The sequence below is a fragment of the Ideonella lacteola genome (assembly GCF_038066555.1).
In the GTDB taxonomy this organism is placed as follows: Bacteria; Pseudomonadota; Gammaproteobacteria; order Burkholderiales; family Burkholderiaceae_C; genus Ideonella; species Ideonella lacteola.
The window spans coordinates 1-57,671 of sequence record NZ_JBBUTG010000003.1 but is presented as its reverse complement, the minus strand read 5'-3'; the positions used below and the strand labels follow the sequence as shown (position 1 = coordinate 57,671).

The 57,671-nt window shown below is 68.7% G+C and carries 49 protein-coding genes (1 of these 49 running past the window's edge); 31 read left to right on the top strand and 18 right to left on the bottom strand.

The features are described from left to right. A protein-coding gene (locus AACH06_RS06020; RefSeq protein WP_341424745.1) for a Re/Si-specific NAD(P)(+) transhydrogenase subunit alpha crosses the window boundary here: on the bottom strand, positions 1–310 show its start. The gene continues 833 nt to the left of window position 1, outside the view; 310 of the gene's 1,143 nt are visible here — the first part of the coding sequence; its start codon is at positions 308–310; its stop codon lies off the left edge, out of view. Between the two features lie 119 nt (positions 311–429). On the opposite strand from AACH06_RS06020, the gene AACH06_RS06015 reads away from it, so the two are divergent. Both AACH06_RS06015 and mnmA read left to right on the top strand, forming a co-directional pair. Beyond that, positions 430–921, top strand: a complete 492-nt coding sequence (locus AACH06_RS06015) for an NUDIX hydrolase (protein ID WP_341424744.1) — start codon at positions 430–432, stop codon at positions 919–921. Between the two features lie 84 nt (positions 922–1,005). Then, complete coding sequence (mnmA, locus tag AACH06_RS06010; protein ID WP_341424743.1) at positions 1,006–2,142, top strand: tRNA 2-thiouridine(34) synthase MnmA; 1,137 nt, start codon at positions 1,006–1,008, stop codon at positions 2,140–2,142. 32 nt (positions 2,143–2,174) lie between these two features. On the opposite strand, the gene AACH06_RS06005 is transcribed toward mnmA, so the two are convergent. The 4 genes from AACH06_RS06005 to AACH06_RS05990 form a co-directional block, all read right to left on the bottom strand. Further along, the gene (locus tag AACH06_RS06005) at positions 2,175–2,810 is read right to left on the bottom strand and encodes a thioredoxin fold domain-containing protein (protein ID WP_341424742.1); all 636 of its coding nucleotides are present in this window, start codon (positions 2,808–2,810) and stop codon (positions 2,175–2,177) included. Positions 2,811–2,941: 131 nt separating this feature from the next. Continuing rightward, a complete protein-coding gene (locus AACH06_RS06000; RefSeq protein WP_341424741.1) occupies positions 2,942–5,194 on the bottom strand; it encodes a penicillin-binding protein 1A in 2,253 nt (750 codons plus the stop codon). A 270-nt stretch (positions 5,195–5,464) separates the two neighbouring features. Next, the gene (yiaA, locus tag AACH06_RS05995; protein WP_341424740.1) at positions 5,465–5,908 is read right to left on the bottom strand and encodes an inner membrane protein YiaA; all 444 of its coding nucleotides are present in this window, start codon (positions 5,906–5,908) and stop codon (positions 5,465–5,467) included. A gap of 102 nt (positions 5,909–6,010) precedes the next feature. After that, on the bottom strand, positions 6,011–6,628 hold the full coding sequence (locus AACH06_RS05990; protein WP_341424739.1) for a glutathione S-transferase N-terminal domain-containing protein: 618 nt from the start codon (positions 6,626–6,628) through the stop codon (positions 6,011–6,013). Positions 6,629–6,790: 162 nt separating this feature from the next. Here AACH06_RS05990 and purB point away from each other — a divergent pair, with 162 nt between their 5' ends. From purB to AACH06_RS05975, 3 genes are all read left to right on the top strand, one after another. Beyond that, entirely contained in the window at positions 6,791–8,176 is a 1,386-nt protein-coding gene (gene purB, locus AACH06_RS05985) for an adenylosuccinate lyase (protein ID WP_341424738.1), read from the top strand. 127 nt (positions 8,177–8,303) lie between these two features. Then, positions 8,304–9,578, top strand: a complete 1,275-nt coding sequence (locus tag AACH06_RS05980) for a YjgN family protein (RefSeq protein ID WP_341424737.1) — start codon at positions 8,304–8,306, stop codon at positions 9,576–9,578. Next, positions 9,575–10,642, top strand: coding sequence for a M48 family metallopeptidase (locus AACH06_RS05975; protein ID WP_341424736.1), 1,068 nt, complete (start codon positions 9,575–9,577; stop codon positions 10,640–10,642). Before AACH06_RS05980 ends, AACH06_RS05975 begins: the two co-directional genes overlap by 4 nt. Positions 10,643–10,676: 34 nt before the next feature. Here AACH06_RS05975 and AACH06_RS05970 read toward each other — a convergent pair whose 3' ends face one another. Further along, positions 10,677–10,883 (bottom strand): hypothetical protein, encoded by a 207-nt coding sequence (locus AACH06_RS05970; protein ID WP_341424735.1) that lies wholly within the window; start codon positions 10,881–10,883, stop codon positions 10,677–10,679. Between the two features lie 301 nt (positions 10,884–11,184). Between AACH06_RS05970 and pyrF the strand changes: the two genes are divergently transcribed. The 8 genes from pyrF (at position 11,185) to AACH06_RS05930 (ending at position 21,309) form a co-directional block, all read left to right on the top strand. Continuing rightward, positions 11,185–12,000: an orotidine-5'-phosphate decarboxylase gene (gene pyrF / locus AACH06_RS05965; RefSeq protein ID WP_341424734.1), complete on the top strand. Its 816-nt coding sequence runs from the start codon at positions 11,185–11,187 to the stop codon at positions 11,998–12,000. After that, entirely contained in the window at positions 11,984–14,980 is a 2,997-nt protein-coding gene (locus tag AACH06_RS05960; RefSeq protein WP_341424733.1) for a PAS domain-containing hybrid sensor histidine kinase/response regulator, read from the top strand. Before pyrF ends, AACH06_RS05960 begins: the two co-directional genes overlap by 17 nt. Before the next feature lie 122 nt (positions 14,981–15,102). Next, positions 15,103–16,029, top strand: a complete 927-nt coding sequence (locus AACH06_RS05955) for a putative selenate ABC transporter substrate-binding protein (protein WP_341424732.1) — start codon at positions 15,103–15,105, stop codon at positions 16,027–16,029. Positions 16,030–16,045: 16 nt separating this feature from the next. Continuing rightward, a complete protein-coding gene (locus AACH06_RS05950) occupies positions 16,046–16,915 on the top strand; it encodes a phosphonate ABC transporter ATP-binding protein (protein ID WP_341424731.1) in 870 nt (289 codons plus the stop codon). Continuing rightward, entirely contained in the window at positions 16,912–17,742 is an 831-nt protein-coding gene (locus AACH06_RS05945; RefSeq protein ID WP_341424730.1) for a PhnE/PtxC family ABC transporter permease, read from the top strand. Before AACH06_RS05950 ends, AACH06_RS05945 begins: the two co-directional genes overlap by 4 nt. Next, positions 17,739–18,587 (top strand): phosphonate ABC transporter, permease protein PhnE, encoded by an 849-nt coding sequence (gene phnE, locus AACH06_RS05940; protein ID WP_341424728.1) that lies wholly within the window; start codon positions 17,739–17,741, stop codon positions 18,585–18,587. The genes AACH06_RS05945 and phnE overlap by 4 nt, the downstream gene beginning before the upstream one ends. A gap of 69 nt (positions 18,588–18,656) precedes the next feature. Beyond that, positions 18,657–20,489, top strand: a complete 1,833-nt coding sequence (locus AACH06_RS05935; protein ID WP_341424727.1) for a DUF885 domain-containing protein — start codon at positions 18,657–18,659, stop codon at positions 20,487–20,489. Positions 20,490–20,733: 244 nt separating this feature from the next. Then, on the top strand, positions 20,734–21,309 hold the full coding sequence (locus AACH06_RS05930) for a type 1 periplasmic-binding domain-containing protein (protein WP_341424726.1): 576 nt from the start codon (positions 20,734–20,736) through the stop codon (positions 21,307–21,309). A 107-nt stretch (positions 21,310–21,416) separates the two neighbouring features. On the opposite strand, the gene AACH06_RS05925 is transcribed toward AACH06_RS05930, so the two are convergent. Next, complete coding sequence (locus AACH06_RS05925) at positions 21,417–22,343, bottom strand: carbohydrate kinase family protein (protein ID WP_341424725.1); 927 nt, start codon at positions 22,341–22,343, stop codon at positions 21,417–21,419. A 324-nt stretch (positions 22,344–22,667) separates the two neighbouring features. On the opposite strand from AACH06_RS05925, the gene AACH06_RS05920 reads away from it, so the two are divergent. From AACH06_RS05920 to AACH06_RS05895, 6 genes are all read left to right on the top strand, one after another. After that, positions 22,668–23,714, top strand: a complete 1,047-nt coding sequence (locus AACH06_RS05920) for a sugar ABC transporter substrate-binding protein (protein WP_341424724.1) — start codon at positions 22,668–22,670, stop codon at positions 23,712–23,714. 123 nt (positions 23,715–23,837) lie between these two features. Next, positions 23,838–24,791: an ABC transporter permease gene (locus AACH06_RS05915; RefSeq protein ID WP_341424723.1), complete on the top strand. Its 954-nt coding sequence runs from the start codon at positions 23,838–23,840 to the stop codon at positions 24,789–24,791. A 103-nt stretch (positions 24,792–24,894) separates the two neighbouring features. Next, complete coding sequence (locus AACH06_RS05910) at positions 24,895–25,686, top strand: ATP-binding cassette domain-containing protein (RefSeq protein WP_341424722.1); 792 nt, start codon at positions 24,895–24,897, stop codon at positions 25,684–25,686. A 7-nt stretch (positions 25,687–25,693) separates the two neighbouring features. Next, positions 25,694–26,149: an RbsD/FucU family protein gene (locus AACH06_RS05905; protein WP_341424721.1), complete on the top strand. Its 456-nt coding sequence runs from the start codon at positions 25,694–25,696 to the stop codon at positions 26,147–26,149. Beyond that, the gene (locus AACH06_RS05900) at positions 26,139–27,377 is read left to right on the top strand and encodes an ROK family transcriptional regulator (RefSeq protein ID WP_341424720.1); all 1,239 of its coding nucleotides are present in this window, start codon (positions 26,139–26,141) and stop codon (positions 27,375–27,377) included. Before AACH06_RS05905 ends, AACH06_RS05900 begins: the two co-directional genes overlap by 11 nt. A 38-nt stretch (positions 27,378–27,415) precedes the next feature. Beyond that, positions 27,416–27,976, top strand: a complete 561-nt coding sequence (locus AACH06_RS05895; RefSeq protein ID WP_341424719.1) for a GNAT family N-acetyltransferase — start codon at positions 27,416–27,418, stop codon at positions 27,974–27,976. A gap of 4 nt (positions 27,977–27,980) precedes the next feature. Here AACH06_RS05895 and AACH06_RS05890 read toward each other — a convergent pair whose 3' ends face one another. Genes AACH06_RS05890 through AACH06_RS05880 form a run of 3 tightly spaced genes read right to left on the bottom strand, consistent with a single transcriptional unit; the run spans position 27,981 to position 30,673 of the window. Continuing rightward, positions 27,981–29,369: a sensor histidine kinase gene (locus tag AACH06_RS05890; RefSeq protein WP_341424718.1), complete on the bottom strand. Its 1,389-nt coding sequence runs from the start codon at positions 29,367–29,369 to the stop codon at positions 27,981–27,983. Further along, entirely contained in the window at positions 29,366–30,061 is a 696-nt protein-coding gene (locus tag AACH06_RS05885; protein WP_341424717.1) for a response regulator, read from the bottom strand. The genes AACH06_RS05890 and AACH06_RS05885 overlap by 4 nt, the downstream gene beginning before the upstream one ends. Before the next feature lie 18 nt (positions 30,062–30,079). Beyond that, complete coding sequence (locus tag AACH06_RS05880; protein ID WP_341424716.1) at positions 30,080–30,673, bottom strand: NapC/NirT family cytochrome c; 594 nt, start codon at positions 30,671–30,673, stop codon at positions 30,080–30,082. A gap of 210 nt (positions 30,674–30,883) precedes the next feature. On the opposite strand from AACH06_RS05880, the gene AACH06_RS05875 reads away from it, so the two are divergent. Both AACH06_RS05875 and AACH06_RS05870 read left to right on the top strand, forming a co-directional pair. Further along, the gene (locus AACH06_RS05875; RefSeq protein WP_341424715.1) at positions 30,884–32,278 is read left to right on the top strand and encodes a cytochrome c1 protein; all 1,395 of its coding nucleotides are present in this window, start codon (positions 30,884–30,886) and stop codon (positions 32,276–32,278) included. Between the two features lie 16 nt (positions 32,279–32,294). After that, positions 32,295–32,702, top strand: coding sequence for a c-type cytochrome (locus AACH06_RS05870; protein ID WP_341424714.1), 408 nt, complete (start codon positions 32,295–32,297; stop codon positions 32,700–32,702). A gap of 12 nt (positions 32,703–32,714) precedes the next feature. On the opposite strand, the gene AACH06_RS05865 is transcribed toward AACH06_RS05870, so the two are convergent. Both AACH06_RS05865 and AACH06_RS05860 read right to left on the bottom strand, forming a co-directional pair. After that, positions 32,715–33,899, bottom strand: a complete 1,185-nt coding sequence (locus tag AACH06_RS05865; RefSeq protein ID WP_341424713.1) for a choice-of-anchor tandem repeat GloVer-containing protein — start codon at positions 33,897–33,899, stop codon at positions 32,715–32,717. 104 nt (positions 33,900–34,003) lie between these two features. Beyond that, entirely contained in the window at positions 34,004–35,335 is a 1,332-nt protein-coding gene (locus AACH06_RS05860; RefSeq protein WP_341424712.1) for an FAD-dependent monooxygenase, read from the bottom strand. 90 nt (positions 35,336–35,425) lie between these two features. Between AACH06_RS05860 and AACH06_RS05855 the strand changes: the two genes are divergently transcribed. From AACH06_RS05855 to AACH06_RS05825, 7 genes are all read left to right on the top strand, one after another. Further along, positions 35,426–36,481, top strand: a complete 1,056-nt coding sequence (locus AACH06_RS05855; protein WP_341424711.1) for an SPFH domain-containing protein — start codon at positions 35,426–35,428, stop codon at positions 36,479–36,481. Positions 36,482–36,610: 129 nt separating this feature from the next. Then, a complete protein-coding gene (locus AACH06_RS05850; protein ID WP_341424710.1) occupies positions 36,611–38,290 on the top strand; it encodes a DUF4178 domain-containing protein in 1,680 nt (559 codons plus the stop codon). A gap of 88 nt (positions 38,291–38,378) precedes the next feature. Further along, a complete protein-coding gene (locus AACH06_RS05845) occupies positions 38,379–38,600 on the top strand; it encodes a DUF350 domain-containing protein (protein WP_423221993.1) in 222 nt (73 codons plus the stop codon). An 84-nt stretch (positions 38,601–38,684) separates the two neighbouring features. Then, positions 38,685–40,262, top strand: coding sequence for a polyamine aminopropyltransferase (locus AACH06_RS05840; RefSeq protein WP_341424707.1), 1,578 nt, complete (start codon positions 38,685–38,687; stop codon positions 40,260–40,262). Positions 40,263–40,267: 5 nt separating this feature from the next. After that, positions 40,268–41,893 carry an FAD-dependent oxidoreductase gene (locus AACH06_RS05835; RefSeq protein ID WP_341424706.1) on the top strand — a complete coding sequence of 542 codons (1,626 nt, stop codon included), beginning with the start codon at positions 40,268–40,270 and terminating at the stop codon, positions 41,891–41,893. 66 nt (positions 41,894–41,959) lie between these two features. Further along, a complete protein-coding gene (locus AACH06_RS05830; protein ID WP_341424705.1) occupies positions 41,960–44,266 on the top strand; it encodes a hypothetical protein in 2,307 nt (768 codons plus the stop codon). A gap of 46 nt (positions 44,267–44,312) precedes the next feature. Further along, positions 44,313–45,515 (top strand): hypothetical protein, encoded by a 1,203-nt coding sequence (locus tag AACH06_RS05825; RefSeq protein WP_341424704.1) that lies wholly within the window; start codon positions 44,313–44,315, stop codon positions 45,513–45,515. Positions 45,516–45,647: 132 nt separating this feature from the next. Here the strand turns inward: AACH06_RS05825 and AACH06_RS05820 are convergent, their stop codons facing one another. From AACH06_RS05820 to AACH06_RS05795, 6 genes are all read right to left on the bottom strand, one after another. After that, on the bottom strand, positions 45,648–47,201 hold the full coding sequence (locus AACH06_RS05820) for a methyl-accepting chemotaxis protein (protein WP_341424703.1): 1,554 nt from the start codon (positions 47,199–47,201) through the stop codon (positions 45,648–45,650). 227 nt (positions 47,202–47,428) lie between these two features. Continuing rightward, the gene (locus tag AACH06_RS05815) at positions 47,429–48,616 is read right to left on the bottom strand and encodes a vWA domain-containing protein (protein WP_341424702.1); all 1,188 of its coding nucleotides are present in this window, start codon (positions 48,614–48,616) and stop codon (positions 47,429–47,431) included. Beyond that, entirely contained in the window at positions 48,613–51,021 is a 2,409-nt protein-coding gene (locus AACH06_RS05810; RefSeq protein WP_341424701.1) for a DUF5682 family protein, read from the bottom strand. Before AACH06_RS05810 ends, AACH06_RS05815 begins: the two co-directional genes overlap by 4 nt. Before the next feature lie 88 nt (positions 51,022–51,109). Continuing rightward, positions 51,110–52,207 carry an ATP-binding protein gene (locus tag AACH06_RS05805; protein ID WP_341424700.1) on the bottom strand — a complete coding sequence of 366 codons (1,098 nt, stop codon included), beginning with the start codon at positions 52,205–52,207 and terminating at the stop codon, positions 51,110–51,112. Then, positions 52,204–53,763, bottom strand: coding sequence for a DUF5691 domain-containing protein (locus tag AACH06_RS05800; RefSeq protein ID WP_341424699.1), 1,560 nt, complete (start codon positions 53,761–53,763; stop codon positions 52,204–52,206). Before AACH06_RS05800 ends, AACH06_RS05805 begins: the two co-directional genes overlap by 4 nt. After that, the gene (locus AACH06_RS05795) at positions 53,760–55,091 is read right to left on the bottom strand and encodes an SWIM zinc finger family protein (RefSeq protein WP_341424698.1); all 1,332 of its coding nucleotides are present in this window, start codon (positions 55,089–55,091) and stop codon (positions 53,760–53,762) included. Before AACH06_RS05795 ends, AACH06_RS05800 begins: the two co-directional genes overlap by 4 nt. A gap of 104 nt (positions 55,092–55,195) precedes the next feature. On the opposite strand from AACH06_RS05795, the gene AACH06_RS05790 reads away from it, so the two are divergent. The 3 genes from AACH06_RS05790 to AACH06_RS05780 are packed head-to-tail and all read left to right on the top strand — an operon-like array spanning position 55,196 to position 57,532. Further along, entirely contained in the window at positions 55,196–55,579 is a 384-nt protein-coding gene (locus tag AACH06_RS05790; RefSeq protein ID WP_341424697.1) for a metalloregulator ArsR/SmtB family transcription factor, read from the top strand. Further along, a complete protein-coding gene (locus AACH06_RS05785) occupies positions 55,576–56,541 on the top strand; it encodes an acyl-CoA desaturase (protein ID WP_341424696.1) in 966 nt (321 codons plus the stop codon). The genes AACH06_RS05790 and AACH06_RS05785 overlap by 4 nt, the downstream gene beginning before the upstream one ends. Continuing rightward, positions 56,534–57,532: a UbiA prenyltransferase family protein gene (locus AACH06_RS05780; RefSeq protein WP_341424695.1), complete on the top strand. Its 999-nt coding sequence runs from the start codon at positions 56,534–56,536 to the stop codon at positions 57,530–57,532. The genes AACH06_RS05785 and AACH06_RS05780 overlap by 8 nt, the downstream gene beginning before the upstream one ends. The last annotated feature ends 139 nt before the right edge of the window (positions 57,533–57,671 follow it).

Genomic DNA, 57,671 nt, shown 5'->3' with positions numbered 1-57,671 from the left:
TCTGCGCCAGGCCGTCCTTGTCGAACGGGTTGAGCATGCCGACGAGCGTGGCGCCGGGCTTCATCAGAGCCAGTTCGTCCGCTGAAGGGCGCTGCACCTTCAGCACCAGGTCAGCGCCCAGGGCGGCGGCCCGATCGACGATCTGCGCGCCCACCGCTTCATACGCGGCATCGGTGGCGCTGGCGGCGACGCCCGCACCGGACTGGACCTTCACCGCGTGGCCTTGAGCCACGTACTTCTTCGCCGTCTCGGGGGTCACGGCAACGCGGGACTCGCCTGCTGCCGTCTCGAGCGGAACGCCGATCAACATGGAACTCTCCTCTTGACCCGGGAAGCGGCCCACCATCGCAGGCCACGCGACTGTCCGGCGGCGGAGCTTACCAGCGGTCCGCGAAATCCAGCCTTGGGGCGAAGCTCTAAGATGAAGACATGCTTGACAACACCCGTTGGAAGCCCAGCGTCACCGTGGCAGCCGTCGTGGCCCACGACGGGCGGTACCTGCTCGTCGAAGAGATGACCGCCGAAGGGCTGAAGCTGAACAACCCAGCCGGCCACCTGGACCCCGGTGAATCACTGCTGCAGGCGGTGGCGCGGGAGGTGCTCGAAGAGACGGCGCGGACCTTCACCGCCGAGGCTCTGGTGGGCACCTACCTGGCGCGCTTTCGCCACGTCCGCACCGGCGAAGACATCACCTATCTGCGCTTTGCGATCTGCGGAACGGTGGGTGAGCAGATCGCCGGCCGCCGTTTTGATGCACCGGTACAACGCACGCTGTGGATGACCCCGGACGAACTGCGGGCTTGCCCCGAGCGGCACCGCAGCCCGATGCTGTTGAAGTGCATCGAGCACCACCTGGCGGGCCAAAGGGCGCCGCTGTCACTGCTGCACGCCGACGCGAGCCTCTACGACAGCGCCTCCTGAGCGGGCGCGAACACGCCACGCCCCTCGCCCTGCCAGGGCACTGGCTTCGGCGGACAATCCGCACTGCGTCAAGGTGATGGGTTCATGGAAACGAGCGTACGGAAGCAGCGTGTGGTGGTCGGGTTGTCGGGCGGCGTGGACTCGGCCGTCAGCGCGTGGCTGCTGAAGCAGCAAGGCCACGAGGTCGTCGGCATCTTCATGAAGAACTGGGAAGACGACGACAACGACGAGTACTGCTCGTCACGACAGGATTTCCTCGACGCAGCCTCCGTGGCCGATGTGATCGGCATCGAGATCGAGCACGTCAACTTCGCCGCCGAGTACAAGGACCGGGTCTTCGCCGAGTTTTTGCGCGAGTACCAGGCCGGCCGCACGCCGAACCCCGACGTGCTGTGCAACGCCGAGATCAAGTTCAAGGCCTTCCTGGACCATGCCATGCGGCTGGGTGCCGAAAAGATCGCCACCGGGCACTACGCCCGCGTGCGGCAGCAGCCGGGCGGCCGAGTCGAGCTGCTCAAGGGTCTCGATCCGCTGAAAGACCAGAGCTACTTCCTGCACCGGCTGAACCAGGCGCAACTGGGCAAGACCTGGTTCCCGGTGGGCGAGTTGCCCAAGACCGAAGTCCGGCGCATCGCCACCGACATCGGGCTGCCCAATGCCAAGAAGAAGGATTCGACCGGCATCTGCTTCATCGGCGAGCGCCCCTTCCGGGAGTTCCTCAACCGCTACCTCAGCCATGCGCCCGGGCCGATCAAGGACGACCGCGGCCGCCGGCTCGGCGAGCATGTCGGCCTGAGCTTCTACACGCTGGGCCAGCGCCAGGGTCTGGGCATCGGCGGCGTGAAGGACAAGAAGTCTGCACGCGGTGGTGGAGAGCACGAGCCTTGGTACGTGGCCCGCAAGGACCTGGACAGCAACACGCTGATCGTCGTCCAGGGCCACCAGCACCCGTGGCTGCAATACCGCGCGCTGGAAGCGAACGACCTGAGCTGGGTCGCCGGCGTGGCCCCCGCCACCGGCGCGGCCGCCGCCAAGACGCGCTACCGTCAAGCCGATGCGCCATGCACCGTGACCGAGGCATCGACCCACCACCTCAGGCTCGACTTCGCGGCGCAGGCGCTGCAGTGGGCGGTCACGCCCGGGCAATCCGCGGTGCTGTACGACGGCGAAGTGTGTCTGGGCGGCGGCGTGATCAACAGCGCGACGCTCGCCGCAGGCTGATCACCCCACGGCCCGGATGTCAGCGGTGGCGGTCACACGCTCGCGAGTGCCAGCAGCTCCGGCCCGCTGACCGCGCCCGCGTGCTGGCCGACCTCGCCCGTCTTGGCGTTGCGGAACACGATGAGCGGCACACTGTCGCTCTGAAACTGCTTGAACAACGAGGTGTTGGCGCGGACCTTCATCAGCGCCTCGTCGTCAACCGTCGCCGGCACGCTGATGCCGCGGCCATGATTGGCCACACTGGCCTCGTTCTCATTCATCATGGCCACCGGGTCCGACGCCGCCAGGATGGTGGCCCCTTGGGGCATGGACTGCGGGCGAAGAAAGCCCACGGGGATCCAGACGATCTTCAGCTGGTTGCCCAGTGACTGCGCGGCCTGCCAGAGGTGGGCACAGTGGGGGCAACTGGTGTCGAAGAACACGTAGACCGTGCGCGCCGACATCGTCGGGCCCGTGCTGAAACCGCTGCCCGTGGCGGCCAAGAGGTAGGCATCCTGCACGTCGGCCATGGCCTCCGCGGCGGCCGATGCGGTGGCCACCACCGCCGATGCCTGGCCCGAGGCTCCGGGCGGCACCGATGACGCGCTCGCCGCATCGCCGGCCTTCTGGCAGCCGCTCAGCGCGGCCAGGGAAGCCAAGGTGGTGAGAAGAAAGTGACGTCGAGACATGGCAGGGAGAGAACCGAACACAAGAGCAACCCGGCACACCCACCGGCGCGCCGCCGTCATGAACTGACGCTGACAGCCGGCAAATGGTTCCGTGCTGTCCACGTCGCCCGCCGCCAGGCCGCCAGGCCGGGCTACGGTGGTGATGTCGCCGACGCCCCGGACGAGGCCGACGCCGCGAAGGCCGAGGCGGCCGCGGCCTCGGCAGGATCAGGCTCGAAACCGATCCGGGCCACCGCCCCGCCATCCGCCCATTCGCTGTAGACCCATTCCCCATCGCGTTGCACCACGCCATCGGGCGGCGGATCGGCCGCCACCGGCACGCGGGCCAGGGCCACCCTCATGTAGTCGAGCCAGATCGGCAGCGCGAGCCCGCCACCGGACTCGCGGCTGCCCAGGCTCTTGGGATCGTCGTAGCCGACCCAGGCCACACCCACGACGCTGTTCTGAAAGCCGGCGAACCACGCGTCGACCGCATCATTGGTCGTGCCCGTCTTGCCGTAGATGTCGTCCCGCGGCAGCACCACGTGGGCCCGCGCCGCAGTGCCACTGGTCACCACCTCGTGCATCAGACGACGGGTGATGAAGCCATTGCGGGCCGGCAGCACGCGCGTGTCGTCCGTGAGCTCGGCCGGTGGCGGCGCTTCATAGACCAATTTGCCGGCCGCATCGGTGATGCGCTCGATGATCTGCGGCGCCACGCGCCAGCCGCCATTGGCCAGCATCGAGTAGGCACCCGCCATCTGCAGCGGCGTGGTGCTGCCCGCGCCGAGCGCGAGCGTCAGGTTGTCGGGTTGCTTGTCGGGGTCGAGCCCGAAGTTCGCCGCCCAGGCGCGCGCCGTGTCCACACCCACGTGTTGCAGCAAGCGGATGCTGACGCTGTTTTTCGAGCGGGCCAGCGCCTGCCGCAGCGTCAGTGGCCCATCGAATCGGCCATCTGAATTCTGTGGGCGCCAACCCGTCGGGCCCGAAGCGTCGGGCAGCGCCAACTCGACGTCGTTGATGAGCGTGCCGGGCATCACCCCGTGCTCCAACGCGGCCGAATAGAGCAGGGGCTTGAAGCTGGAGCCCGGTTGACGCCAGGCCTGCGTCACGTGGTTGAAGGGCTGCCGGGCGAAGTCGAAGCCGCCCACCAGTGCACGCACGCGCCCTGTCGTGGGCTCCATGGCCACGAACGCGGCCTCGGCCGCTGGCCACTGGGCGATGGCCCAGCCTATCTTGTCCAGCTTCTGCAGCCGAACGATCGCACCCGGCTTGATGGAAAGTGCCGGTTTGGCCTTCGGCGAAAGCCCGGGCAGCGCCCAGCGCAAGCCCTCGCCGGCCAGCTTGATCTGCTCGCCGCTGGCAAGCTGCAACTGCAGTTCTTTGGCGCCCGCGTGGAGCACGATGGCTACGCGCAGCTCATCGTCGTCGCGATGATCTTTCAAGGCCTGCGCCGCTGCACGCTCCAGCTCCGCGCCGTTCGCGTCTTCGGGCAGATCCTCGTTATCCTCCGGACCACGCCAAGGCTGACGGCGCTCGTACTCCAGCAGGCTCCGCCGCAAAGCAGCCCAGGCCGCCTGCTGTTCGGCCGCCACGAGCGAGGTCGTCACGCGGTAGCCCTTGGTGTAGGCCTGCTCGCCGAAGCGCTCGACCACCGCGCGCCGCGCCATCTCGGCCACATGCTCGGCGTGCACTTCAACCGCAAGCTGCGAGCGGATCTGAAGCTTCTCGTCGCGCGCGGTCTTCCACTCTTCTTCCGTGATCTCGCCGAGGTCGCGCATGCGCGCGAGCACCACCCGCTGCCGCTGCTGCGCCCGCTCGAAGTTGGTGATCGGATTCGCCCACACCGGGTTCTGCGGCAGCCCCGCCAGCATCGCGCACTCGGCAATCGAGAGCGCATCGAGCGGCTTGCCGAAATAGGTGCGCGCAGCCGCCCCGAAACCGTATGCGCGATGCCCCAGGTAGATCTGGTTCATGTAAAGCTCGAGGATCTCGGGCTTGCTCAGCTCGCGCTCGATCTTGATCGACAGCAACGCCTCCTTGAACTTGCGCTCCGCCGTGCGCCGCTGCGAGAGGAAAAAGGTGCGCGCCACCTGCTGCGTGATCGTCGAGGCCCCTTGCCGCATGCCCCCGGTGAGGTTCGACACCACCGCCCGCGCGACACCCCGCCAGTCGATGCCGCTGTGCTCGTAGAAGCGGCTGTCCTCGACGGCCAGCAACGCACCCTGCATCCGCTTAGGGATGTTGGCAATCGGCAGATAGATACGCCGCTCCGCGCCGAATTGCGCAATCTCCACACCGTCGCGCGTCAGTACCGTGAGCGGCTGGCGCGGCTGATAGTCGGTGACCCGGTCGAGCGACGGAAGGTTGGGCAGCGTCAGCGCAATGGCCAAGCCAAGCACCATGGCGCCAACCGCCAGCACGATGCCTCCGACAAGCGCCCAGCTTCGCCAATTGCGACCCCCGCGCCAATCGGCCCAGGCAGGCCAGCGAAGGGCGCCCCTTTGAGAGCGCTGCGAAACCAGCCGACTCGATGGCCGGCAAGATGAACCAAGCATGCAGTCGATTATCTGTACGCCGTGATGCGAGACCGCAGCGAGCACACGTGAAGCAGGCTCAGGCCGACGAATCCCCCCGCGTCAGCCAACACGTGACTGGCCCGGGCCCGCCCGGCTTCACTGGCCTGCGATATCGCCCGCGTCGCGATCAGCGCCGGCGAACAGCGCCACATCGCGCACATTCTTCTGCACCGCCACCGCCGCGAACAGGCTCATCAGGAAGCCCATGGCGTAGAAGCCTTTCTCGCTGGGCGCCAGCGTGGCGTTCCACAGGCCGACGGCGAGCAGGGCCACCGACAGGCCGAGTGAGAACCAGCACAGGCCGAAGTAGATGCCGGTGACAGGGATGCCCTCGATGCGGTCGCGCACCGATTTCTGCAGCGACACGGCAGAGAACAGGCCATACATCAACAAGGTGAAGTAGTAGCCCTTCTCGTTGAGCGCCATGTTGGCATTCCAGAGTCCGTACAGGTAGGTGAGGGCGCCAACGAACAGCGCAGCCCAGGAGGCGCCGATGAAGGCGGAGGTGGGGCGGGGCTGAAGGCGTGGGCGGGTCGACATGGATGGGCTCCCTCGTGGACTGGCGAAGGCCAGTGTAGGTGCAGGCGTCTGGCCCTGCCGTCAGGGCTTGCAAGGAGAAGATCGGCGCGTTGCCGCCCGCACTCAAGCGGCGGGCGGCGCCGTGTCGATGAAGCTGGCCCGGGCAGCCAGCTTGTCGTAGAGCTTGTTCAGGTTGGGGAACGGGCCGCGCCAGTCGATCGCGGGGTAGCGGAAGTCGAGATAGCCCAGCGCACAGCCCACCGCAATGTCTGCGAGAGAGAAATGGATGCCGGTGCAGTGCGGCTTGTCGCCCAGCCCGCGGCTCATCGCCTGAAGGGCCGCATCGACGCGGGTCATCTGCCGATCGGCCCAGGCCTGGCAGCGCTGCGCCTCGGTGCGGCCGGACCAGTGCATCTCCATGCGTGCCAGCACACAGGCGTCGAGCAGGCCGTCGGCCAGCGCCTCCCAGGTGCGCACTTCGACGCGTTCGCGGCCGCTCGCGGGAATGAGCTTGCCGACCGGCGACAGGGTGTCGACATACTCGACGATGACCCGCGAATCGAAGACGGCCTCGCCACCTTCCATCACGAGACAAGGCACCTTGCCCAAGGGGTTGGCAGCCAGGATGGCGTCGCTGCCCCAGACGTCTTCGAGCACAAACTGGTAATCCAGCTTCTTTTCGGCCAGCACGATGCGGACCTTGCGCACATAAGGGCTGGTGTAAGAGCCGATCAGTTTCATGAGCTTTATGGACTTCCCTGGCCGACGATTCTAGCCAAGCACCCTCTGCGCCACGGGCCGGGTTCTTTGATGGTGCCCCCCTAAAATGACGCACTCCCCCGAGTGGCGTGCCGGTTGTGTGCGCCACGCCACAACGCTCAAACGACTGCTGGAGATCAGGCCATGCCGCCCCCCCTCTCGACCCTGATGGCCTTGTCCCCGCTCGATGGCCGCTATGCCCCGAAGATGGCGCCCTTGAGGCCGCTGCTGTCCGAATTCGGCCTGATGCACCGTCGCGTGCAGGTGGAGGTCGAATGGTTCATCGCCCTCTCTGACGCCGGCCTGGAAGGCTTTGCCCCGTTCTCCGAAGCCGCCCGCGGCTTGTTGCGCGGCCTGGTGGTGCGCTTCTCGGAAGCCGACGCCCAGGCCATCAAGGACATCGAAAAGACGACCAACCACGATGTCAAGGCGGTGGAGTATTGGCTGAAATCGCGCCTGGAAAACCAGCCCGAGTTGAAGGCCGCCTCCGAGTTCGTGCACTTCGCCTGCACCAGCGAAGACATCAACAACACCAGCCATGCGCTGATGCTGAAGGCGGCACGCACTGAGGTGGTGCTGCCTAGCATCGACAAGATCATCGCCAAGCTCACCGAGATGGCCAAGGCCTTCGCGTCGGTGCCGATGCTGTCGCGCACCCACGGCCAGACGGCCAGCCCCACCACCGTCGGCAAGGAAATCGCGAACGTCGTGGCGCGCCTGCGGACCGCCCGGTTGCGCATCGCCGATGTCAAGCTGCTCGCGAAGATGAATGGCGCTGTCGGCAACTACAACGCCCACCTCGTCGCCTACCCGAACAAGGATTGGGAAGCCTTCTCGCGCCAGGTGGTCGAGCAACGCCTGGGCCTGACCTTCAACCCCTACACGATCCAGATCGAGCCGCACGACTACATGGCCGAGCTGTTCGATGCGGTGACCCGCACCAACACCATCCTGATCGATTGGTCGCGCGATGTGTGGGGCTATATCTCGCTGGGCTTCTTCAAGCAGAAGCTGAAGGATGGCGAGGTAGGCTCGTCGGCCATGCCACACAAGGTCAACCCGATCGATTTCGAGAACGCCGAAGGCAATTTCGGTCTCGCGAACGCCCTGCTCGCCCACCTGTCACAGAAGCTGCCGATCAGCCGCTGGCAGCGCGACCTGACCGACTCGACCGTGCTGCGCAACATGGGCGTGGCGCTGGGCTACGCCGTACTGGGCTACGACTCGTTGTCGCGTGGGCTGGACAAGCTTGAGCTCAACCGCGATGCCCTGGCCGGCGACCTGGACCACGCCTGGGAAGTGCTCGCCGAAGCGATCCAGACGGTGATGCGCCGGCACGGCCTGCCGCAGCCGTATGAACAACTGAAGGCATTCACCCGCGGCAAGCCGATGACCCGCGAACTCATGCAGGGCTTCATCAACGACCCGGGCCTGGCGCTGCCCGCGGAAGAGAAAGCGCGGCTGTTGGCCATGACACCGGCCGACTACACCGGCCTGGCGGCGTCGCTGGCCCAGCGCATCGGCAGCTGACGCTCAGCGGGCCTGCTCGTGGCCGGGCGGCGCCCGGCTGGGCAAAACTGTGCAAGCCATCGCCCGCCGGGCTGCCTACACTCGCGCCTGATACCAAAACCAAACGCGCGCTGAGGGAGGGATCCATATGCACGAACCATCACACGACGACACCTCGGCGGCGGCTCACTCCGCTGCCGCTTCCGACCCGGACTTCCCGGACACCCAACCCGATCCGGGTCTCTCACCCGAAGCACGTGGCGCCGCGACGCCGCAGTTGCTGAAAGTCGAATTCACCGGCTCGGGCAGCGAGTACTTCCGCATCTGGATCGTCAACCTGCTGTTGACCATCGTCACGCTGACGCTGTATCGCCCCTTTGCCAAGGCGCGTCGCCTGGCCTATTTCCATGGCAACACGCTCGTCGGCGGCCAGCCGCTGGGTTTTCACGGCGACCCATGGAAGATGCTGCGGGGTTACCTGCTGATGCTGGTGTTTGCGGGCGCCTATGGCGCGGCCAGCCAGTTTTCACCGATCGGTGCCATGGTCGCGATCGGCTTTTTCATCGTGCTCTGGCCGGCCCTGTGGCGTGCCTCCCTGCAATTCAGGCTGGCCAATACCAGCTGGCGTGGCTTGCGGACGGGCTTCACGGGCAGCCTGGGCGGCGCCTACTACGCGCTGCTGCCGGGTGTGTTGCCCTCGCTGGGGTTCATCGCCTTCGCGTTGATGATGCAGCCAGAGAAAGGCGATCCGGCTTCCGCCGCGCCCGTGGCGCCGCCGAATGGCGCGATGGCCGTGCTGGGCTTGTCCATGCTGGCGATGCTGCTGCTGATGCCGCTGTCGCTCGCGTGGGTCAAGCGCTATCAGCATGACCACTACCGTTATGCGGGCGAGCAAACCCGGCTCGACACCAGCGTCGGGTCGTTCTACCTGCTGGCGCTCAAGATCTTCGGGGTGTCGCTGGCGGTCGGCATCGTCGGGGCCATCGCCGCAGCGCTCGTGCTGCTGGTCTTCGGCGGCATCGGGGCAGCCACGGGCCAGACGGGTCAGATGATGCTCGTGGGCGGCGTGATCGCCGGCCTGATTGGCTACGGCACCTACTTCGTCTTCACGATGCCGTATGCGCAGTCGCGATTGCAGAACCTGGTCTGGGGCCACACCCGTTCGGCATCGCTGCGTTGCCGCAGCGATCTGAAGATGCTGCCGCTCGGCATGCTGACATTGACCAACCTGCTCCTGGTGATCTGCACGCTGGGGCTGTATTGGCCGTTTGCCGCGATCGCCACCGCGCGCATGCGACTGTCGGCGGTGAGCGTCGAGCTCGATGGCGACCTGTCGCAATGGCAAACCACCGCGGCAACCGGCCAGGCCGACGCCACCGGCGACGCGGCGGGTGATTTCTTCGGCATCGACATGGGCCTGTGAACACAAACGCCCCCACCCACCTCCCGCCGCCGCTGGCCACCGAATACTTCGATGGGCAGCGCCCGGTGGCCCAGGCCGTCACCATCCGCATCGACCAGGGCGATCTGCTGATCGAGGGGCCCGGCGTGAATCGCCGCGTGCCGCGCCGGCAACTGCGCTGGCCGGAGCGTCAACGGCATGGCACACGGATGATGTACCTGCCGCAGCACGGCTTGATCAGCCACTCGGATGGCGCCGGTTGGGACGCCTGGACACGCGCCCAAGGCCTGCAAGATCCATGGGTCGTGCGCTGGATGCAAAGCTGGCGTGGCGTGCTGTGGGCTGTGCTGCTTTGCGTGGCGCTGGCCGCCGCGGTCTGGCAGTGGGGCGTGCCGTGGGCCAGCCGCGCGGTGGTGGCGGCGATCCCGGCGTCGATCGATCAGTCGATCGGCGAGCAGGCCCTGGCCTCGTTCGACCGCGAAGGGCTGAGCCCGAGTCAGCTGAGCGCCGACCGGCAGGCCGCGATCCGCCGGGCCTTTGCCGCGGCCGTCGAGCGCGCCTATCCAGCCGGCGAACGTCCGTCCTACACCTTGCACTTCCGCTCGGCGGGCAAGATGAAGATCGGGCCGAATGCTTTCGCGCTGCCGGGTGGCCAGATGGTCCTCACGGACGAGCTCGCCGAGCTGCTGGCCGACACCCCGGACGTGACGACCGGGGTGCTCGCCCACGAGCTGGGGCATGTGCGGCATCGCCACGGCATGCGCACGGTGGTGCAGGCCAGCTTGCTGGCGGGCCTGGCCGGGATGGTGGTGGGTGATTTCTCCAGCGTGCTGGCCACCGTGCCCGCGGTGCTCGGGCAGCAGGCCTATGCGCGCGATTTCGAACGCGAGGCCGACCAGGAAGCGATCACGGTGCTGCGGGCCAATGGTGTGCGCCCGAGCCAGATGGTGGTGCTGTTTGACCGCCTCACCGAATGGCGCAAACGGCAGGGCGAAGGAACACTGGCCGATCTGCCGATCGCCATCGCCGACCACCCGGACGACGCGGAACGCTCGCAGGCCTTCCGCGACGCCGATCGACGTTGAGAGCCCGAGGGGCGCTCCCGGCGCCCCGAAGACGTCAGCGCGAGGCCACGATCGTGGCGGCCGGGCGCGCCACCACGGCGCCCGGGGCGCCCGAATCGGCCTGGGGCTCGGGCGAGAGCATCGCCATGCAGGCGCTGATCAGTACCACCGATGCCGCCACCGACGCGCCCAGGCACAGCAGCGGCGACCAGGTCAGCCACACCGCCGGATGGCGGGGCTCATCTCGAAAGAAGGTACGCATCGAAGTCCAACGGCAGGTGAGTGATTGACGGGCCCCATCCGGGCTGCCTTAGCTGTAGAGACGCAATCGAGGCGCAAAATCGGACATCCGGTCGCAGCTGTTACACAAACAGCCTCGGCAGCGTGATCCGCCGCACGTTTTTGCACCGGGCAGGTGCGCGGCGCCAGGCCCGCCGTCGATGCCGGGTCGCGGCGGTCCGCCCCCCGCGCGCCGCCGTGCTTCGGTCTTCGGTCACACCGACAACGCTGCCGATGCCGACCGGGCGGCCACCCTCGCCAGACCGGCTCCCTAAAATGCCGGCATGCACTTCTCCCAGATGCTGGCCGGCGCCACCGCCCGCCACCAGTCGCAGCTGTGCGTCGGCCTCGACCCCGACCCGGCGAAATTCCCCACCCCCTGGCAAGGCGACGCCGCTCGCATCCACGATTTCTGCGCTCGCATCGTCGACGCGACGAAAGACCTGGTCTGCGCGTTCAAGCCGCAGATCGCCTACTTCGCCGCCCACCGCGCCGAAGACCAGCTGGAACGGCTGATGGCCTACATCCGGCGGGTGGCCCCCGAGGTGCCGGTGATCCTGGATGCCAAGCGCGGCGACATCGGCCCGACCGCCGCGCAGTACGCCCGTGAAGCCTTCGAGCGCTACCAGGCCGACGCGGTCACGCTGTCCCCGTTCATGGGTTTCGACTCGATCGAGCCCTACCTCAAGTACGACGGCAAGGGCCTGATCCTGCTGTGTCGCACCTCCAACCCCGGCGGCAGCGACCTGCAGGCCCAAGCGCTGGCCAACGGAGACCTGCTGTACGAGCACTTGGCCAAAGAGGCCGCCGGCCACTGGAACCGTGATGGCCGGCTGGGCCTGGTCGTTGGCGCCACCTTCCCGCGGGAGCTGGCCCGCGTGCGTGAACTGGCCCCGACGCTGCCCCTGCTCATTCCCGGCGTCGGCGCCCAAGGCGGCGATGCGGCCGAGACGGTTCGCGCGGCATGGCGCCCTGACGCCCCGATCATCGTCAACTCGTCACGCGCGGTGCTGTACGCCAGCTCAGGCGAGGACTTCGCCCTCCGCGCCCGCGCCGTGGCCGACGCGACGCGGCGCGAGCTGGATGCCGCCCGCGGCTGACACCGGGGCCACGGAGGGCAGCCCGATCACGGGGCTCTCCGGATTTGGCGGGCATTCGTCCGTCCCCTCCTTCCCGTCCTCATCGCTGTCGGTGGCTGGCGATCCGTCGTTAGCAGGCTTGGCGCGGGCCGCGCGCCAGCGCTTTGTCGCCATCGCCGGCATCGGCTCCGTGGGCATCGGCGCGATGGCGTGGGGCCTGTCGGGCCCCGACGGCCTGTCGCCGCTGCTGGCGGCTGCCTTGGCTGGCACCACGATGCTCACCTTGCTGACGGCCGCCTGGCCGTTGTGGCGCGCACTGACGGTCAGCCGCGACGCGGCCGACGCCACCGGCAAGCACCTGGCCGCCTGGCTCGATGTGACGGCCCACGCCTACATCGAGCTCGACGACCGCGGCCGCGTCGTGGAATCGGCCAGCCACGGCGACCATTCCATCTTCGGTGCTGATCCGCCGCGAGCGGGCCAAGCGCTTTGGGAGCAAGCCCCGGCGCAATGGCCGGCCGATCTGGCACAGCGGCTGCGCCGTGCCATCCGCGCGCGCCAGGCCTGGCCCGAGGTCGAGCTGGACTGGGCCGATGGCCAAGGCGGCGTGCTGCCGCTCAGCCTGTGTGGTGTGCCGCGCTTTGACGCGCTCGGCCAGTTCGCCGGCCACTGGGTGCTGCTGCGAGATCGACGGGCCGAAGTGCACGTCCGCGACGCCTTGAAGGCCACCGAAACGCGGTTCCACGACCTGTTCCGGCGCATCCCCCAGGCGCTGGTGCTGCACCGTGACGGCGTGGTGATGGACGCGAACCCCGCCGCGGTGGCGCTATTCGGCTATCAGGACCTGCATTCCATGCTCGGCGCGGCGCTGTTGGGCTTTTATGCCGAGGGCGACGACCGCGACCGCGCCCAGGCCCGGCTGCGACAGATCGAAGGCCTGGCGCCGGGCCAGACGCTGCCGGCCAGTGAGTACCGCCTGCGCCCTGCCCGGGGTCGGGCCCTGATCGTGCAGGTGAGCAGTGCCGCCGTGGATGTGGAAGACGGCCGGGCGACCTTGTCGATCTACACCGACGAGACCGAGCGACGCGAAGCCGAACAGGCGGTCAAGCGTTCAGAGGCGTTCCTCTCCCACTTGGTGTCCACCAGCCCGGACCTGATCACGCTCACCGAGCTGGACTCCGGCCGCTACACCATGGTCAACCCTGCGTTCGAGCGCGTCACGGGCTACTCGGCCGCGCAGGTGCTGGGCCGCACCGCGAACGACTTCGGGCTGTGGGCCGACCTGGACGATCGGCATCGGCTCGTGGCGGCCTTGCACGATCACGGCGCGGTCCAGAACTTTTCGGCCACCATGCGCACGAGCGATGGCCGGACGCTCACCATGCTGCTGTCGGCCGCCGTGTTCGTGATGGACGGCCGCGACTACCTGGTGATCAACGCCCGCGACATCACCGCCGTCGAGCAGGCGCGGCTCGAGCGTGAAGCCATCCTCGACAACGCGCTGATGGGCATCGCACTCACGCGCGACCAGCAGTTCATCCTCGTCAATCCACGCTTCGAGCAGATGTTCGGCTGGCCGCCGGGGCTGATCATCGGCCAGCATGGCAGCGTGGTCTGGCCCACCCCCGGTGATCACCAGAGCATCGGCCGCGAGGTGGGCCCGCGCCTGGCACGGGGTGAACAAATCGAGGTCGAGCGCCCGATGATGCGGCGCGATGGAACCGTGTTCCTGTGCCGCCTTCTGGCCAAGGCGCTCGCGGGCACCGGCCCTGGCCGTGGCGGCACGATCTGGATTGCCGAGGACGTGACCGAGAAGCACCAGGTCGAGCAGGCGCTGGCGAAGGCGCGCGACGACGCCGAAGCCGCCAGCCGCGCCAAGAGCGCCTTCCTGGCCAACACCAGCCATGAAATCCGCACGCCGCTGAATGCCTTGCTCGGGCTGGCACGGCTGGCGCGCCAACCAGGGGTCGACGAGTCGCGCCGCCGTCAGTACATCGAGCAGATCAGCGATTCCGCCGAGACGCTGTCGGGCATCCTGTCGGACATCCTCGATCTGTCGAAGATCGAGGCCGGCAAGATGCACATCGATCAGATCCCGTTCGATCTGCACCATCTGGTGCGCAGCGTCCACCAGGCCTACGGCTCGCTCGCGGACACCAAGGGGCTGGAAATGTCGGTCGAACTCGACGACGACCTGCCCCCGGTCGTGATCGGCGATCCGGTGCGCGTGCGGCAGATCCTCAGCAACTTCCTCAACAACGCGCTGAAGTTCACCGAGAACGGGGGCATTCGGCTGTCGGTGCTGTGGTCGCGCGCCCATCGTCTGCGCTTCGAGGTGACGGACACCGGGCCTGGCATCGACGACGCCCAGCAGGCCATGCTGTTTCGCCCGTTCTCCCAAGCGGATGTGTCGAGGGCGCGGCGCGTGGGCGGCACCGGGCTGGGCCTGTCGATCTGCCGGCAACTGGCCGAGCAGATGGGCGGCGAAGTGGGCGTGGTCAGTGTGCCGGGGCAGGGCAGCTGTTTCTGGGCCGAGCTGCCGTTGCCGGCCGCCGACCAGGACGCGCTCGAGTCCGGGTCGAGCGGATTCGGCGCGGACCCGATCAGCGGCTCGCGCGTGCTGATGGTCGAGGACAACGCGGTCAACATGATGATCGCGGTCGCCTTGCTGGAGCAGTGGGGCGTGGACGTGTCGCAGGCCGGTGACGGGCAGCAGGCGGTCGAGCTGGTCGAGCAGGCCGCGCAGCGGGGCCGCCCTTTCGACATGGTGCTGATGGACGTCCAGATGCCCGGCATGAGCGGCCACGAGGCCACCCGCCTGCTGCGTCGCCGTCACCCGGCCAACCGCTTGCCCATCATTGCCCTCACCGCCGCCGCCTTGGTGTCGGAGCGCGATCAGGCGCTCGCGGCGGGGATGAACGACTTCCTCACCAAGCCGATCGATGCTGCGCGCTTGCGCAACACGCTGGCGCGCGCTCTGCGCCAGCGCGACGGCGGTTGATCGGCACGGGCCAGCGCGCCAGCAGCCCGGCGCCATGCCGCCACAATCCGGGGCATCGCCATGGATCCCGTGAAACGGAGAACGGCGTGTCGACCCGACTGACCCTGACCCTCCTCCATACGATGAACGACAGCGCATCCGCCCCTCAGATCGATCATCCGCTCGGCACCGAGCCTCATGTCCACCTCAGCCGGCGTCGCCTGCTGCTTGCGGGTGCGGCGGCGCTCATGGGCGCGTCGGCCCGGGCACAGACGGGCGCACCGGCGGTGCTGCGCGTCACGGCCATCCCGGACGAAGCCCCCACCGAGCTCGCCCGCAAGTTCGCCCCGCTCGGTCGGTACCTCGAGTCGCAGCTCGGCCTGAAAGTCGAGTGGACGCCAGTCACCGACTACGCCGCCGCGGTCGAAGCGCTGGTCAACCGCAAGGTCGACCTCGCATGGTTCGGCGGCTTCACCTTCGTGCAGGCCAGCGAGCGCTCCGGCGGCAAGGTGGTGCCGCTGGTGCAGCGCGAAGAAGATGCGAAGTTCCGCTCGGTCTTCATCACCGCGGCGGACAGCGGGATCAAGACGCTGCTCGATCTGAAGGGGCGCACCTTCAGCTTCGGCTCGGCATCAAGCACCTCGGGCCATCTGATGCCGCGCCATTTCCTGCTCGCCGCCGGCATCCAGCCGGAGGCCGATTTCAAGCGCCTCGCCTTCTCGGGCGCACACGACGCGACGATCGCGGCGGTCGCGTCGGGCAAGGTCGATGCGGGCGCCTTGAACATCTCCGTGTGGGACAAATTCGTCGCCGACAAGAAGGTCGATCCGCAGCAGGTCAAGGTGTTCTTCACCACGCCGGCCTACTACGACTACAACTGGAGCGTGCACGCCGACATGGCAGCGCCCCTGCGTGACAAGCTGCGCCAGGCCTTCCTCTCGCTCGACGGCAGCAACCCGGCCCAGCAGGAGATCCTCTCACTGCAGCGTGCCACCCGCTTCATCCCGACCGCGGCCGAAAACTACCAGGGCATCCGGGCCGCGGCGGCAAGCGCCGGCCTGTTGAAGTGATCGCTGCCCCCTGGCGATGAGCAGCCCGTCCGCCCTGGAGCTGGTCGGCGTGTCGGCACCGGCCGCCCCGGCCTCGCGCGTGCCCGCGCTGCATGGGCTGGACCTTCGCCTCGAACCCGGCGAGCAGGTCGCGGTGATTGGGGCCTCCGGCGCGGGCAAGAGCAGCTTGCTGCTCACGATGGCGGCTGCCGTGCGGCCCTTGGGTGGTCAATTGCGCCTGGCGGGGGTCGACCCCTGGGTGCTCGGCTCGGCCGGCCGGCATCGACTGCGGGCCCAGCTCTTCCTCGCTCCGCAGGTGCCGCCTTTGCCGCCGCGCCAACGCGTCGTCACGTCGGTGCTCGCCGGCGGGCTGCCCGCGTGGCCCGGCTGGTGGCGCGGCTGGTTGTTCGGTTGGTCTGACGCCGACGCCTCGCGCGCGCAGGCGGCGCTGCAAGCCTTCGACATCGCCGACAAACTGTGGCTGCGTGTCGACCGGCTCTCTGGCGGCGAGCGCCAGCGTGTGGGCCTGGCCCGCGCGCTGGTCAGCGCTGCCCGGTGGTGGCTGGTGGACGAGCCACTGTCAGCGCTCGACCCGGCCCGAGCCCACCAGGCCCTCGGCAGCCTGCAAGCCGCGGCCCGCGACTCAGGGCGCACGCTCGTGTGCACGCTGCACCAGGTGGACCTGGCCCGCGAGCGCTTTGCGCGGATCGTGGCCCTGCGTGCCGGCCGCATCGTCTACGACGGCCCGGCGGCGGGCCTGGACGACGAGGCCGTGCGGGCGCTCTACAGCCCGTCGGACGCGGACGGCACACCGTCCCCGCCCGGGGCAGATCCGATCGCGCCTCCCGCCTGGGCCGATGCACCACCCGATCTCTCACCCGGCCCGCCGGGCGCCTTGTGCCGATGACCACGACGCGCGACGCGGCGCCACGCGATCCCGCCGCCGTTGGGCGGTGGTGGATGGCGATCAGCGGTCTGGTGCTGGCCTGGCCGGTGCTGGTGTGGTGCGAATTCAAGCCTTGGACGCTCTTCGAGCCGCGCAGTGCCCGCGCGACCCTGCGTTTCGCCGCCAGCTTCTTCCCGCCCCGTCACGACAGCGAGTTCCTGTGGACGCTGGTGTTGGAGACCTGGCGCACGGTCGCCATGGCCACCGCCGGCATCACGCTGGCGCTGCTGATCGCGGTGCCGCTGGCGCTGCTGGCCACGAGCCGGCTGTCGGTCAGCGCGGTGTCGGGGGCGATGGGCACCTGGCCGGCGATCGTGCGCCAGTCGCTTCGTGCGCTGTTGGTGCTGTTGCGCTCGGTGCCCGAGGTGGTGTGGGCGCTGCTGTTCGTCCGTGTGGTCGGCCTGGGGCCGACGTCCGGCGTGCTGGCCATCGCCATCGCCTACGGCGGCATGCTCGGCAAGGTCTATGCCGAGATCCTGGAAAGCACGGACGCCGGACCGACGGTCGCGCTGTTGCGGCAAGGCGCCGATCGCGGGGCCGCGCTGGCGCTGGGCACCTTGCCCCAGTGCGCCGATGAATTGTTGAGCTACACCGTGTACCGCTGGGAATGCGCCATCCGATCGTCGGTGGTGCTGGGCCTGGTGGGCGCGGGCGGCCTGGGCCAGTTGCTGGACAGCGCCGCAAAGATGTTCGCCGGCGGCGAGGTCGCCAGCATCCTGATGGTGTTCATGGGCTTGGTGGCCCTGTCTGACCGGGCCAGCGTCGCCTTGCGCCGCCGCATCGCATGAACCCGATCGCTCCGCCGCCTGCACGGCCCTCACCGCTGCGAGGAGACCCCGGACGCCGGCCGTGGGGCGTCGCCTTGGCCGCCGTGGCCGTGCTGGTGATCGCCAGCTTCTGGACGCTGGATCTGCAGTGGGCGGCGTTCTTCTCGATCGACGCCCTGCAGCGCCTTGTGTCGTTTGCGACGGAGTTCGTGCCGCCCGCCACCGATCCCGCGTTGGTTCGTCGCGTGGCCAGTGCCAGCCTGGAGACGCTGGCAATGTCAGCCTGCGGCACCGCGCTGGCGCTGGCCGGTGGCTTGTTGCTGGCGCTGCCGGCCAGCCTGCGGGCCGATCTCGCGGGCCTGGCCGATGCTCCGGCATCGTGGGCCCTCTCGCGCGCCGCCGCGCGGCTGCTGCTGAACGGGCTGCGCGCGGTGCCCGAGCTGGTGTGGGCGACCTTGCTGCTGGTGGCCGCCGGCCTCGGCCCGTTTCCCGGCACGCTGGCGCTGGCGCTGCACACCACCGGCGTGCTGGGCCGCCTGTTCGCCGAGGCGATCGAGAACGCCCCCACGGGGCCCGCGCAGGCGCTGCGCTGGCGTGGCACGGGGCCCGTGGCCGTGTTCGTGGCTGCGCAGTTGCCGCAGATTGCACCTCAACTGATGTCCTACACCTTGTACCGGTGGGAGAACAACATCCGCGCCGCGGCGGTGCTCGGGGTGGTCGGTGCCGGTGGCCTGGGGCAGATGCTCAGCTTTCACCTCGGCCTGTTTCAGACACGAGAAGCCAGCACGGTGCTCATCGCCACCGTGGGCCTGGTGCTGGCGGTGGACGCGTTGTCGTGGGTGACTCGTCGGCGCTGGATGCGCTGAGCGCGGCCATTGGCAAGGGGTGTCTCACCCGAGCCAGAGGGCATGGCCGCTCCGCTAAGCTGCGCCCCCATGCGCAAGACTCTGCTTCGTTGGTTCGGGGGCCTGCTGGCCGCCGGTGTGGTGATGGTGGCGATCTTCCTCGTCAATCTCATCTGGTTTCGGCCCTTCAGCTTGAACCACTTCTACGAGAAGGTGTTCGTCAGCTTTCTGCTCGACAACCCCGAGCTGCTGTCGATGATGGGCGTGGCCGAGCAGTTCGGCTACCGGCGGCACAACGCGCACCTGAACGACGAGTCCATCGCGAAGGCCGAGCGTGACTTCGCACGTTGGCGCGAGTACCTCGACGATCTGAAGTCTTACGACCCTCGTCGCCAGACGCCAGACCAGCAGCTGTCCAGCCGCGTGCTGGTGTGGTTCATCGAAGGTCAACTCGAAGGTGAACGCTTCCGCTTTCACGACTACCCGATCAACCAGCTGTTCGGGGTGCAGAGCCAGACGCCGGACTTCCTGATCAACCAGCACCGGATCGACGATCGCCGCGGCGCCGAAGACTATCTGGCCCGGCTCGGCGAGATCGGCCGCAAGTTCGGCCAGGTGCAGGAGGGGCTCGCGCTGCGCGAACAGAAGGGCATCGTGCCGCCGCGATTCGTGATCGAACGGGTGCTGGTCGAGATGCGGGCTTTTGCGAGCAAGCCTTCGGCCGAGAACCCCTTGTGCGTCAATTTCTCGAAAAAGGTCGGGGCTCTGTCTGACGTGGCGGCCGGTGACAAGCCCGATCTGCAGGCGCGTTGCCCGGCCCTGATCGACCAGGTGGTCCGACCGGCCTACCAGAGCCTGATCCACTTCTTCGATGGCCAGCTGACCCGCGCGACCACCGACGATGGCGTCTGGAAGCTGCCTGACGGTGAGGCGTACTACGCCTACCGGGTGCGGCGCGAGACCACCACCCGCATGACGCCCCAGCAGGTGCACGAGCTGGGCCTGTCGGAGGTGGCGCGCATCGAAGCGGAGATGAAGGCGATCCTGTCCGCCCAAAACCAGCTTCAAGGTGATGAGACCCCGGCCCAGGCGCTGCAGCGCCTGTCAAAGGACCCGCGCTTTCTGTACCCGAACACCGACGAAGGCCGACAGGCGGCGTTGGTCGAGTACAAGCGCATGATCGACGAGCAGCTGGTGCAGTCGCGCCGCCTGATCGGGCTGAGCCCGAAGGCGCCGATCGAGGTGCAGCGCGTGCCCGAGTTCAAGGAGAAGACGGCCCCCGGCGCCTACTACCAGTCGCCAGCGCTCGATGGCACACGGCCCGGCGTTTTCTACGCCAATCTGCGTGACATGTCGGCATTGCCGAAATTCGGCATGCGCACGCTGTCCATCCACGAAGGCGTGCCCGGCCACCACTTTCAGATCGCGCTGGCGCAAGAGCAGGAAGGGGGGCCCACTTTCCGCAAGGTGCTGCCGTTCACGGCCTACATGGAAGGCTGGGCCCTGTATGCCGAATGGCTCGGCAAGGAAATGGGCCTGTACCAGAACGATCCTTTTGGTGACCTGGGCCGGCTGCAGGCGGAGATGTTCCGCGCGGTTCGGCTGGTGGTGGACACCGGCATCCATGCCCAACGCTGGACGAGGCAGCGGGCCATCGACTACATGATCAGCAAGACCGGCATGGCCGAAGGTGAGGTGGTGGCCGAGATCGAGCGCTACATCGTCGATCCGGGCCAGGCGCTGGCCTATAAGGTGGGCATGCTGAGCATCCGTGCGGCCCGCGAGCGCGCCCAGAAGGCCCTGGGCGCCAAGTGGAATGCCGAGGCAGAAAAGGCCTTCCACGACACGGTGCTGCGCGGCGGCGCTCTGCCGCTGGCCATCCTCGACGAGCAGGTCGACGAGTGGATCCGGCGGCAGCTCTGACGAGAAACCCGAACGTTCGCCGCAACATCAAGGCGAACTTGTTGCCACAGGTCGCCTTTGGGGTCTGGCCTTTCGTTGCATGCTTGCGTCTGTCGCGGTGTCGCCGCGGGAACAGGCTTTGCCGGAGATGAACATGAACAGGCACGATCGCGGTTCGGTAGTGGGCTCCGTAGTGGGCTCGGTAGCAGGCCCGAGAGTCGGCGGCGCGATGGGTCGTTGGGTCGTCCCATGCATCGGGCTGGCGATGGCGCTCGCAGGCTGCGCCACCCGCAGCGTCGATGCGCAATGGGCGTCACCGCAGTTGATGGGCAGCCCGCTGCAGGGCGCCAAGGTCTTCGTCGTCTGCGAGGCGGCCGAAGAGGTGATGGGCCGCATCTGTCTGGACAAGCTGACGGCCGACCTCACCGCGCGCGGCCTCACGCCGGTGGCGCGCGCCGATACCGCGGCGCCACCGGCCACCCAGGCGCGTGACGACGCCCGCTACCTGCCCGAGGCGCGCGCCGCGGGCGCGAAGGCGGTGTGGGTGGCCAGCGTGGGGCCGGATGCGCTCGCGGAGCGTTCGTCCGGCTCGGGTTTGTCGATCGGCTTTGGCGGCTTCGGGTTCGGCCGCAACACCTCACTCGGCGTGGGTGTGTCGGTGCCCGTGGGCGGTGCGCCCGCGGCCCCCTACGCGGCCGACGCGCGCGTCAGCGATGTCGACAAGGGCCTGCTGTTGTGGACAGCCCGAGCCGGCTCGCCGCCCTCGGGCGATGCCCGCACGCAGGTTGAAGCGTTGTTGCAACGCCTCGTGGGCGCGGCCGGCGAAGCCAAGGTCTTTTGACAGGCCCCCAAAGGCGACATGCCCCCAAAGGGCGCGAGTCAGAAACGCGTGTCAGAGACCCCAGTCAAAGGCCGATGGGCCGCGCCCGGACCTGCCGGCCCTGCCCGTCAACCCAGCTCGTTGCGGCGCGGCAGATCGGCGCCGCGGCGGCTGCAGGTGATGGCCGCGGCCCGGGCGGCGAAGCCCAGCACATCGGCCCAGGCCTCACGTGACAGCGCGCGCAGCGCATCCGTGCTCAGCGCCTGGCGCTCGGCCAGCGCGGTGAGCATCGCGGCCTGGAAGGTGTCGCCGGCGCCGACGGTATCGACCACCTGCGTCGGCACCGGGGCGATCGGCAACTCGCCATCGCGCAGGTAGGCCCGTGCACCTTCCCCCCCCAAGGTGACCACCACCGCCGCCACACCGGCCGCCCGCCATCGCGCCGCCAGATCGGCATGCGCCTCGCCCGGGTAGAGCAGCGCCAGGTCTTCCTCGCTCACCTTCAGCAGGTGGGTGCGCGCCGACATCCAGTCCAAGGTGTCGCGCCAGCGGTTCAGATCGGGCTCGACGTTCAGGCGCACATTCGGGTCGTAGGCCACCACACTGTGGTGATGCAGACGTTCGGCCAGCGCGCGCTGCGTGGCAGCCACCGGCTCGACCACCATCGCATACGAGCCGAAGTGGATGGCGCTGACGCGCTCGGGCACGGCCATGGCCGCGGCCAGCGGCACGTCGCGGTCCGCGGCGCCTTCGCCGTAAAAGCTGTACGACGGCACGCCACGCGCATCCACCCCGACGAGGCTGAGTGTGGTCGGGGCCTCCCGTCGCTGCACCAGCTGGGTGCCAATGCCCTCGTCTTCGAGGGCGCGCATCAGGCGTGCGCCGAGGAATCCGTTCGAGATGCCACCAAAGAAGGCCACCGGCTGGGCCAGGCGAGCGAGCCCCATGGCCACGTTGAAGGGCGAGCCGCCAATGCGGCCATCCAGGCTGAGACCGGCGGGCGTGTCGCCGGCCGCGAATACGTCAAACAAGGCTTCGCCGCAGACGACGAACATGTGAGTGCTTCCTTATAGGGCAGGGTGGAGCGGGGCCGAACGCACGCGTGTGACGCACGCCTGGCCAGCGCAGAGTCGGCAGCATGCTCTCGGCGCAAGCGAACAGGGGTTGGGGTTTTCCATTAATCAATCCACTTGATTTATTAACTACGATCCGCCCCAACGCTGATCCTCCCGCACCGAGTTGGGCCGATCAGCGCCGTGGGCTCACGGGTTGCTCCGCGCACTCAGCGCAGCCGCCCGGCCGCCTTCCACCGCTGTTCAGACCGACCCACCGCGAACAACGCACCACGCGCGCTTCGCAACAAGCACTGGAGACATCGCATGACCTTCCGCCCCCTCTCGCCGGCGTGCCCCCCCTCCGCGGCCCTGCGCCACATCGCTCTCGCCGCCGCGGCCAGCGCTGCCCTGCTGTCGGGCGCTGCCGTCCAGGCGGCCGATGAACCGGTGATCGGGTTGATCACCAAGACCGAGACCAACCCGTTCTTCGTGAAGATGAAGGAAGGGGCGGCCGAAGCGGCCAAGGCCCAGGGCGCCAAGCTGCTGACGGGTGCCGGCAAGACCGACGGCGACAACGCCGGCCAGGTCACCGCGATGGAAAACATGATCGCCGGCGGTGCCAAGACCATCCTGATCACGCCCAGCGATTCGAAGGCGATCCTGCCGGCCATCAAGAAGGCGCGCGACAAGGGCGTGATGGTGATTGCGCTGGACAGCCCGACCGACCCCGTCGACGGCACCGACGCCCTGTTCGCCACCGACAACTACAAGGCCGGCGAGCTGATCGGCCAGTACGCCAAGGCCGCGCTGGGCGGCAAGCCGGCGAAGATCGTGACGCTCGATCTGTTCCCGGGCCACCCGGTCGGTGCGCAGCGCCACAACGGCTTCCTGAAGGGCTTCGGCCTGCCGGCCCCGGACGCCAAGGTCAACGAGCTGGGCAAGGACGCCGCGGTCGTGTGCATGGCCGACAGCTTCGGCGATCGCGCCAAGGGCCAGACGGCGATGGAGAACTGCCTGCAGAAGGCTCCGGATGTCAACGTCGTCTACACCATCAATGAGCCCGCAGCCGCTGGCGCCTACAACGCGCTGAAGAAGGCCGGCAAGGAAAAGGGCGTGATCATCGTCTCGGTGGACGGCGGGTGCGAAGGCGTCGCCAACGTCGGCAAGGGCGTGATCGCCGCGACCTCGCAGCAGTACCCGCTGAAGATGGCCGCCATGGGCGTGGAAGCGGGCGTCCAGTACGCCAAGACCGGCAAGAAGGTGAGCGGCTACACCGACACCGGCGTCACGCTGATCGCAGCCACCCCGGTGGCGGGTGTGGACAGCAAGGACGTGAAGACCGGCACCGATCTGTGCTGGGGCAAGAAGTAAGCGGTTGATCGCGACGGCGGCCCGCGGCCGCCGCCGGTTGCCCCGCTCAGCCCGGCCCCACCGGCCCCGCTTGCGCCGCAACGCGCAAGCCCACACCGGCCCCGCCTCACCCATGGAGATCGCGTGAGCACGACCAAACTCCCACCGATCGCGCAGCTCGGCCCCTTCATCGCGCTGCTGATCGCCTGTGCGTTCTTCTCGGTCACCACCGAGCACTTTTTCAGCGGCGCCAATCTGTCGCTGATCCTGCAGCAGGTGATGGTAGTCGGCGTCATCGCGATCGGCCAGACGCTGATCATCCTCACCGCCGGCATCGATCTGTCATGCGGCATGGTGATGGCGCTGGGCAGCATCGTGATGACCAAGCTCGCCGCCGACCTCGGGTTGCCCGCGCCGGTGGCGGTGCTGGCCGGCATCGCGGTGACGGCGGCGTTCGGCCTGGTCAACGGTCTGTTGGTCACCCGCATCAAGCTGCCGCCCTTCATCGTCACGCTGGGCACCTTCAACATCGCCTTCGCCATCACACAGCTCTATTCGGGGGCGCAGACGATCACCGAGGTGCCCGAGGCGATGACCTGGCTCGGCAACACCTTCGCGCTTGGCGGCGCCCAGGTGGCTTACGGCGTGGTGCTGATGATCTTGCTCTACCTGGGCGTGTGGTTCTGGCTGCGCGAGACCGGCGCGGGCCGACATGTCTACGCGGTGGGCAACAACCCCGAGGCCACGCGCCTGGTGGGCATCCCCACCGAACGGGTGCTGCTCGGCGTGTATGTGCTGGCGGGCGCGTTCTACGGGCTGGCCTCGCTGCTGGCGGTGGCGCGCACCGGCGTGGGTGACCCGAATGCCGGCCAGACCGAGAACCTGGACGCCATCACCGCCGTCGTGCTGGGTGGCACCAGCCTGTTCGGCGGCCGCGGCATGGTGCTCGGCTCGCTGGCCGGTGCGGTCGTCGTCGGGGTGCTGCGCAACGGGCTCACGCTGATGGGCGTGTCGTCGGTCTACCAAGTGCTGGTCACCGGGATTCTGGTGATCCTCGCCGTCACCGTCGACCAGCTGTCGCGCAAGGCGGCACGATGAACGTCGCCCTCAGCATCGCCATGAACATCCCCCAAGGCGCACGCTTCGGCTCACCGGCCACGGTCCGCCGCCACTCTCGTCCGGCATCTCTCGGAGGTCAGGCATGAACACCTCGGCTAGCCCCGTCCTGCAGGCCCGCGGCCTGATCAAGCGCTACGGCCAGGTCACCGCGCTGGACGGTGCCGATTTCGAACTGCGCGCCGGCGAGATCCTGGCGGTGATCGGCGACAACGGGGCCGGCAAGTCCTCGCTGATCAAGGCACTGTCGGGCGCCACGGTGCCCGATGCCGGCGAGATCCTGCTCGATGGCCGCCCGGTGCAGTTCAAGACGCCGATGGACGCCCGGCGCGCCGGCATCGAATGCTGCTACCAGGACCTCGCCGTCGCACCCGCGATGACGATCACCGAGAACCTCTTCCTCGGCCGCGAGCTGCGCCGGCCCGGCTTGCTCGGCCAGGCCCTGCGCATGCTCGACAAGAAGCGCATGCTTGAGGTTGCCGTGCAGCGCATGGCCGACCTGAAGGTGGGCATCCGCTCGATGACGCAGGCGGTGGAGACACTCTCCGGCGGCCAGCGCCAATGCGTGGCGGTGGCCCGCGCCGCCGCGTTCGCCGAGCATGTGGTGATCCTCGACGAGCCCACCGCGGCACTCGGTGTGAAGGAGGGCAACATGGTGCTCGAACTCATCCGCCGGGTGCGCGACAAGGGCCTGCCCGTCATCCTGATCTCGCACAACATGCCGCACGTGTTCGAGATCGCCGATCGCATCCACGTGGCCCGGCTGGGCAAACGCGCCGCCGTGCTCAACCCGCGCAAGATCAGCATGAGCGACACCGTGGCGGTGATGACCGGTGCGATGCCGCCGGAGCAGATCCCGCAAGAATGCCTGGCCTGAGGTCCACATGCTCAAAGGGATCGACCCGCTGTTGACGCCGGACCTGCTCAAGGTGCTGGCCGACATGGGGCACGGCGATGAGATCGTCATCGCCGATGCCAACTTCACCGCCCACTCGCTGGCCGATGGCAAGCCGGTGCTGCACCTGCCGGGCGCCGGCGTCGAGCGCACCAGCCGCGCGGTGCTGTCGCTGCTGCCGCTGGACGCGGCGGTCGACCAGCCGGTGGCGTTCATGCAGGTCAGCGACTTCCCCGAGGGCACCCTCAGCGCACTGCAGCGCCGCATGCTGGCCTGGCTGGACGAGGCCGGACACGCCCGGCCCGAACAATGCGCCGCCACCGAGCGGTTTGCGTTCTACGATCGCGTTCGCGCCGCGCGGGCGATCGTGCTCACCGGCGAGCTGCAGCCCTACGGAAACTTCCTGTTCAAGAAGGGCGTGATCGGAGAAGCCCTTGTCCCTTGAGCCCACCACCCCACCCGCTGACAAGAGCAGGCTGCGCCCCCGAGGCTCCAGCCAGGGTGGGCTGCGTCAGTACAACGAGCGGGTGATCCTGCAGGCCATCCGGCTGCATGGCGCATTGCCCAGCGCCGAGCTGGCCCGGCTGACGCACTTGACGGCGCAAACCGTTTCTCTGATCACCAAGAGCCTGATCGACGACGGGCTGCTGCTCAAGGGTGCGCCCCAGCGTGGCAAGGTGGGCCAGCCCTCGGTGCCGCTGACACTCAACCCCGACGGCGCCTTCTCGATCGGCGTCAAGGTGGGCCGCCGCGGCCTCGATGTGCTGCTGGTCGACTTCGAAGGCCGGGTGCGTGAGCGGTCGAGCCGCGACTACACCTTCCCCGACCCGGCACTCGTGCTCGCCGAGATCGTGCTGCGGGTGCAGGGGCTGATGCGCCGCCTGGGCGACGCCGGACGCGAGCGCCTGCAGGGCATCGGCATCGCCGCGCCCTTGTCGATGGGCGGCTGGCGCTCGCTGCTGAACTTTCCGCAGTCACTGGTCGACGACTGGGCGCGCACCGACCTGCGCGGCGAAGTCTCCCGGCAGACTGGCCTCGAGGTGGACCTGCTGAAAGACACGGCCGCCGCCTGCGTGGCCGAGCTCGTGGCCGGCCGCGGACGCAGCGTCACGAGTTTTCTCTACGTGTTCGTCGACACCTTCATCGGCGGCGGCCTGGTGATCGACAGCCACCTGCGCGCGGGCCTGCACGGCAACGCGGGCGCCATCGGCTCGCTGCCGCTCGGCCTGGCGGCCAACGGCGCCCAGACGCCACCCCCGCAATTGCTCAGCGTCGCCTCGCTGCTGACGCTCGAGGCGCGCTACGAGCAGGCCGGCCTCGACCCTTCGGCCAGCGGCGATGAGCGCGCCCTCGAAGGCCCCTGGCTGGCCCACACCGTGGCCTGGTTGCAAGAGGCCGGACCGGCGATCGCGCTGGCGGCCAACAGCGCGGCCTGCCTGCTGGACCTCGACGGCGTCATCATCGATGGCAACCTCGCCCGCCCGCTGCTGGCGGCACTGCTGCGCGAGGTCGACACGGCCTTGGCCCGCTACGACTGGGAAGGCGTGGTGCGGCCCGAGCTGATGCCCGGCACCATCGGCTCGGATGCCCGGGCCATCGGCGGGGCATTGCTCCCGCTGTACGCGAATTTCGCGCCGGACCGAGATCTGTTTCTCAAGGTGGTCGAAGGTTAGATGCCAGGAGCGTACATGGGCCTCTAGCATGCTGGCCCATGAATCCGATCGAACTGCAGACCCCTCGGCTGCGGCTGCGCCGCTGGCGCGAAGAAGACCGCGAGCCGTTTGCCGCGTTGAACCAGGATGCGCGGGTGATGGAGCACTTTCCGGGCCTCATCCCGCGCGATCGCAGCGACGCCACCGTCGATGCCTGCATCAACGCCTTCGCCACACGAGGCTGGGGCAACTGGGCCATCGAGCGGCGCGACACCGGCGAGTTCATCGGCTTCACGGGCTTGTCGATCCCGCAGCGGCGCTTTCACTTCTCACCTTGCGTGGAGGTCGGCTGGCGGCTGGCCCATGCGCATTGGGGCCAGGGCTTCGCCACCGAAGCCGCGCGCGTGGCATTGCAGGTCGGCTTTCAGCAGCTCGACCTGGACGAGATCGTGTCGATGACCGCCGTCGGCAACCTGCGCTCTCAGGCGGTGATGCGGCGCATCGGTCTGGTCGACACCGGCGAAGTGTTCGAGCACCCCGGCGTGCCCGAGGGCCATCCGGTCCGGCCGCACTGCCTGTTCAAGATCAGCGCCGAGCAGTGGCGCGCCGCACGGGGCTGAAGGTTCACGCCCCGGCGGCCGGGAAGATCAGGCTGACCATCAAGCCGCCTTCCGGCGCATCGTCCAACCGGATCTCGGCCTGGTGCAGCGCCGCGATCTCGCGCACGATCGCCAGCCCCAAGCCCACACCGTCGCCATGGGTGCCGGCCACCCGGTAGAAGCGCTCGAAGACCCGCTCGCGCTCGGCCGCGGGGATGCCCGGCCCGTTGTCCACCACCCGCAGCCAGGGGCGGCCCGCGGTCTGGCCGCTGCCCACCGTGACCACGCCGCCGGCCGGCGTGTAGCGCAGCGCGTTGTCGATCAGGTTCGACAGGGCCTCGCGCAACAGCCACGGCACCCCCGACACGGTGGCCGCGCCCGGCTCGAAGCCGATGTCGATCCGCTTGGCCAGCGCCTGGTCCAGGAACAACGACGCCGCCTGCTCGACCAGCGCTTTCAGATCGACCGGCTCATGGCGCCGGGTGAGCGCCGCGGCCGGCTCCGCCTGGGCATAGGTCAGCAACTGCTGAACCAGGTGGCCCATGCGGCCGATGGCCTCGTCGATGCGGGCGAGCCGCTCGGGCGAACCATCGAAGCGGCCCTCGTGCGCGGCCAGCTCCACCTGTGTCTGCAAACCTGCCAACGGCGTGCGTAGCTGGTGCGCAGCGCCCGCCAGGAACCGCTGTTGCGCCGCGGCGGCTTCGCGCAACAGCGCCAGCAGGTCGTTCAGCCGCGTCAGCATCGGGCGCACTTCCTGCGGCACCGCAGGCAGCTCGATCTCGTGCAGCTCACGCGCCGAACGCCGCCCGATCTCGGCCTCGATGTCGTCCAGCGGCGCCAAACCCCGCTGCACCCCCACGTACACAGCCACGAGCGTCGCCAGCAGCAAGACGGCACTGGGCACCATCATCGCGGCGAGGATGCGGCGACTCGCGCGCTGGCGTTTGCCCAGCGTCTCGGCCACCGAGATGGTGACGGTTGCCCCATGGCCCGCATCGGTGCGCAGCACGGCGTAGCGCACCGTTTCGCCGCTGAACTGCCCGTCGTGGAACCGCGGCCGGCCCGCCTCACCGGCGGGCAGCGCGGGCAGCTCGGCATCGCCGGCCAGCAGGCGGCCCGCCGCATCGCGCACCGAGAAGAACACCCGCCCATCCGGGCTGCTGCGCAGCATGGCCTCCCCTTCGGAGGTCATCTCCACCGCCACGTCGGGCACGCCAGGCGACAGGTGCGCCGCGAGATCGAACACCGCGTCGGCCAGTGACTGGTCGAAGGCGCCGTCGGCGGTCTCGCGCGCCAGGCGGTAGTCGAGCACCACGCTCAGCACGAAGATGAGCCCCAGCGGCAGCAAGATGGCCGCCAGCAGGCGGCGGCGCAGGCTGGTGCCCGGGCGCGATGCGGCCGCCGCGGCGTTCATGCCGCGGCGCCGCGGCCGGCGGGCTCCACCGGCGCATCCAGCCGATAGCCGATGCCGCGCACGGTGCGGATCTCGATGCCGCCGATCCCGAGCTTGGCCCGCAGCCGCGAGACGTGCACCTCCACCGCGTTGGGCGTGATGTCCTTGTCCCAGCCGGCCAGGCCCTGGACCAGGCGATCCTTGCTGACGACGTTCGGCGACGCCAGCATCAGGATCTCCAGGATGGCCCACTCGCGCGGCGTCAGCTCCAGCGGCGCGCCCGCCAGGGTGGCGCTGTGCGTGGCCGTATCCAGCTGCAAGGCCCCATGGCGCAGCACCGTCTCGGCCACCGCGTGCGCACGGCGGATCAGGGCCCGGATGCGGGCCGCCAATTCAGGCAGGCGGAAGGGCTTGCCGAGATAGTCGTCGGCCCCCACGTCGAGGCCGCTGATGGTGTCTTCCATGCTCGACCGGGCCGACAGCACCAGCACGGGCAGGGCGCGGCCCTCGGACCGCCATCGGCGGATGAGGGTGAGGCCGTCCGAGCCGGGCAGGCCGATGTCGACCACCGCCAGATCGAAGCTCTCGTTCTTCACCGACGCTTCGGCGGCCTCGGCCGAGCCGGCCACGTCGACCGTGTAGCCGGCGCGGGTCAGGCCCTGTTTCAGTCCGGCGGCCACCAGGCCGTCATCCTCCACCACCAACAGTCGCATCGTTCGATTCTCTGCCGATCAGGACGGATCGGCCACCGCATCCTGAGGCTCGGCACCACCGCCCGGCTCTTTGTGGGCGATGCCGTAATGGCAATCGATGCAGGTGCGGCTGCCGTCGCGCATCTTCTGGTGCTGCTTCTGCGCCGTCTTGCCTTGCAGCTCCGGGTCCATCGCCTGCACGTCGTGGCAGTGGCGGCACTCGCTCGAATCGGTCTGCTTCATGCGGCGCCACACCGTCTGCGCCATCTCCAGGCGGTGCGCCTCGAACTGCGCCGGCGTGTCGATCTTGCCGGTGAAGTGCGACCACACATCCTTGGCGGCGCCGATCTTGCGCACCACGGTGCCGGCCAGATCGTGCGGCACGTGGCAGTCCGAGCACACCGCCTTCACGCCGGTGCGGTTGCGGGCATGGATGGTGTGGCTGTATTCGGTGTAGTTGTTGTCCTTCATCTCGTGGCACGAGATGCAGAACTCCAGCGTGTTGGTGTGGGCCACCGTGGCCTGCCCGGCGATCGAGATGCCCACGCCCACCAGCAGCCACAGCAGCGCCTGGACCCCGAAGAACTGGGTCCAGCGGCCCTGGCGCCTGAAACGTCGCCACAGCGTTGTCATGCCGGCTCCCTGCTGTTGATCGGCCCGCATCTTCGACAAGGCGAGCTTGCGAAGTCCTGACGGCGCACATCGGGCCACGAGCTTTACCTCTGGAAAAACCGTGCGCCGCGCTCTTCAGGCTTTCGCAAGAAAGCGGCTCCTACATTGCCGCGCAGCACCGCCAAGGCGGCCCGTTTTCGACTTTCGTTCTCACGACAGCAAGGAGCTCTGATGACTCACCACCGATCGCTTGACCTCGGTCAAGCCAGACTGTGGCAGCGTGCCACGCGTGCTGGCCGACGCGCCTGGATAGGTGCATGGGCCGCCGCCTGCGCGCTGGCCGCCACCGCGCTGGTGCCCAGCGCCGCCCAGGCCGTGCCCAGCTATGCACGACAGACCGGCTCGGACTGCGCCGCCTGCCATGTGGGCTCGTTCGGCCCACAGCTCACGCCCTTCGGCATCCAGTTCAAGCTGGGCGGCTACACCGACAGCGACGGCAAAGATGGCAAGGTGCCGCTGTCGGCCATGCTGGTGGCCAACCACACCCACACCAGCAAGGACGCGGCCGAGGCGCCCGAGCGCTTCAGCGCCAACGACAACACCGCCCTGCAGGAGCTCTCGGGCTTCATCGCCGGCCGCTTCGGCGATCACGTGGGCGCCTTCGTTCAGTACACGTACTCGGATGTCGACCGCGCCTCGGCGATGGATCAGATCGACCTTCGCTTTGCCACGCCGGTGCAATTCGGCGACAAAGAAGCCACCGTCGGCCTGTCGCTCAACACCAACCCCACGCTGACCGATCCGTTCAACACGATCGGGCAGTGGCGCTTCCCCTACACCGAGTCGGACTTCGGCTATGGCACCGGCCCCGGCCCGCTCGTCGAAGGCCTCGCCAGCAGCGTGATCGGTGTGAACGGCTACATGCTGTGGGACAAGCACTGGTACGGCGAGCTGGGCCTGTACAACACCTTGTCCCCCTCGATGTTGAACCACTTCAACGCCGACGACGTGGGCAGCTTCAAGGGGCTGGGCACCTACTGGCGACTGGGCTACATGATGGACCGCAAGCGTGACAACTTCTCGTTCGGGCTGGTGGGCTTCGATGCCAAGCTGCGCCCCGATCGCAGCGCACCGCTGAGCGACCACTACCGCGACCTGGGCGTGGACGCCGCCTACCAGTGGCTGGGCAACCGTGAGCACATCTTCAGCGTCAACGCGAGCTACATCCGCGAATGGCAGACGCTGGACCAGACTCTCGCCGGCGGCGGGGCCTCGCATGCCAGCAACAGCCTGAACCAGGCCCGCGTGGCGGCCTCGTACACCTACGACCAGACCTGGGGAGTGACGGCCGGGCTGTTCAACACCCGCAGCAGCCAGGACAGCGTGCTCAACGCGAGTGCCCTCAATGGCCGTTCGGACACTGCCGGCTACATGCTGCAGGCCGACTGGACGCCCTGGGGCAAGGAAGGCTCGTGGGCCGCGCCGTGGGCCAACCTGCGCCTGGGTCTGCAGTACACCGGCTACAGCCGCTACCAAGGAGGCAGCCGCTACCTGGACGACGCCGGCCTGGAGCGCCGCGCCCGTGACAACAACACCCTGATGGCCTTCGCCTGGGTGCTGTTCTGAACTGGGGAGCACGACCATGACACGAGTTGCTGACGCGCCTGCCCGACGGGCACCGCTGCTGCGCGCCGCGGTGTGGGTGCTGGTGGCCACGGGCGTGACGACGTCGGCGCTCGGCGCCGGCGACGCCAAACGCGGCGCCAACACCTTCGCCGAGGAATGCGGCGACTGCCACAGCCCGAAAGAGGGCAAGGCGAAGAAGGGGCCGCCGTTGTTCGGCGTGGTCGGCCGCGCGGCCGGCACCGCGCCCGAATTCGCCTACTCCGATGCGCTGAAGGCCAGCGGCATCACCTGGAGCCCGGAGAAGATCGACAGCTACATCACGCTGCCGAAGAAGACCGTGCCGGGCGGCAAGATGAAGTACGACGGTCTGGCGGACGCGGGTGCCCGTGCCGACGTGATCGCCTACCTGCAATCCCTGAAATAGGCACCTGCCGCACTATTTCAGCTTGAGGCGGTAGAGCGTGCCGTGGTTGAACTCACCACCGGTCTCGGTCGTGCCGAAGAACTCGCCATCGCGGCCTTCAACCAGGCCGGCCATTGGCATGACACTCTGCTGCGTACCCCGGCCCGGGAAGGAGAAGATCGTTGTCATCTCACCGGCCGGTGTAACGCGGTAGACCGTGCCCGACTCGTTCTTGCCGCCGTACATCGTGGTGCCATAGAAAAGCCCATCACGCGCCAAGAGCAACTCGCCGTTCGGCTGGACCGGTGCGGGGCCGCCCGCACCGAAGCTCGTGAGAAAGCTCGCGGTGAGGGTGTTCGGATCGAAGCGGTAGAACATGCCGGTGTCGTGCTCGCCGCCAAAGATGGTGATGCCATAGAACGCGCCATCGGCACCCTGCACCAGGCCCGAGCGGGGGTGTGACCCCTGGCCATGGGCGCCGAACGAATACAGCAACTCCCAGGCGCCGCTGCGCGTCCAGCGGTAGATCGTGCCCCTGTCGAAGGCGCCGCCATACTCTGTGACACCGTAGATGCTGCCATCGCGCGCCTGGGTCAGCTTCATGGCGTCCGGCGTACAGCCATTGCCCGGGTCATGCGAGAACGGGTGCAGCACGCTGAATTCTCCGGCGCGCGTCAGTCGGAACAAGCTGCCGCACGGGCCGTTGACGATGCCATTCGTCGTGCCGTAGAACGCACCATCTGCGGCTTCTAGCAGCGGCGCGTGCGGGTTGCCGGCCGATGTCGAGTTGGGGTCGAAGGCGTGCAGCAGCGTCACCTTGCCGCCCGGCGTCATGCGGTAGACCGTGCCACCCCCGAGATCGCCACCCTCGGCGGCCACCCCGTAATACTTCCCGTCGGACGCCAGCACCTGGCCCTGAGGCCAGCGCCCCAGGCGGCGCTTGGTGAAGTCGTTCAGGACGGCGAATCCATCGCCGGAGCGGTCGATCCTGAACGCGCGGCCGTCGCCACCACGCACCCGCCCATCGTCACCAATCACCAGGGTGTGCCTGAAGTTGTAGCCGTCCCAAACGTCAAAGGAATGCAACAGCTCGTAGACAGCGGGCGCGGCGTTGGTGGCGGTCTCGGCCGATGCCGGCAAGGCCGCGGCGAGCGCGAGCGCGCACACCGGCCAGACAGAACAGCTTGAACGGCGGAACAGCGAAGCAAACAAGGTCATGAGCACCTCCTGCGGGAGCTCGCACTCTAACCTTCAAATAGGGTGCAACACCGCGTCGCCGGGAACCTTCTCCCTAACTTGCTGCCTGCTGACCTCCAGTGGTTTCAGCGCCGCCCGAACATCATCTGGCGCGCCAGGGCAGATTTGACCGGTGGCAACGCCTGCAGGGCGGCGATGCCCAGCCCGCGCGCCGCGGCCAGACCCGGCAGCTTCCAGGTGAAGCTGCGGGCGAGGAAATCGGTGGCGGCGATCATGCCCCAGCGGTCCGGCGCGCGCGACCACTCCACGCGGCGCAACGCACGGTCCAGATCGGCCGCATCGCGCAGCGACTGCACCAACGTGAACGCATCGCGCAGGCCCAGGTTCAGGCCCTGGCCGGCCACCGGGTGCAGCGTCTGCGCCGCATTGCCGATGCGCACCTGCCGGCCATCGACCAGCGTGCGTTCGGCGTTCAGCCCCAGCGCGAAGGCCTTCAACGGGCCGATGGACCGCAACGCCCCCGCCGCCGGAGGCAGCAGCGTGGCCAGCACCGCCTGGCGCTGCGCGTCGGTCAGCGGCGCGACCGGGTCGTCGTCGCTCGGCACACACCACACCAGCGCCGCGCGGCGCCGCCCGGGAGCGTCCCCGGCTTCGGCCTTCAGCGGCAGCAGGGCCACCGGCCCGTGGCGGGTGAAGCGTTCGAAGGCGACGCCCGGCGCGACATCGCCGTCGAGCTGCACCTGGCCCACCCAGGCGGTCTGGTGGTAGTCGCGGCTGAGGCCCTTGCGCGACTGCTCGGCGAACACGCCGCCTTCCGCGATGACGGCGAGATCGAAGACCTCGGCGATGCCGGCGTCCACCTCCAGCCGGTGATCGGGCAGGGGCTTGAGTGCCGACACAGGCGTGCCCAACCGGAAGTGGCAGCGCGCCGGCGCCGCCGCGCACTCGGCTTCCCAGGCACGCTGAAGCGGCGCCACGATCTGCCCGTAGCGCAGCACCGCGCCCAGCTGGGGCACGCCTTCATCGAACGCGTTGATCGTCAGCTCGGGCTGGATCGGCACGCCGGTCAGGGTGGGCGGCGCCTGCGACACATGCACCTGGGTGATCGCCTGCGCCTGCTCGGCCGGCCAGACCGCCAGCCGCTGCAGCAGCTGCACGCTGCCCAGGCTGAGCGCCAGGGTGCGCGGATCACCCGACACATCCTGCCCCGCGGCCCGGGCATCGAACAGGGTCACATCGGCCTCGGGCCACAACCGCGCGGCGAACAGCGCCAGCGTCAACCCCACCGGCCCGGCACCGATGACCGCCAGGCGCACCGCCGGGCGGTCACGGGACGGTGGATCGGATGGCCGGACCGACGGCCGCTCCGAGGACGCCTCGCCGGGCAGGGGTTGGGCGGCGGCGTCGCCGCCGGAGGAGGTCGGGGGGATGTCGGTCGGGCGGGTGTCGGTCGGCATGGCGTGCGGTGGGGCATCCAGGGCGGTGACGCGTATTATTCGTCGCGTCGGCAATCGCCGGCGACTTGCAATACCTTGGGGGACAGTGCCATGGGCCTGATGGATTTCATCAAGAAACAGTTCATCGACATCCTGGAGTGGACGGAGAGCGGCGATGGCACGCTCGCCTGGCGCTACCCCATGGCCGGCAACGAAATCCAGTACGGCGGCTCGCTGACGGTGCGCGAGAGCCAGATGGCGGTCTTCGTCAACGAGGGCCGCGTGGCCGACGTGTTCGGCCCCGGCATGTACAAGCTGACGACCCAGACACTGCCGGTGCTCACCTACCTGAAGAACTGGGACAAGCTGTTCCAGAGCCCCTTCAAGAGCGACCTCTACTTCTTCTCGACCCGCCAACAGGTCGACCAGCGCTGGGGCACGTCCCAGCCCGTGACCATCCGCGACAAGGATTTCGGCGCGGTGCGCCTGCGCGCCTTCGGCAACTACGCCTACCGGATCGCCGATCCGCGCCTGTTCCACACCGAGATCTCCGGCACGCGTGACCGCTACACCGTCGAAGACCTCGATGGCCAGCTGCGCGGCATGATGCTGCAGCACATCAGCGACGCCGTGGCCGGCAGCGGCATCCCCTTCCTCGACCTGGCGGCCAATCAGATCGAGTTCGCCCAGAAGCTGAAGGAGGCGACGGCCCCGTCGTTCGAGGCGATCGGCCTGAAGCTCGAAAGCGTGCAGCTGCAGAACGTGTCGCTGCCCGAAGAGCTGCAGAAGATCCTCGACCAGAAGATCGGCATGGGCATGGTGGGCAACAACATGGCCCAGTTCATGCAGTACCAGACCGCGCAGGCCATTCCCGCGATGGCCCAGGGCGCGGGCCAAGGCGGCGGCATCGCGGGCGACGCGATGGGCCTGGGCGCCGGCGTGGCGCTGGGCCAGGTGCTCGCCCAGCAGTTGAGCCAAGGCATGAACGCCGGTGCGGCGCAGGCGCAGGCGCAGGCGCCGGCCGCGGCAGCGGCGGCCCCTGCGGCCATCCGCCCCGACGAAGTGATGGCGACGATCGAAAAGCTGGCCGATCTGAAGGGCAAGGGCATCCTGACCGAAGACGAGTTCAACGCCAAGAAGGCCGAGCTGCTGAAGAAACTGGTCTGAGGAACCTCCACGGCCCCCTTTTCCGGGGCCTGCCCCCTCCCATGGGGGCCCGCGCAGCGGACCGGCGGGGCTGGATCCGTGCACGCCACTGGGCGGGCCCTCCTGTGCCCTCAAACATGCCTTTGATCGTTGGCCACTGAACCACCTTCATCGGGCCCGCCGCCGCGTGCTCAGCGGGCCTGGCGGGCTGCCTGCCCGGGCTGCGGCGCGCCGGTCGAGTTCGCCTCGTCGGCGTCGGCCAGCGCGGTCTGCAGCTTCTGCCGCTCCACCGTGCTGCGCGATGGCGCCACGCTGCGCCGCATCGGCGTTTCGGCCGAGCTGTTCGACGACCACTCGCCGCTGCAGCTGGGGGTGCGCGGCAAGCACCAGGGCGTGCCCTTCAGCATCGTGGGCCGCCTGCAGTACGCCTACGCCGACGGCACCTGGAACGAATGGCATGTGCTGTTCGATGGCGCGGGGGCCGACGGCGCCCCACGCGCCGCCTGGCTGAGCGAAGACAACGGCGCCTACGTTCTCTCGTTCGACCTGCCCACGCCGGCCGATGTGCCGCCGCTGGCGGAATTGCATGCGGGTGAGCGCCGGCTGATCGGCGCCAACGCCTGGAGCGTGGCCTCGGTGGTGCGCGCCAAGCTGCTGGCCGCCGAGGGCGAGTTGCCGCGGCCACCGCTGATGGGCACCGAGTTCACGGTGGTGGACCTGCGCAGCACCACCGGGGAGGTGGCCACACTTGATGACGCCAACCCCACCCAGCCGGCTTGGTCGGTGGGCCAGTCGGTGGCGCTGTCGTCGCTGGCGCTGAGCGGCCTGCGCGAGACGAGCGAAAAGACACTGCAGGGCCGCACTGTGCCCTGCCCCAGCTGCGGCGCCTCGCTGAGCCCGAAGCTCGAATCGACCCAGTCGATGAGCTGCCCGCAGTGCCGGGCGGTGGTCGACCTGAACAGCACCGCCGACGCAGTGGGCGTGGATCTGCGCTACTACGCGCAGAACAATTCCGGCCCGGGCGGGCTGGAGCCGCAGATCCCGATCGGCCGCACCGGCCGCCTGGCACTCGGCGACGACGGCCCGCTCGACTGGCAGGTTGTCGGCTACATGGAGCGTTGCGACCTGCCGCTGCCAGGCACCGACGACGAGGACGACGAGCAGACCTTCTGGCGCGAGTACCTGCTGTTCAACCGCACCGCCGGCTTCGCCTTCCTCGTGGACGCGGAAGACGGCTGGAGCTGGGTGCGGCCGATGACCGGTGTACCGCAGGTCAATGGCCGGGGTGCCACGTGGAAGGGCGCCGCCTTCCGGCAACGCTACCGCTATGCGGCCAAGGTCACCTGGGTGCAGGGCGAGTTCTACTGGCGCGTGCGGCGAGACGAACGCGCTGACGTCACCGACTACGACGGCCCCTCAGGCGGCAAGATGTCGCGCGAGCAGACCGGCTCGGAGGTGGTGTGGTCGCTGGGCCGAACAATCCCGTCCACCGACGTCGCCAAGGCCTTCAACATCCCGGCGGCGCTGCACGGCGCGTTCTCGCGTGACAGCAGCCCCTTGTCCGGCTTGTCGAGCAACCTGGGCACCAGCATCGGCAGCGGCGGAAGCAGTGGCCTCAGCCAGGGCGTGATCATCCTGATCGTGGTGCTGGTCGTCGTGGTGCTGATGGCCCGCTGCAGCAACGACGACTGCGACGAAACCAGGGCCACGTTCGGCGAATCGAGCGCCGAGTACCAGCAATGCCTGCGCAACCAGCGCTCGTCCGGCGGCTACCACGGCGGCGGCGGCTCGTTCGGCGGCTATTCGAGCGGCGGCGGAGGCCACAAATGAAGCTCAGGCGCCGCCGGCAGCCGCGCGGCCCGACGCCGGCTCACCAGACGAACGCCATTCACAGGCGCGACGGAAAGGAATCAACATGATGGGAATCGAGTGGCTCAAGCCCGAGGTGTTCTTCGGCTCGTTGCTGTTTGCACTGCTGGGCGTGGCGATCTTCTGGATCTGCTTCGTCATCGTCGACAAGATCACGCCCTACGACCTGTGGGGCGAGATCTGCGAGAAGAAGAACACGGCGCTGGCCATCGTCGTCGGCTCGACGGCGATCGCGATCGGCCTGATCGTCTCGGCGGCCATCCACGGCTGAAGCGGCACGCCGCCCTGGCGCCGCCACGCGCGGCGGGTGGGCCCGCGCCTGCCGACCAGCCGCGCGCCCTTCACACGCTCTGGCATGACCCCTCTGACGCCTGAGGCCCCCGACGCCACGCCCCGGGTGGCCCCTGCCGAGGTGCTGCTGCTGGCATCGGTGTTCGTCATCGCCGCTTGCGGGCTGGTGTACGAACTCGCGGCTGGCGCGCTCGCCAGCTACCTGCTGGGCGACTCGGTGCTGCAGTTCTCCACCGTCATCGGCAGCTACCTCGCGGCGATGGGGCTGGGCTCGTGGCTGTCGCGCTTCATCGAGCGGCAGCTGGTGGCGCAGTTCCTGCGCATCGAGCTGCTGGTCGGCCTGGCCGGCGGGTTGATGCCGGCCGCGCTGTTCGCCGCCCACGCCAGCCTGCCCGCTGCCAGCATGGGGCCGTTCCGCATCCTGATGTACGGCGGCGTGGTGCTGGTGGGCACGCTGGTGGGTCTGGAGATCCCGCTGGTGATGCGGATCCTGAAGCGCCAGTTCAGTCGGCGCTACGGCCTGAAGGATCTGGTGGCCCAGGTGCTGACCTTCGACTACCTGGGCGCGCTGGTCGTCGCGGTGGCCTTCCCACTGCTGCTGGTGCCGCACCTCGGGTTGGTGCGCACCGGCATCTTCTTCGGCCTGCTCAACGCGGCGGTGGCGGCCTGGGCGCTGTGGATGTTCCGGGGCGAGCTGCCGCGGCTGCGCAGCCACATCGTCGCCTGCGCCGCGGTGGTGCTGGTGCTGGCCGGCGCATTCGCCCAATCCGAACGGCTGACCACCTGGGCCGAAGAGCGCTTCTACGGCGAGGCGGTGCTGTTCCGCGAAACCAGCGCCTACCAGCGCATCGTGGTCAGCCGCGGCGCCGGCGGCGTGCGGCTCTTTCTCAACGGCAATCTGCAGTTCCATTCGAAGGACGAATACCGTTACCACGAAGCGCTCGTGCATCCCGCGATGGCCGCGCACGGCGCGCCCAAGCGGGTGCTGGTGCTTGGCGGCGGCGATGGCATGGCGGTGCGCGAAGCGCTGAAGTACCCCTCGGTCGAACAGGTGACGCTGGTCGAGCTCGACCCGCGCATGACCACGCTGTTCAGCCAGCAACCGCTGCTGGCGTCGCTCAACCAGCAGTCGCTGACGAACCCGAAAGTGAAAATCGTCAACGCCGACGCCTTCGGCTGGCTGGAACAGCACCCCGACGAGATGTTCGATGTGATCGTCGTCGACTTCCCGGACCCCAGCAACTTCGCGATCGGCAAGCTCTACACGACCAGCTTCTATGCGCTGCTCGACCAGCACCTGGCGGCCAGCGGCTATGCCGTCGTCCAGACCACCTCGCCGCTGATCGCGCGGCACAGCTTCTGGACCGTGGCGGCCACGGTTGAAGCCGTGGGGCTGACCGCCACCCCGTACCACGCCCATGTGCCGAGCTTTGGCGAATGGGGTTTCATCATCGCCAGCCGCCGCCCCTGGCACCGCCCGGCCGCGCTGCCCAGCGGCCTGCGTTTCCTGACGCTGCCGGGGCTGGACGCTCTGCTCGACTTCCCGCCCGACATGGCGCGCGTGCCCGCCGAGCCCAACCGCTTGTCCAACCAGGTGCTGGTGCACACCTTCGAAGAAGAATGGGGCCGGGTGCACCAGTGATCGCCGTGGGCCGACGCCGCTGGCTGCGCACCGCCCTCGCGGCACCGATCGCGGCGGGCCTGGCCGCCTGCGACCGCTTCGAGGCGGGCTCGCCGGTCGAAGCCCGCTGGGTAGGCGCCGCGCACGAGCGGGGCCACCGTATTCGCGCGCTGGCATCGAAATCCGGCAGCCTGCCCACGCCGGGGCGCCAGCGCAGCGCCGAGGCGCTGGTGATCGGCGGCGGCATTGCCGGCCTGTCGGCCCTGCGCGGGTTGGTACGCGGCGGCATCGACGACGCTCAACTGCTGGAGCTGGAAGACGAGGCGGGCGGCAACAGCCGAGGCCATGAGCTGGCGGGCTTCGCCTGCCCGCTCGGCGCGCACTATCTGCCGGTGCCGGGGCCGCAGACGCGCGAGGTGAGCGAGTGGCTGCATGAAATCGGCCTGATGCGCCTCGATCCAATCCGTCGCATCAGCGTCCCCGACGAACGCCACCTGTGCCACAGCCCGCAAGAGCGCCTGTTCATCGACGGTGTGTGGCAGGAAGGCCTGCTGCCCAACGCCAGCGACCGGCCCGACACGCTCGCGCAGTACCGCCGCTTTGCCGAGCGCACGGCCGCGCTGCAACGCGACCTGGGCTTCGCCCTGCCGACCCACCAGGTGGGCTGGACGGCCGGCCACGCGGCGCTCGACGCCCAGACCTTTTCCGATTGGCTCAAAGCCGAGGGCCTGCACGACGACCGCCTGCTGGCCTACCTCGACTACGCCTGCCGCGATGACTATGGTGCGGGCCTGTCCACCGTCTCGGCCTGGGCCGGCATCCACTACTTTGCCAGCCGCCATGGATTCCATGCGCCGGGCGAACGCGATCCGGCCACCGAGGCGGGTGAGAGCCCCGTGTTCACCTGGCCCGAAGGCAATGCCTGGCTGACCCGCCGGTTGACCGCACCGAACGCTGCACGCATCCACGCGGGGCGCACGGTATTGCGCATCGAAGAAGACCGGCACGAGGTCCGCGTGCTGGCCTGGAACGAGCAGGCGCAGCAGGCCGAGGCCTGGTCTGCACCACGGGCGGTCGTGGCACTGCCCTTTTTCATCGCCGCTCGCGTGCTGGCGAATCCGCCGTCGGCGCTGACCGATGCCGCGTCACGGGCGCGTTATGCCCCTTGGCTGGTCAGCAACCTTCACCTTGACCAGCCCCTGATCGACCGGCCCGGCGCGCCACCGAGCTGGGACAACGTGGCCTATGCACCCGCCGGCTCGAACGCCTCGCTCGGCTATGTGGACGCGCGACACCAATCCCTGAACCCGGTCCGCGATGCCACGGTGCTCACCGTCTACACCGCACTGCCCGAAACCCAGCGCACCGCGCTGCTCACCGACACCGCGCCCACCTGGGCCCAGCGGGTCATCCACGACATCGCCACCACCCTGCACCCCGATCTGCCCCGCCGCGTGAAACAGGCCGATCTGATGCGCTACGGCCACGCGATGCGCATCCCTGTGCCCGGGGCGCGCAGCGATCCCGCCCTGCAAGCTTTGCGCGAACGTCGGGGGCGGCTGCGTTTCGCGCATGCCGACCTCTGCGCGTACTCCGTGTTCGAAGAGGCCTTCTGCGAAGGGGTGCGGGCGGGCGCCGTCGGTGAAGGCTGACGAGCCGACCGGACGCATGGAAGAATCCCACCCACAACCATCGAAAAACGATCGGGAGGGACGGCCATGACACATGGCATTGAACTGGACGAGCCCCCATTCGGCCATCAGCCACCGCCGCTGGAGCCGGCGTCGTTCCCGCGGCGCTACCGTGCGCGGCTGCGCTGGAAGGTCGTCGCTGCCGCCATCCTGCTCGCCGGGCTGGTCCTGGTGTACTTCCACCCCGCCGCGTGGCTCCTGGCTCTTCTAGGCGCGCTATGCACCCTGGACGCGCTGCGTCGCGAGATCGTGTTGCGCGTGGACGCCATCGAAGTGCAGGGCATGCTGCGACATCGCGTCATCGCGGTGGGCCAGATCGAGGGCGTCCGCACCCAACCGCAGCCCTACGGCATGAGGGCCGTCACGCGGCTCGTCGTGGCTCGCGCTGACGGTGGCTCGATGCGACTGGATGGTGGTTGGGAAAGCGATGCCGCCTTCGAAGCCTGGCTCGCCCGACTCCCGGATCTGGACGAGATCAATCAGCGGGCCGCCCGAGACGCCATCGTCTCCGATCCGGCTTGGGGTGACGCCACCGACGAACGCTGGCCGCGCTGGCAACGCTGGCACGCCACCACACGCGTCGCCGTGCTCGTGCTGTCTGCCCTCGTGATCGCGTCGGTGTTCTGGCGCCGTGACCTCGAAGCACCGTTGTTCGCCGTGGCCCTGCTGCCGCTGATCCTGCTGGCCGCCGTGTCAGTCTCGTCGGGTCGTCTGCGTCTGGACAGCTCGCCCAGCGACCTGAGGCCCAGCCTGTACGGCCTGCTGCTGCTCTCCAGCGCAGCCTTGGCCATCCGTCAGTTCTCTGAAGTGACGCTGGAGCACTGGGCCGCCATCTTGCCGGCGACCGCCTTGCTGGGCGCGCTGTTGGTGGCCTGGGCATGGCGCTTGTCGCCCGGCCGGATGGAAGATGCCCAACGCTGGCCGATGATTCCGGTGTTGGTCGTCTATGCCAGCGCTGTGCTGGTGTTGCTCGACACACGCCTGGACAACGACCGTGGTCACGCGGATCCCGCGGTCGTCCTGGCCAAGCACTTCAGCGGCGGCCACTGGCGGCTGTTTTCGGTCGACGTCAGTCCGCTCGATGTTCACGCCAACAAACGGACGTACAACGTCTCGCTGGCCACCTACAACAACGTGAGCCCCGGCGAAACGGTGTGCGTGCGGCAGCATCCCGGCCGCTTCGGCTGGGCGTGGACCGACATCCAGCCCTGCAGCGGCGCAGCCGTCAGCGCCGGCACCGGCGCCTGGCCCGACCCGCTCTACCGCGCGCTGGTGCTCAACGCCTACACGCCCGAGCGACGCGGACCGTTGTTGAAGCTGCTGTTCGCCGCACAGTACGACGAGCTCGACACGCGGCTGAGCGACCTGCAGCGCCGCTTCGAGCGGCGCGAGATCGGCTCGATGGATGTGCTGGTCGCGTACCGTGACTTCTACGACCCGAATCCCGAGCTGGACACCCTGTTCGATGCGTGGGTCGCGGGCCACCCGCAGTCCTACGGCGCTCGCCTCGCGCGGGGCATACACCGCAAGTTCCAGGCGACCGCCTTGCACCGCGCAGGCTTCGAGAAGTGGGTGTCTCCGTCCGCCAATGTCGAGGCCGTGGTGGACAAGCAGATCGAGGAACTCGAACAGTCGATTGCGCTGACGGCCCAGCCGATTCTGTCGTACGTGCACCTGATGGACGCGGCGAACGATCGCCGCGATCGGCAGCAGATGCGCCAGTGGCTGGACCGCGGCCTGGCGGTCGAGCCGGGCAGCCTCGCGCTCACACGCAAGTACATGGCCCTGCTCGGGCAAGAGCGCGCGCGCGACGAGTTCCTGGCCGAATGCCGTGCGGCCGGCATGCCGACAGCCACGCTGAACACGCTGGAGGCGATGGCGCTGGTTCGTCGTGCGCAGAACCTGCGCCACGACAAGAGCGAAGACGCCGCCCTGGCCCTCGCGCGGCAGGCCATCGCGCTCGAGCCCTTTGCCGACGACCTGACCATGGCCCTGTACGAAGCCGCGTGGATCCTCGCCAGACAAGGTCAACACCAAGCCGCCGTGGACCTGCTGGAGCGGGCCGTTCGCACCAGCCCGACCGACGGATCGGTGCATGCGCTGATGGCGAGCTCTTTGTGGCGACTTGGTCGCCGGGACGAATCCCTTCAGCAGGTGCGCGAGGCCGCCGAGTTGGGCTGGGCACCGTCCCAGGCCTACCTGGGCGAATCGCTGCTCAAGGGCCAGGAGGTGCCCCAGGACGAGGTCGAGGCCCGCCAGTGGCTGTCCAAGGCCGCCGCTGCGGGCAATGAACGCGCGCGGCAGCTTCTGCGCGACCACCCGTCGCCGCGCTGAGACACCAAGGCGCTCCATCCACTTCAGCGTTCGCAGACACGAATCCATGGTTTGGGCCCTCCTCACCTTCGCCGCCTGGTTGGCCCTGAACCTCTGGATCACCCGGCGCTTGCTGCGCGCGGGCGATGCCATCGATCACCGTGGTGTCTTGATCGCGGCCATCTGGCTGATTCCGTTCCTCGGCGCCTTCACCGTGCGCGCGCATCTGATGGACCGGTTGCCCGAGGCCCCGGGGCACGAGCCGGCGCCGGAACAAGCGCCGGCACCGGCGCTGATCGAAGTGCCAGGTCGCTCGGCGGTCGATGTGCACGAGTTTCTGCGGCTGGCCCAAGGCTGGCCGGTGTTCGACTGGACCGCCGTTCAGGGTTGGCTGGCCGATGCGCCCGGCTCGGCGCGGGACGGGCGTCGCATCGCCGAAGAGGCCTGGCTGCTGCACCTGCGCAACGCCATGGGCGAGCACGCCTGGCTGCACGAAGGCGACGGTGTGTGGCTGCTGTCGTCCCTGACACCGCGCGCTGCCCAGAACACGGCTGCGTTCGTTTCGCGCACCCGACAGCGGGTCGCCCGCGTGCTCGACGGGCTCGCCCCCCGGCGCGAGGACGACCGGAGCATTCTCATCGCCCTCGACGATGAAGAGAGTTACTACGGCTACACCTCGGCCTACGAGCATGCAGAGGGCGAGCTCGCCTTCAGTGGCGGCATGTTCATCGACGCCGGCTGCCCGCATTTCGTGACGCGCGCGGACAGCCTGTCTCAGATCGAGCCGGTGATCGCACATGAGCTGACCCACGCCGCGCTCGCCCCGCTGCGCCTGCCAGTGTGGCTGGACGAAGGCATTGCGGTGAACACCGAGCAACGCCTCACCGGCAACCGACCGGGCGCGCACACCCCGCATGAGTTGCAGCAGATGCATCGCCGCTTCTGGGGCCCGGAAGAGATCCAGCAGTTCTGGACCGGCGCCTCCTTCCGCCGCCCCGACGAGGGCAACAAGCTGTCCTACGACCTGGCGCGCATCATCGTCGAGCAACTCGCGAAGGACTGGCCCACCTTCACCCGCTTCGCCCCGCAGGCCCGTCGCGACGACGGTGGCGCACTGGCGGCACGCGAGACGCTGGGCGTCAACCTGGGCGCCATGGTCTGCGCGCTGCTGGGCCGCGCCCCGGATGCCGCCTGGGAGCCGGCGCTGGTCGGCGCCCATGGAGCAAGCCCGGGCCACCCCCATGGGCCTCATCCGACGCGGGGAACCTGACGCGCCAGGCCCCTCAGGCGGCGGACGAACTCACCCTGCGCCAACCCGTCGCGGCGGGCCGCGCGCTCGCCGGCTCGGCCGAGGAGCCGGGCCGGTTCGGGCTGGCGGGCAAGAAGCGGACGATGGCCTGCGTCAAGCGACGGCCAGCTTGAATTGGCGAACGGTCTCGGCCAGGCGAGAGGCCTGTTCACGCAGGCTTTCCGTGGCGGCGGCACTTTGCTCCACCAGCGCAGCGTTTTGCTGGGTCACCTGGTCCAGCTGCGCCACCGCCTCACCGACTTGACCGATGCCTGTGCTTTGCTCGGCGGCGCTGTTGGAGATCTCGCGAATGAGCGTGCCCACGCGTTCCACGCGATGAACGATGCTGCTCATGGCCTGGCCCGCGACATCGACTTGCCGCGCGCCGATGTCGACCCGCTCGACGCTGCTGCCGATGAGGGTCTTGATTTCCTTCGCCGCCTCTGCCGAGCGCTGGGCGAGCAGCCGCACTTCACCAGCGACCACGGCGAAGCCGCGGCCTTGTTCGCCCGCGCGTGCGGCTTCCACCGCCGCGTTCAACGCCAGGATGTTGGTCTGGAAGGCAATGCCATCGATGACGCCAATGATGTCGTGGATGCGCTGTGAGGACTGGGCAATCTCGCGCATCGTCGACACCACCAGGGCGACCGCATCGCCCCCGTGGCGCGCGGCCTCGACGGTATCGTCGGCCAACTGATGGGCTTCGCGGGCCGTTTCTGCGCTGCTGCGAACGGTGCCGGCGAGCTGCTCCATCGACGCTGCGGTTTGCTGCAGATTGCTGGCCTGCTCTTCAGTGCGCTGGCTCAGATCGGCGGTTCCCGTCGCGATCTGGCTGGAACCGGTGGCGATGCTGTCGCTGCTTTGGCGCACTTGGGCGACCACCGCCACCAGGCCCTCGTTCATGCTCTTCATGGCGTACAGCAACTCAGCGACTTCGTCCTTGCCACGGGGCGAGATGCGTGAACTCAAGTCGCCGCGCGCCACGGTGCGCGCGAGCGACACCGCATCGCCCAAGGGGCGAACAATCGACTGGGTGATGCCGATGCCGACCACGACACCGACGGCGGCGCCCAGCGCGGCCAGCGCCAGCAGCCACGCGCCATCTTGCGTGGCCATCTGGTCAATGTGTTGCGCGGTGGCCGTCATCTCGGCCTGTTCATGCTGAACCAGCGCATCCACCGCCTTGAAGTAGGTGGCCTGCACCGGCCGCACCTGCTTCAGCAGCGCCGATATGGCCGCCGGATCGTCCCCCTGCATGCCGAACGCGACGGCCTGGTCCATCGCCTCTTTATAAGGCAACGCCGCCGCCGACACCGCCTGGAGCAAGGGCCGCCCGGTTTCCGTCGTCACCATCTCATTCAAGCGCTTGAACAAGCCGTCGATCGCCTTGGCGCTCTCATCGATGCGCTGCTTCTCAGACTTCTTTCCGGCCTCGTCGGCGATGAGGATGATGTTGCGCGCACCACGCGCCATCACGTTGAGGTTGTCCTTGACCTCGGCGAGCACCGCGACGGTGGCCATGCGCTGGCCCGCCAGCGCCTTGACCTGTGCGCTGAGCTCCTGAAACTCGGAACGGGCGAAGAGCGCCATGGAGACCGTGACGAGCACGGCGATGGTGAAACCAAGACCCAATCGGGGCCCGATCCGGAGGTGACTGAGGCTGATCATGGAATTAGGCGGTTGAGGTGAAAAGGGGGTGCCGTGGGCACCGGATACCCCATGGAGTTTCGGCAATGGCGGCCCAGCCGAAAGGCGGACGAATCTCCAAAACGCCAAGCATTTCCACTTCAACAGCCCGGATGTGGTGGCCAACTGCTTCCAAAATCAGGATACGCATAAGCATGCGCGCCGAACCAAACGAAAGCGTTGAAGCCCCCTTCGCGACAGGCTCGCCGTCAGCCGCCGCCTGTGGCGACCATCCCCTGCGCCGCGGCCCAGGCCCCCACGTCATCGCGGCGTATCGCCGCGGCCATCAGGCCCGGGAAGGCATCGGGCGTGCAGGCGAACGAAGGAACACCCAGCGCCGCCAGCTTCGCCGCCAGCGCATGGTCGTAGGCCGGTGCGCCTTCGTCGCTCAGGGCGAGCAGGGTGATGAACTGCACGCCGCTTTCCACCAGCTCCATCGCACGGCGCAGCAACCCGGCCTCGACGCCGCCTTCGTAGAGATCGGAGATCAGCACGAGGATGGTGTTGCGCGGCTCGCGGATGATCGACTGGCAGTAGCCGACCGCGCCATTGATGTCGGTGCCGCCGCCCAACTGCACGCCGAACAACAGCTCGACGGGATCGTCCAGTTGCTCCGTCATGTCGACGACCGCCGTGTCGAAGACCACCAGCTTGGTGGCCACCGCCGGCAGCGTGGCCATCACCGCGCCGAAGATGCTCGAATAGACCACCGAGTTGGCCATCGAGCCGCTCTGGTCGATGCACAGCACCACCTCGCGCTGGGGCCGACGCGATTTGCGGCCGTAGCCGATCAGCGTCTCGGGGACGATCGTGCGGTGATCGGGTTGCCAGTGCTTCAGGTTGGCGCGGATGGTGCGGTGCCAGTCGATCTCGGCGTGGCGCGGCCGGCGATTGCGCTGGCTGCGATCCAGCGCGCCGCTGATGGCCGAGCGCAGCGGCTCTTCGAGCTTTTTCATCAGCTCGTCGACCACGCGGCGAACAACCAGCCGCGCCGTGTCCTTGGTCCCCGCAGGAATCACGCTAGACAGCGACAACAGGCTGGCGACCAGGTGCACGTTCGGCTGCACACTGGCCAGCATTTCAGGCTCCAGCAGCATGTCGCGCAGGTTCAGGCGTTCGAGCGCGTCGCGCTGCATCACCTGCACCACCGAGCTGGGAAAGTACTTGCGGATGTCGCCCAGCCAGCGCGCCACGCTGGGCGCCGATCCGCCGCGCCCACCGCGCCGGTCCTTCGACTGCAGGCCGCCAGGGCCTTGCGCTTCGTACAGCGCGGCCAGCGCCTGGTCCATCTCCACGGCCGCGCCGGTCGGTGCGCCACAACTGGCATCGGCCTCGCTGCCCAGCACCAGGCGCCAGCGGGCGCGGCGCTGGACGTCGTTCAGCGGCAAGTCGGTCATGCGTTCACTCCCAACAGCTGGCGCAGCAGCGGCAGCGGCAACATGGCGCGGGCTTCATCCCAATCGGCCTCGGCGGCCACGGGGGCCGCGACACGCACCCCCTGCGAAGCGCGCTGGCCCAGGTCACGCCGCTCGCCGGCCTCGAACGCCGAGAAGGTGCGGCGGACCAGCGGCAGCACACGAATGAAGTGCTCGTCGCTCAACGAGGCCAGCCAGTCGTCGACCAGGCGCCAGACCTGGGCGTCGTGCAGCAGAACGACGGCATTGCGGTTGAGGAAACCGTCCAGCCAGGCGGCGGCCTCGGTCGGCTCGGCGCCGGCCGACAGATGCAGCGACAAGGCGGTGGCCACCTGCTCGGCACTCCAGGCCCCGGCGTCGAGCAGCAACCGCGTCGCCACGCCCTGCAGCAGCTTGTGCGCACTGGTCTGCGATGCCAGCTGCGAGAGGGCGCGCTGCCATTCGGCCGTCTGCGCTTCGCCATCTCGCAGCCCGATGGCGGCATGCGCGGCGAGCAGATGCTGGCGCAGGCCCTCGGCGGCGGCATCGTCCACGGCACTGCACGCCAGCGGCAAGCCGATGGCGGCCCGCACGATCAGGCCATCCAGCACATGGCCCACCATCGACGCATCGGTCTGGCGCACGTTGCCATAGCGGTAGACGTTGGCGAGCGCCGGCAGCGCAGCCAGCAGTTGCTGGGCATCGCCCGTGCGCGCCGCGCGGTCTTCCAGCGCCTGGGTGGTCACCGCCACCGCGGCCTCCAGGTCAGCCAGCAGCACCTGATCGACCAGCTTCGACAACTCGGCCAGTGTCTGCACCTGGGCGCAACGCTCGGCCACCCGCGCCGTCGCCGCTTGTGCGACCGTCTGGCCCCACTGGCTGGCCTCGATCAGCAGCAGCTGGAACTCGGGCTGCCACTGCAGCGTCCAGACTTCATGGAAGGTCCCACGCGCGGAACGGCCCACCTTGGACAGGCTGCCCCACGGCACCTCGAGCAGGTTGAGCCGGTGCAGCAGGTGGCTGCGGGCCAGGTCGTTGGCGTTGCGCAGGTCCAGGTCGAGTGTCTTTTGCAGGGCCTCGGGTTTCAGTCGCAGGCTTTTCTGTGCCTGCTCGACATCGCGCTGCAACGGCACGGTGGGCACATCGGGCGGCACGCTGCCCAACTGGTCGCCCACGACCAGCGCATCGTGGATGAAGTGCAGCACCGAGTCGTCGCCCAGCGTCAGCACGGTGCGCGCCGCCTCGTGCAGCTCGTCAAGGCCCGGGGCAGGCCGCTGGCGCAGCGCCGCCAGCGTGTCGGCCAGGCGCGCGGCCTCGATCAGGTGGGCGGACGAGCAATCGAGTTCGCGCTCGCGCATCAGCCGCGCGATGCGGGCCAGCCAACCTATGGCGCGGGGCCGAGGGCTGTCGTGGCTGTTCCACAGGTGCTCGTACCAACCAGGCGATTCGATGCCCGCGCCATAGCCGCTGGCGCGCGCGAGGTGCCGATGGGTCCACGGCACCCAGGTGGTCTGCACCTTCAGCTTCGGCAGACCCTTGAGCAGCGCACTGTCGGCCTTGGCGGTGGTTTCGGACTTCAGGCCGCGCAAGTGCCAGGCACCGCAGACCACGGCGATGCGCTGGTGGCCTTCTTTCTGGGCGGCCCGCACGCACTGGCGCATGTGGGCTTCGCGCCAGGCCTCGCGTTGCGCCTCGTCGACATCGCGGGCCCGGGGCGGCTCGGCTTCCCATTCGGCGCGCAGCAGCGTCATCGCTTCGTCGATCGCGGCAAACAGCTCTTCGCCGTCACCGCGCTCCTCGACCATGTGGTTCCACCAGGCCTCGCCGTCGGCGTACCCGGCCGCGTGCGCCAACCAATCGAGCGGGTCGCCCGTGGCCACGCTCGCGGGTGAGGACGCTGCGGGGTCGATGTCCGCAGGGTCGGTGTCCACGGGGTGGGTGTCCTCAGGGTGAGTGTCGTTTGGCCCGGCGTCGACCACCGGCGACAGCGCAGGTGCATCGGCTGGCGAAGCAGCGCCCGCCTCAGGCTCCTCCGCGGCCGCAGCGGCCCGCGCTTCAGCCTGCATGGCATCGCGGCGGGCCTTCTCGATCGCCAGCCCGTGCGCCACCGGCAGATCGATGAAGCGGATGGGCACACCGGCCCGCACCGCCCAACGCAGCGCCTGCCACTCCGGCGAGAACACCGCGAACGGGTGGTACACGGCCCACTGAGGCTCGTCGGGGCAGTAGCTCAGCAGCGCCACCGGTGGCCGCATCGCCTCGTGCAGCGCCATGGCCAGCAGGCCCTCCGCCTCGGGCGGCCCTTCGATCAGCACGCAATCCGGCTGCAGCGCCTCGAAGGCCCGGCACAGGCTGCGGGCACAGCCCGGCCCGTGGTGGCGGATGCCAAACCAATGCGGGGAAGTCATGCCAGCCCCTCGTCCATCGCCTGCTTCGGCAGCTTGGCTTGGTCGACGCGGGCCGGTTCGCGGGCGCTCTGACGCGCAGCCCGTGCGCTCACTGCTGCTCCCGGAACGCGCGGTAGAGGTCCTTCCACTCGGCGCGTTCCTTGACGACCGTCTCGAGGTATTCGTTCCAGACCACCTGGTCCTGCACCGGGTCTTTGATGACGGCGCCGATCAGGCCCGACGCCATGTCGTGTGCGCGCAAGACACCGTCCCCAAAGTGGCCGGCCAGCGCCATGCCGCTGTTGATGACGGAGATGGCCTCGGCAGTGGACAGCGTGGAGCTGGGCGACTTGACCTGTGTCTTGCCGTCTTCCGTCCTGCCATTGCGGAGCTCGCGGAAGATCTGCACGATGCGGCGCACCTCTTTCAGCGCGGGCGGCTCGGCAGGCAGTTGCAGGGCGCGGCCCATCTCGGCCACCCGCTTGACAACGATCGCCACCTCGTCGTCTTCACTGGCAGGCACGGGCAGCACGACCGTGTTGAAGCGGCGCTTCAAGGCGGCCGACAGCTCATTGACTCCCTTGTCGCGATTGTTGGCCGTGGCGATGACGCTGAAGCCGCGCACGGCCTGCACCTCGCTGCCCAACTCAGGCACGGGCAGCGTCTTCTCGGACAGCACGGTGATCAGGCTGTCCTGCACATCGGCGGGGATGCGGGTGAGCTCTTCGACCCGGGCGATCTTGCCGGCGCGCATCGCCTGCATCAACGGGCTGGGCACGAGCGCCGCCTCCGACGGGCCGTGGGCCAGCAACTGCGCGTAGTTCCAGCCGTAGCGCAACTGCTCTTCGCTGGTGCCCGCGGTGCCCTGGATCAGGCGGGTGGAGTCGCCGCTGATGGCCGCGGCCAGGTGCTCGGACACCCACGACTTGGCGGTGCCCGGCACGCCGTAGAGCAGCAGCGCCCGGTCGGTGGCCAGCGTGGCCACGGCGATCTCCATCAGGCGCGGGCTGCCGATGTACTTGGCGCTGACCTCGAAGCCGTTGTCGAGCTTGCCGCCCATCAGGTAACGCACCACCGCCCAGGGCGAGAGCAGCCAGTTCTCGGGCCGCTGGCGATCGTCCTGCTTGCGCAGTTCGGTCAGCTCTTCGGCGAACTGCTGTTCGGCGTGCTGTCGCAGGACGGGCGTGGCATGGGTGGGGGCGGTCATGGCGTGTTCGCAGAAACGAAGAGGTGGAGGGCACGGCGCAGCGCGACGACTTGCGTCAGCGCATGCACGTGGTTGGCGTAGCTGGGGGTTTCGTCGGGCGGCCGGGGCAAATCGGCCAAGGGGGCGAGGGCATCGACGTGCAGCACGGCGCCCAGGTCCGGCAACTGCTGCAGCAGGTGCCAGTCTTGCCGCAGTGCTCCGGTGTTCAAGGCGCCCGGCTCCGCACGCAGGCGCACGGCCCGGGCGACCTCGTGAGAGAGCTCGACCGACAAGGTGTCGTCGACCGCGCAAGCGGCCAGCATGCGGGAAACGAGATGGGCGAGGTCGATGGAGCCGGTCTGCAGCTGCTGGCGCCAATAGCGTTCGCGACGCTCCGTCGGCAGCAACGCCAACACGGTGGACGGATCGTCGCGCAGCAGCTTCTGCGGCCAGGCATCGAGCAGGGCTTCGCACCAGGCCACGTCGGGCGCGGCGAACAGCACATCGCGCCAGGCGCGGAACAAAGCCTCGGCCCAATCGGTGCCGCCGGCCCATTCGACCAGCTCGGCCGCCTGGAGGCCGGTGTGGGTGGTCCACCAGCCCAGCGGCACCTGCCGCACCAGTTGGTACAGCCACCAGGCACGCTCGCCGAGTGACTCGTGGGTGGGGCGCGCCGCATCGAGCTGGTCCGACTTCCAGTCCGCCGCGGCCTCGGTGGGTGCGTCGATCTGCCAGCGCTTGCGCAGCAAGACCCGCTCGTGCCGCATCAGCTGCGCCAGACGCTCGCCGGCACGCCGGGGATGCTGCGCTTCAGGCAGCCGCAGCAACAGGCCCAAGGCCACCTGCCGCACTTCGCGGCTGCGATCGTTGCGCAACTGGTCGAGCAATGGTTCGTCGTCCGGGCCCAGGCTCACCGCCAGGGCACCCGCCAGTTCGGCCCGTTCTTTCGCCGGCAACTCGCCGAGCACCGCCGACAGGCGCTCGCGCGCCGCGGCCGGATCCGCGGCACGCTCGGCGGAGAGGAATGCCCGCCGCTGCTCGATGGTGCCGTCGGTCCAGCGCGCGTCCTGCGTCTCGGCCGCACTCACGCCGGCAGCGTATCGCCAGTCGTCACGCTGGGCAGCCAGCCACAGGCCGCGCTCGCCCAGCACCTCCACCAGCGCCGGCCTGAAGGCCAGCGAACGACGCCCCAGCTCGAGCGCCTGAGGCAGCAAGGTGTCGGGCAGACGGTGACCCGCTCGGGCCAAGCCGAGGCAGATGGCGGCATGCAACCGCGCCGGGCCCTCACTGAAGGCCCATCCGATGAGGCGCAGCAGGGAGGGGTCGGACAACGCGGGCAGGGTGTCCTCGGCCGCGGCGGCCGGCAGCGGCGCGGTCCAACGCTGCCCTTGCGCGCCGGCCAGGCTGCAGACGGCCAGCACGGCGGCGGCGCGCAGAGCGTTGGCCGGCGGCTCACCTTCCTCGGTGGCCTGCGCCACCAGTCGCCCCATGTCTCCAGGCCACACCGGCATCGGGCTGGGCTGGCGGTCGGTGCCGACCATCGCCGTCGGCAACAAGGCGGTCCACAGGCTGCTCATGCGACGCTCCTCTGCCAGCACGGCGCCAGCGCTCCCGTGCGCCAGCCCGTGAGTGGCCGCAGCACCTGCCCGTCCCATTCGCCGAACAACTGCAGCGGGTGGCCACCGCAGGCGGCCCACAGCGCCCACGCATCGGTCTCGCCGACGGCCAGCGGCAAGGCGCGGTCGCCCGCCACAGCGAGCAGCCGTTCGCCATCACGCACCGGCACGGCGTCGGTCAAGGTCAGCGGATGCCAGGTCACCCAGGGGCACGCGGCAACGCGCGACGAGATCGCCTGCCACTCGTCGACCCACGTCGGTCGGTGCCACGTCGGCCCTTCAGGCGCGCCGATCGGGTCGACCGCCAAGGCCCGCAAGCCGCTCGCGCCCGGAAAGAACGCAAGCTGCGCCTCGACCCCCATCCCGGTGACCCACCCCTGTTCGAAACCGCGGCCACCGAACGCGTGATCCAGCAACCAGGCCTGGCGCCCGCTGCGCTCGCCACGCAGCCACACCCGGCGCTCCACCAGCTTTTCATCGCGTTCGTCGTGGATCACCCCCAGCACGGTCCAGCGATCGGCCACACGTTCACCACCGGCCAACACTTCGGCCTTGTCATGCGGCCAGCCCACGATGGCGCGCAGATCGGCCTGCAGCGGTGCACCCAGGGTGGCGCGGCGAGCCAGGGCCTCGCCGGCCAGCTGCAGCAGGCCCAGGCGATGCAAGGTGCGCTCCGGCCAATCCTCGCCCTGGCGAACGCCATCGGCCGCATCGCGCACCCGCTGGCCCAGCCCCGGCGCCTGTGCGTCGACCATGCGTGCGGCCATCGTGTGCCAACCGCGCAGAAGCTCCGGGGTCAAGGCACCCAGGCCATGCGCCAGCTGATCGGCGAGCCAGCGGCGCAGCTCATCACCCGCGGCTTCGATGCGGCGCCAGCGCTGCGCCTCGCGCTTCTCAACCGCTTGCGGATCCACCGGTTCGGCGGCCTTTTCGGCCAACCGTTGTTCCTTCTTCTGCGCCTTTTCGCCGCGCGACGCCAGCCACTCCGTGACCCACGTCGGGGCCTCTCGGCCCTGAAACAGGCTGCTGTCCTGCGCACGCATCAGCAGCAGCGCCAAGCCGTGCTTGCACGGGAACTTTCGGCTCGGGCAACTGCAGCGAAACGCGGGGCCGTTGAAGTCGACCTGCGTCTGGTAGGGCTTGGATCCACTGCCCTGGCACTCGCCCCAGGCCGCGCGTTCGTCGGCCCCCAGCAAGGGCCACTTGGCCGGCGAGGTCAAACCCCGCGCCGCCTTGGCCGAAGAGTCATCCGGCGCCAAGGCCAACACCCCCTCCATGGTCAGCTGCATGCTGGCCCGCTCCCTCTGTCTGACGATATCTTGCCGGCAAGTCTAGTGCAGTGACGCCACGGCACACGTCTTTGTGGAAGACACAGCGCGATCCATTGACGAACGTGTGGTCGAACCGTAAAGTATTAACAAATGAGTTAATCGTTGAATTTTCTGACATGGTGGGCTCTCTCGACAAGGTTTTCGAAGCGCTGGCCTCCGGCCCGAGACGCCAGATCCTGGCTTACCTTGCTGAAGCCGAGTTGAGCACCAGCGAACTCGCAGAGCGATTTCAGATGAGTGCACCGGCCATCTCGCGGCATCTGTCGGTGCTCGAGAACGCCGGCTTGGTGACCAGTGAGCGGAAGGGGCAGTTCGTCCTTTACAAGCTCAATGCGGACAGTTTGGCCAGCACGCTCACCAGCTACGCGATGGAACTGTGCCCCGTCGGCAGGCCGCTCAAGCGTGAGTCCCGCGCTGCGGCGTCCAAGCGGCGCAAGGCCTCATGAGTGGTCAGGCTGAATCCGGCGGCAGCATTCCAACTGCCCACCGTGTGCAGTCGGATTGCCTCTCGCAAGTTCGGGAAGGCTCGGTGCACTACGCGCCATCGAAATCCATCTGGTTCGCAGGTATGGCGCTGGCCGCCGCCGTGGGTGGCGCAGCGACGATCAGCGTCGGCCACGTTCTTCTCTTCGTCATCAGCACCGGGCTGGTGCTGTTGTTCGGCCACTCGCTGGGCAGCCATCGAAAGCTGGTGCACAACAGCTTCCAATGCCCACGATGGTTGGCCCGCCTGTTGGTCTATCTGGGCGTCCAGGTGGGGCTGGCGGGTCCCTTGAGCCTGTTGCGCCAGCACGATCTGCGTGATTTCGCACAGCGATTGCCGGACTGTCACCCCTACCTCCGGCATGGCCGCCCGTTTTGGGTCGATGCATGGTGGCAGTTGCACTGTGACCTGCGGCTTGCCCGTCCGCCGCGCATCGCGCTGGAACCGGCCGTCGCCGAGGACCCTTTCTACCAGTGGCTGGAACGAACCTGGATGGCGCAGCAACTGCCCCCGGCCTTGCTGCTCTACGCCATTGGCGGTTGGGGATTCGTCTTCTGGGGCGTGTGCGCCCGCATCACAGTTGCAGTGTTCGGCCATTGGCTGATCGGATTCCTCGCCCACAACCATGGCGAGCTGCACCACACCGTCCGGGGCGCCGCGGTACAGGGCCGCAACGTGCGATGGGCTTCGCTGCTCACCATGGGCGAGTCCTGGCACAACAACCACCATGCATTCCCGGGTTCTGCCCGGCTGGGCCTGTACGCCGGCGAGTGGGATCCGGGCTGGTGGGTGCTCCGCGGCCTGCAGCGGGTCGGCCTCGTCTGGAATCTGCGCCTGCCGGCCGATTTGCCTCGCCGTGCAGAGGTTTGGCCACCCTACGTCTCGCCAGAAACGCCAGCCCATTCCGAGGTGCGACATGTCTGAACGCCCCGCATCGCCAGCGAGCGATGCCCAACGCCGCTACCAACGTCTTCGACAACTGTGGCCCGTGGCCGCTGGCGCACTGACTGGTGTGGCGCTGCGCCTGGGGTTCTCCGGCCGTGGCGGCGAGGCCTACACGCCGATGATGGCGAGCTTCCTGTTCCTCGTGCCGACCCTGGTAGGCGCCACCGCGGCCTACTTCGACGAACGCAACGGACCCGGTCGCCCCAGCACCCAATTCGTGCTCGGGGCTCTGGCCAACTTGGCCTTCGTGGCGGGCACGCTGGCGGTGATGATCGAGGGGCTGATTTGCGCCATCCTCATCGTGCCCCTGTTCATGCTGGTCGGCGGCCTGGGGGCGCTCTTGATGGGTTGGGTGTATCGACGGTTCCGGCGTCCCGACCGCACCCTTTACACCCTGGCGGCGCTGCCGCTGCTGCTGGGCGCCTTTGAGCAACACGTGCCGCTACCGGTCGAGGTTCACAGCGAGGAAAGGTCGCGCATCGTCCAAGCGACGCCCGAACGCGTCTGGCAGCAGTTGGAGAACGCAAGGGAAATCCAGCCGGATGAGGTCGAGCATGCCTGGATGTACCGGATCGGTGTGCCCTTGCCCGAGGCCGGCTTGACCGAGCAGACGGCAGATGGGCCGGTGCGTCACGTCACCATGGCCCGTGGCATTCACTTTGACCAGGTGGCGACACTGTGGCGGCCACAGGAGCACGTCCGATGGACCTACCGCTTCGCTGCAGACTCGTTCCCACCCCACGCGCTGGACGACCACGTGCGCATCGGCGGCCACTACTTCGACCTGATCGATACCGACTACCAACTGACACCGCGCCCGGACGGCTCGACCGAGCTTCAGATCCGCATGCGCTATCGGGTCAGCACGATGTTCAATTGGTATGCGCTGCCCATCGCCCGGTGGCTGATCTCCAACTTCGAGGAAGTCATCCTGGGGTTCTACGCCCATCGTGCTGAGGCCACTGGCTAGTCCAGTGAAACGGAGAAATTGGAAGTTCGTGGACACCTGCCGGCGATGCAATCAAGGCGCCAAGCGCAGCCGGGTTGGACACCCGGCGAGCATTGGCAACGCCGAGTGCGCCGCTGGCAGGTGCCCACCCTGTGGGCCG

Coding starts and splice junctions, on each gene's coding strand:
- AACH06_RS05970 (WP_341424735.1), bottom strand. CDS start 10,883: ATGCGTACCTTCTTTCGAGATGAGCCCCGCCATCCGGCGGTGTGGCTG.
- AACH06_RS05815 (WP_341424702.1), bottom strand. CDS start 48,616: ATGACCGACTTGCCGCTGAACGACGTCCAGCGCCGCGCCCGCTGGCGC.
- AACH06_RS05810 (WP_341424701.1), bottom strand. CDS start 51,021: ATGACTTCCCCGCATTGGTTTGGCATCCGCCACCACGGGCCGGGCTGT.
- AACH06_RS05980 (WP_341424737.1), top strand. CDS start 8,304: ATGCACGAACCATCACACGACGACACCTCGGCGGCGGCTCACTCCGCT.
- AACH06_RS05935 (WP_341424727.1), top strand. CDS start 18,657: ATGCGCAAGACTCTGCTTCGTTGGTTCGGGGGCCTGCTGGCCGCCGGT.
- AACH06_RS05805 (WP_341424700.1), bottom strand. CDS start 52,207: ATGACCGCCCCCACCCATGCCACGCCCGTCCTGCGACAGCACGCCGAA.
- AACH06_RS05785 (WP_341424696.1), top strand. CDS start 55,576: ATGAGTGGTCAGGCTGAATCCGGCGGCAGCATTCCAACTGCCCACCGT.
- AACH06_RS05950 (WP_341424731.1), top strand. CDS start 16,046: ATGAGCAGCCCGTCCGCCCTGGAGCTGGTCGGCGTGTCGGCACCGGCC.
- phnE (WP_341424728.1), top strand. CDS start 17,739: ATGAACCCGATCGCTCCGCCGCCTGCACGGCCCTCACCGCTGCGAGGA.
- AACH06_RS05840 (WP_341424707.1), top strand. CDS start 38,685: ATGACCCCTCTGACGCCTGAGGCCCCCGACGCCACGCCCCGGGTGGCC.
- AACH06_RS05890 (WP_341424718.1), bottom strand. CDS start 29,369: ATGAACGCCGCGGCGGCCGCATCGCGCCCGGGCACCAGCCTGCGCCGC.
- pyrF (WP_341424734.1), top strand. CDS start 11,185: ATGCACTTCTCCCAGATGCTGGCCGGCGCCACCGCCCGCCACCAGTCG.
- AACH06_RS05855 (WP_341424711.1), top strand. CDS start 35,426: ATGGGCCTGATGGATTTCATCAAGAAACAGTTCATCGACATCCTGGAG.
- AACH06_RS05820 (WP_341424703.1), bottom strand. CDS start 47,201: ATGATCAGCCTCAGTCACCTCCGGATCGGGCCCCGATTGGGTCTTGGT.
- AACH06_RS05990 (WP_341424739.1), bottom strand. CDS start 6,628: ATGAAACTGATCGGCTCTTACACCAGCCCTTATGTGCGCAAGGTCCGC.
- AACH06_RS05860 (WP_341424712.1), bottom strand. CDS start 35,335: ATGCCGACCGACACCCGCCCGACCGACATCCCCCCGACCTCCTCCGGC.
- AACH06_RS05925 (WP_341424725.1), bottom strand. CDS start 22,343: ATGTTCGTCGTCTGCGGCGAAGCCTTGTTTGACGTATTCGCGGCCGGC.
- AACH06_RS05930 (WP_341424726.1), top strand. CDS start 20,734: ATGGCGCTCGCAGGCTGCGCCACCCGCAGCGTCGATGCGCAATGGGCG.
- AACH06_RS05905 (WP_341424721.1), top strand. CDS start 25,694: ATGCTCAAAGGGATCGACCCGCTGTTGACGCCGGACCTGCTCAAGGTG.
- AACH06_RS05920 (WP_341424724.1), top strand. CDS start 22,668: ATGACCTTCCGCCCCCTCTCGCCGGCGTGCCCCCCCTCCGCGGCCCTG.
- AACH06_RS05870 (WP_341424714.1), top strand. CDS start 32,295: ATGACACGAGTTGCTGACGCGCCTGCCCGACGGGCACCGCTGCTGCGC.
- AACH06_RS05865 (WP_341424713.1), bottom strand. CDS start 33,899: ATGACCTTGTTTGCTTCGCTGTTCCGCCGTTCAAGCTGTTCTGTCTGG.
- purB (WP_341424738.1), top strand. CDS start 6,791: ATGCCGCCCCCCCTCTCGACCCTGATGGCCTTGTCCCCGCTCGATGGC.
- AACH06_RS05895 (WP_341424719.1), top strand. CDS start 27,416: ATGAATCCGATCGAACTGCAGACCCCTCGGCTGCGGCTGCGCCGCTGG.
- mnmA (WP_341424743.1), top strand. CDS start 1,006: ATGGAAACGAGCGTACGGAAGCAGCGTGTGGTGGTCGGGTTGTCGGGC.
- AACH06_RS05945 (WP_341424730.1), top strand. CDS start 16,912: ATGACCACGACGCGCGACGCGGCGCCACGCGATCCCGCCGCCGTTGGG.
- AACH06_RS05795 (WP_341424698.1), bottom strand. CDS start 55,091: ATGCAGCTGACCATGGAGGGGGTGTTGGCCTTGGCGCCGGATGACTCT.
- AACH06_RS05880 (WP_341424716.1), bottom strand. CDS start 30,673: ATGACAACGCTGTGGCGACGTTTCAGGCGCCAGGGCCGCTGGACCCAG.
- AACH06_RS05830 (WP_341424705.1), top strand. CDS start 41,960: ATGACACATGGCATTGAACTGGACGAGCCCCCATTCGGCCATCAGCCA.
- AACH06_RS05780 (WP_341424695.1), top strand. CDS start 56,534: ATGTCTGAACGCCCCGCATCGCCAGCGAGCGATGCCCAACGCCGCTAC.
- AACH06_RS05910 (WP_341424722.1), top strand. CDS start 24,895: ATGAACACCTCGGCTAGCCCCGTCCTGCAGGCCCGCGGCCTGATCAAG.
- AACH06_RS05875 (WP_341424715.1), top strand. CDS start 30,884: ATGACTCACCACCGATCGCTTGACCTCGGTCAAGCCAGACTGTGGCAG.
- AACH06_RS05960 (WP_341424733.1), top strand. CDS start 11,984: ATGCCGCCCGCGGCTGACACCGGGGCCACGGAGGGCAGCCCGATCACG.
- AACH06_RS05800 (WP_341424699.1), bottom strand. CDS start 53,763: ATGAGCAGCCTGTGGACCGCCTTGTTGCCGACGGCGATGGTCGGCACC.
- AACH06_RS05955 (WP_341424732.1), top strand. CDS start 15,103: ATGAACGACAGCGCATCCGCCCCTCAGATCGATCATCCGCTCGGCACC.
- AACH06_RS06000 (WP_341424741.1), bottom strand. CDS start 5,194: ATGGTGCTTGGCTTGGCCATTGCGCTGACGCTGCCCAACCTTCCGTCG.
- AACH06_RS06005 (WP_341424742.1), bottom strand. CDS start 2,810: ATGTCTCGACGTCACTTTCTTCTCACCACCTTGGCTTCCCTGGCCGCG.
- AACH06_RS05845 (WP_423221993.1), top strand. CDS start 38,379: ATGGGAATCGAGTGGCTCAAGCCCGAGGTGTTCTTCGGCTCGTTGCTG.
- yiaA (WP_341424740.1), bottom strand. CDS start 5,908: ATGTCGACCCGCCCACGCCTTCAGCCCCGCCCCACCTCCGCCTTCATC.
- AACH06_RS06015 (WP_341424744.1), top strand. CDS start 430: ATGCTTGACAACACCCGTTGGAAGCCCAGCGTCACCGTGGCAGCCGTC.
- AACH06_RS05825 (WP_341424704.1), top strand. CDS start 44,313: ATGGTTTGGGCCCTCCTCACCTTCGCCGCCTGGTTGGCCCTGAACCTC.
- AACH06_RS05885 (WP_341424717.1), bottom strand. CDS start 30,061: ATGCGACTGTTGGTGGTGGAGGATGACGGCCTGGTGGCCGCCGGACTG.